Below are 53,185 nucleotides of genomic sequence, written 5' to 3'. Positions count from 1 at the left end.
GCACGGCGCGGCGGTCCGGGATCTCGACGGCCGCACGTACTCCGGGGCGCCCGTCGCCCTGCGGTCCCTGGCGCTGACGGGGCTGCAGGTCGCGGTTGCGACCGCGCTGGGGTCCGGGGCGGAGGGCTTCGAGGCCGCTGTGCTCGTGGGGGAGGCCGACGGTGCCGACGCCGGAGCCGTGGCAGTGCACGAGATGTCGCCGGCGGCGCCGATTCTGTTGTTCGACGAGCGCGGGGAGGCCCGACGGTGACCGAGGAGATCCAGGTGGACGGCGATGGAGGCGAGGACTTCCGATCCGGATTCGTGTGTTTCGTGGGACGGCCCAACACGGGCAAGTCCACGCTGACCAACGCCCTGGTCGGGACCAAGGTGGCCATCACGAGTTCGCGGCCGCAGACGACCCGCTCGACGATCCGCGGCATCGTCAACCGGCCCGACTGCCAGCTGGTGCTGGTGGACACGCCCGGCCTGCACCGCCCGCGGACCCTGCTGGGGCAGCGGCTCAACGACTTGGTCCGCGACACCTACTCCGAGGTCGACCTCATCTGCCTGACCATCCCGGTGGACGAGAAGATCGGCCCCGGCGACAAGTACATCCTCGATCAGGTGCGGCACATGGCGCCGCGCACGCAGCTGATGGGCGTGGTCACGAAGATCGACAAGGTGGGCCGGGACAGGGTCGCCGAACAGCTGCTGGCGGTGTCGAAGTTCCTGGGGGAGGACTGCGACGTGATCCCGGTGTCGGCGACGTCGGGCCAGCAGGTCGAGGAGCTGGTGCAGCTGGTCGCCTCGAAGATGAAGCCGGGTCCCGCGTTCTACCCGGACGGCGAGGTCACCGACACCGACGACGACACGATGATGGCCGAGCTGATCCGTGAGGCGGCGCTCGAGGGCGTGCGCGACGAGCTTCCGCACTCGCTGGCCGTGGTCATCGAGGAGGTGGTCGAGCGGGAGAAGACGGAGGCGCAGGAGAAGTCCGGCAAGCCCGCCCTGCTCGAGGTGCACGCGCTGCTGTACGTGGAGCGGTCGTCGCAGAAGGCGATCATCATCGGCAAGGGCGGCTCGCGCCTGAAGTCGGTGGGTACCGCGGCACGCGAGGAGATCGAGAAGCTCCTGGGCCGCAAGGTGTACCTCTCACTGCACGTGAAGATCGCGAAGGACTGGCAGCGCGACCCGAAGCAGCTGGGGCGGCTGGGCTTCTAGAGTTCTCTTCTAGAGTTCGCCGCTACCGACCCAGGAGCCGCTGCCACCAGCGGGGCTTGATGTCACGGAGCCGGAGGAGGCTCTCCGGCGACGGCAGCGGGCCGGGATCGTCGACTTTTCCGTCGACGAAGTCCTGCATCTGCTGCGACACCGGCCGGCCGTACTTGTGCAGCCCTGAGACGATCACGCGGATCATCGCGCGCCGTTCCTCCAGCGTCACGGGCTCCTTGATCGATGTCATCGCTCACCTCCTGTGGACCGAGAGCTACCACCATTATCGCCTCGGTATCGCGTCAGTGTCATGTACATCGCCACCCCGTTCTCCGTCGTGGTGATGAGCGGCGATACGACGAGATCGTCGAGGATCGCCCAGGCGTCGCGGCGCCGGTCGCCTTCTGCGGCGTACGTGGCGTCGAGTGCCCACTGGAACCGCGTCCACCACTCCTTACGATTGTCCGCGAGTCCGCTTCTGGCCGATCGTCACGATCGCCATCACGACGGCCGCCGTGCCGACGATGATCGTGGCCCATCCCGGTGTCATGTTTTCTCCCCCCGAAGAAATCCGATGCTGCTCGCCATCATGGACCCGGCCACCGACATGTTCCGGGCGCGCCGCGCGGCACGGGCGCATCTGTCGGCGCGGGGTGGGATGATGGAGGGTATGAGGTCGTACCGGGACAGCGCTGTGGTGCTGCGGCAGCACAAGCTGGGGGAGGCCGACTACATCCTCACGCTGCTGACCCGGGAGAACGGACTGGTCCGCGCGGTGGCGAAGGGGGTGCGCCGGCCGCGGTCGCGGTTCGGTGCCCGGCTGGAGCTGTTCGCCCACGTGGACCTGCAGCTGCATCCCGGTCGCAGCCTGGACGTGGTGACGCAGGTGCACTCCATCGCCGCCTACTCGGGCGATCTGGCGGGCGACTACGGCCGGTACACCACCGCCTGCACGGTGATCGAGACCGCGGAGCGGCTCGCGGGCGAGGAGCGGGCCCCCGCGCCGGAGCTGCACCGGCTCACCGTCGGGGCCCTGCGGGCGATCGCGGCGGGCGTGCGCGACCGCGACCTCGTGCTGATCTCGTTCCTGTTGCGCGCCATGGATTCCGCGGGCTGGGCGCCCGCGCTCACGCTGTGTGCCCGGTGCGGCGACGAGGGGCCGCACCGCGCCTTCCACGTGGCCGCGGGCGGCGCTGTCTGCGTGCACTGTCGCCCGTCGGGGTCGGCGGTGCCGGGGCAGGGCGTGCTGGACCTGATGGCCGCGCTGGCCCGGGCCGATTTCGACTTCGCCGAGACGATGGGCGACCGGGTGCGCAGGCAGGGCGCGGGCCTGGCAGCCGCGCACCTACAGTGGCACGTGGGACGGCAGCTGCGATCGCTGCCGATGATCGAGCGGCACGCGCCGCACAGTCCGGCCCTCGCGGCCGGTGAGAGGGAGGTCGACGGTGCCGGGACTGCGGCGGGGTAGGTCGAAGACACCACCGGCACCGGTCACCGTCAGGCCACCGGACCCGCACCCCTCCGGCGCGACGCCCCCGGAGATCCCCGCGGAGCTGGTCCCGAACCACGTCGCCCTCGTGATGGACGGCAACGGCCGGTGGGCCAAGGAACGCGGAATGGCCCGCACCGAGGGCCACAAGCGCGGCGAGGCCGTGCTCATGGACACCGTCTGCGGGTGCATCGAGATCGGCGTGAAACAGCTGTCGGCGTACGCCTTCTCGACCGAGAACTGGTCGCGCAGCCCCGAGGAGGTGCGCTTCCTCATGGGCTTCAACCGCGATGTGATCCGGCGCCGCCGCGACGAGATGCACGAGATGGGTGTGCGGGTGAAGTGGGCCGGTCGTCGGCCGCGCCTGTGGGCCAGCGTGATCAAGGAGCTCGAGGTCGCCGAAGAGCTCACGAAGAACAACACCGTCATGACCCTGACGATGTGCGTCAACTACGGCGGCCGCGCCGAGATCGTCGACGCCGCACGGGAGATCGCGCGGCGGGCGGCGGCGGGGGAGATCAACCCGGAGCGCATCACCGAGCAGTCCTTCCAGCAGTACCTGTACCAGCCGGACATGCCAGACGTGGACCTGTTCCTCCGCCCGTCCGGCGAGAAGCGGAGCTCGAACTTCCTGCTGTGGGAGAGTGCCTACGCCGAATACGTCTACCAGGACACGCTTTTCCCGGACTTCGACCGCCGCAACCTCTGGGCCGCGTGCCTCGAGTACGCCAAGCGCGACCGCCGGTTCGGGGGCGCGCAGTGACGGCACAGGACCCCCGCCTCGACGCGCTGCGGTCGCGCCTCGAGTCCGCGCTGGCCGACGGTGTCGCGCTGCGCCGCGACGAGAGTCAGGCGGTGCTCATCGATTTCGGGGATACGCCCGCCTCGGTCCAGGTGTTCGAGCTCGCCCGTGACGTGGACGTGTATTCGCTCACCCAGGTCGTGGCCTGGGACCTCCCGCTCAGCGAGGACCTGCGCGCCGACGTCCGGTCCGTCGCGGAGACGGTGCAGTTCGGCTCGCTGCGGCTCATGGAGCGGGAGGTATCGGCCGATCTGGTGCTGCACTACTCGTTCCCCGCCGGCACGCTCGCGGGGCATGCGCTCCGCGAGTTCGTGCTGTTCGTGCTGGCCCAGGGCCTCGACGCGCGCCGGCGGCTGGTCGCCGAGTAGCGGCTGGGGCACCTCCGACCGCACGCCTCTCCGCAGACGGCCCCGTCGTCCGGATACGCCGAGGCCCGACGGTGCCGAGCACCGTCGGGCCTCGATCGGCAGCGGTCAGGGACGCAGCAGGACCTTGCCGACGCGGCCGGCGCGGCCGCTCGCGGCGGCAGCGGCGGAGATCTCGTCGATGCCGAAAACGCCGTCGACCGGGAGCGCGAGCGTGCCCGCGGCGACGCCCTGGACGACCTCGCCCATCAGCTCGGCCCGCTTCGCGGGATCCATCTCCTGGCTCACGGTGCGGCCCCAGAAGCCCTTGACGACGATCTCCTTGAAGATCGCGACGTTGACGGGGATCTCCAGCATCGCGCCCTCGCCGGGGTTGGTGGCACTCATCGCGCCGAACGAGACGAGAGTGCCGCGCTGGCCGAGGAGCAGGGCGAGCTGGGTGCTCGCCGCGCCGCCGATCGAGTCGACGGCGGCCGCGTAGCCGGCCTCGCCCGCAAGCTCTTTGGCGCGTGCGCGCCAGCCCTCGGTGTCGGTGGCGATCACGTTCGTCACGCCGAAGGTCGCGAGCTCGTCGATGGCGGCGGACCGTCGGACCAGGCCCGTGACGTTGATCCCGCGGGCGGTGGCGAGCTGCGCCAGCATGCGACCGACCATGCCGTTCGCGGTGTTCTGCACGATCCACTGGCCGGGCTGGACGTTCAGGTAGTCGAGCAGGCTGATCGCGCTGAAGGGCATCGAGAACAGCTGCGCGGCGGCCTCGTCCGGGATCGTGTCGGGGACGGGCATCAGGCCTGCGGCTCCGGCGACGAAGTACTCCGCCCAGGTGCCGAACGCCGAACCGGTGGCGACGCGCTGGCCGACGGTGAACCCCTCGACCCCCTCGCCGAGGGCGTCGATGACGCCGACGGCCTCGGAGCCGGCGGCGGCGGGCATCGTGGGCTTGTAGCCGTAGTCGCCCTTCACGGTCCAGAGATCGTGATTGTGGATGGGGGAGAGCAGGGTCCGGATCCGGACCTGGCCGGGGCGGGGCTCGGGGAGCGGGACCTCGCGGACGGACAGGACGCTCGCGGGGTCGCCGAACTGGTCCTGGATCAAAGCGCGCATGGGGGATGTCTCCTTCGTGGGGTGGTGAAGCGGATCAGTCGTCGGCCACGGTCACGGTGACGTCGACGTTACCGCGCACCGCGTTCGAGTAGGGGCAGACCTGGTGGGCCGCATCGGCGAGCGCCTGGGCGGCGTCGTGCTCGATCTCGGGGATGATGACCTCGAGGGCCACGGTGAGGCCGAAGCCACCGGATCCGTTGGGGCCGATGCCGACCCGGGCTCCGACGCTCGAGTCGCCCAGGTCGACCTTCTGCGACCGCGCGACCATTTGGAGGGCGGAGTGGAAGCACGCGGCGTAGCCCGCGGCGAAGAGCTGCTCGGGGTTCGATCCCTGGCCGGAGCCGCCCATCTCCTTCGGGATGGCCAGCTGCAGGTCGACCCGCCCGTCGTCGGTACGGGTGCGCCCGTCGCGGCCGGCTCCGGTGGCGATGGCCTCGGCTGTGTAGACGGCGTCCATGTCTGATCTCCTGTTCGTGAGGGGTCTGTGGGTTCTATCGGGTGTGCGCTTCGCTGAAGCGGATGGCGAGATCGCGGAGCCGGACGGCGTCCTCGACGGGGAAGTCGAAGCCCTCGTACACGCGCCGCCGGGCGGCCGCGACCGCGGGCTGGAGGGCGCGGCCGGCGTCGGTGACGTGGATGGTGACCAGACGCTCGTCGGAGCGGTCCCGGCGGCGCTCCACGTAGCCCATCCCCTCGAGGCGCTTGAGGAGGGGCGAGAGCGTGCCGCTGTCGAGCTGCAGGCGTTCGCCGAGCGCGCGCACCGTGACCGCGTCCTGCTCCCACAGGGCGAGCAGCGTCACGTACTGGGTGTACGTGAGCCCGAGGGTGGTGAGTTCCTCGCGGTACGCGTTGGCGGCCACCTTCGCCGCCGAGTACAGGGCGAAGCACAGTTGCGAGTCGAGTGTCTGGTCCGCGTCCACACCAGAATGATTGCACGCAATTCGATTGTGTGCAACTAAAAACCGTCGGACTCGACAAAATGTTCCAAGCTGTCTACCTGCAGGTTTACATGAACGCTAAGTGTGTCCACGAATCGCTTGACAAATGGGCCGTAGGTGTCAAATACTCATGTCAGAGCGTATGACATCAGTCACAGCCCCACTCGGGGCGCAACGATGAGGAGGGCACCATGAAGGGCCTGGCTTATATCGACGCGGACGGCAACCCCGCCGTCTGGACCGACCACAAGAAGCGCCTGTGGCTGTGGGGCCTGTTCGTTCCCACCGCACTGTTCTTCGCCGTCGGGCTCATGATGCTGCTCGGCATCGGCAGCACCCCGCTGATGTACCTCGCCCCGGTGCTCTGGTGGATCGGCCCGATCCTCCTGTACGTGATCCTCCCGATCGTCGACATCAAGGCCGGCGACGACGGTGAGAACCCGCCGGAGGAGGTGATGGAGGCGCTGGAGAACTCCAGGTACTACAAATGGCTCACCTACATCTTCCTGCCCTTCCAGCTGCTGTCGCTGGTGGCGATGTGCTACTTCATCACCGCCGATGACCTCAGCTGGCTCGGCGGCGTCTACGCCGATGGCGGCGGGCTCGGCCTGATCAGCCAGATCGGCGTCACCCTCAGCCTGGGCGTCGTTGCCGGTATCGCGATCAACACGGGCCACGAGCTCGGCCACAAGAAGCCCGAGAACGAGCGGTGGATCGCCAAGCTCACCCTCGCGCCGGCCATGTACGGCCACTTCTTCATCGAGCACAACCGCGGCCACCACGTCCGCGTCGCCACGCCGGAGGATCCGGCCAGCGGCCGCTTCGGCGAGACCTTCTGGGAGTTCCTGCCGCGCAGCGTGTGGGGCAGTCTGAAGTCCTCGTGGGAGCTGGAGAAGACCCGCCTCGAGCGGCTCGGCAAGAGCCCCTGGACGCTGAAGAACGACGTTCTCAACGCCTGGATCATGACCGTCGTCCTGTTCGGCGCGCTGGTCGCCGGCTTCGGCTGGTACGTGCTGCCCTTCCTGATCTTGCAGGGCGTGTACGGGTTCAGCCTGCTGGAGTCGGTGAACTACCTCGAGCACTACGGCCTGCTGCGCCAGAAGCTGGCCTCCGGCCGCTACGAGCGCTGCGCCCCGAAGCACTCCTGGAACTCCGACCGCATCATCACCAATGTCTTCCTGTACCACCTGCAGCGCCACAGCGACCACCACGCGAACCCCACGCGCCGGTACCAGACGCTCCGTTCGTTCGAGGAGGCACCGTCGTTGCCCCAGGGCTACGCCACGCTGATCGGCCTGACCTACTTCCCGCCCCTCTGGCGCCGGCTGATGGACCACCGCGTCCTCGACCACTACGACGGTGACATCACCAAGGTCAACATCCATCCCCGCGTCCGCGACAAGGTGCTGGCCAAGTACGGCGCCCCCGCGACCGGAGAGCAGGCCGCAGCATGAGCTCCTTCAAGTGCCCCGTGTGCGGCTACGTGTACGACGAGGCCGTCGGCGCTCCCCGCGAGGGGTGGCCCGCCGGCACCGCCTGGGCCGCCATCCCGGACGACTGGAACTGCCCCGACTGCGGCGTCCGCGACAAGATCGACTTCGAGCCGGTCTGAACGACCGCCGCCGCACGATCGAATCAGTAAGAACGAGAGAGGAATCCATCATGAGTGACGCACCCTTCAAGCTGTTCCGCTGCCTCCAGTGCGGATTCGAGTACGACGAGGCCGAGGGCTGGCCCGAGGACGGCTTCGGCCCCGGCACCCGCTGGGACGACATCCCCGACGACTGGTCCTGCCCCGACTGCGGCGCCGCCAAGGCCGATTTCGAAATGGTCGAGGTGTCACGGGCATGAGTACCGATGGTGTGGTGATCGTCGGCACGGGCGTCGCGGGCGCCACCGCGGCCCTGGCGCTGCGGACCGGCGGATACGACGGGGACGTGACCCTCATCGGGCGCGATCCGCACCTCCCGTACCGGCGGCCCACGCTGTCGAAGGACGTGCTGCTCGCGGGCATGCCGATCGAGAAGGCCCTCATCAAGCCCGCCGAGCACTGGTCCGACATCGGCGTCGCGGTCCGCACGGGCGTCACCGTGACCGGCGGCGAGACCGGCCCGCGCACCCTGGAACTGTCCGACGGTTCCGCCCTCACCTACGGCTCGCTCGTGCTGGCCACCGGCGGCGCGGCCCGGCACCTGCCGGACCTGCCGCCCGGCCCCCGCGTCCGGTACCTCCGCGACTTCGCCGACGCGGTCGGGCTGCGCGACGAGCTGGGCCGGGCCGGAAGTGTGATCGTGCTCGGTGCGGGCCTGATCGGCTCGGAGGTGGCCTCGGCCGCCGCGAAGCTGGGCGCGTCGGTCGCCGTCATCGAACCCGCGCCGCTGCCGCTGGTGCGCGTCGTGCCACCGTCGATCGGGGAGCGACTCGCCGGCCTGCATCGCGACGCCGGGATCGACCTGCTGCTCGGCGTCCGGCCGGGCGAGATCACCGTCGAGACCGACCAGGTCGCGGTCGCGCTGCCCGACGGTGCCGCTCTGGTCGCGGACCTGCTCGTCGTCGCGGTGGGCTCCGTCGCCGATACCGGGCTCGCCGAGCGGCTGGCGCTGCGGGTGGACGACGGTATCCTGGTGGACGAGCGGTACCGCACATCCGCCGACGGCGTGTACGCCATCGGCGACTGCGCCCGGGTGCCCCATCCGCTGGAGGGCGGCACCTACCGGGCCGAGAACTGGTCGGCGGCACAGGACCAGGGCACGGCCGTCGCGCAGGTGCTCCTCGGCGAGTCGCCGGCGCCCACGGTCCCGTGGGGCTGGTCGGCCCAGTTCGGTGCGGTGCTGCAGTTCGCGGGATGGCCCGCGGCGGAGGACGCGCTGGAGGTGGACGGTTCGATGGAAACGAACACGGGTGGTGCCTTCTTCGCCCGCTGCAACCGCGGCGGGTCCCTCGTCGGCGCCATTGCGATGGGCCGTCCCAAGGAGCTGCGCGCGGCGCGCGGGGAGCTGTCCGAGCAGATCGCGGCGGCGGTCGCGCGATGACCGTCCTCGCCGGGCGTGACGCCGATGCCGCCCCCAAGCAGTCCGTGCGGGATCAGGCCCTCGATGCGGTGAGCGGCTTCCTGCGCGGCCATGAGTGGTCGGCGGTCACCATGGCGGCGGTCGCCCGGGAGGCCGGCGTCAGCCGGCAGACGCTGTACAACGAGTTCGGCTCCCGCAAGGGGATGGCCGTGGCCTACGTGACGCGGTTCGTCGACGGCCTGCTGGCCTTCGTGCAGGAGCGGATCGACGCGAACCCCGGCCGGATCGACGCGGCCGTCGAGGACGCGATGCGCGGGGTGTTCCAGATCGGTATGGGCGACCCGGTGGTGCTCAACATCGTGGGCCCGAACCCGCACCGCGACCTCATGGGCATCGTGACGATCGACGGTACGCCGATCATGCAGCGGGCCACCGAGGGGCTCGCGGAGATCCTGGCGATGAGCTGGGCGCAGGTCCGGCGGTCCGAGGCTCAGGTCGCGGCGGCCGTGCTGGTGCGCCTGGCTTTCAGCCACCTGACGATGCCGATCGAGGGGCCGGACGAGGCCGCGCGTGAGGTCTCCATCGTGCTGTCGCCGTTCCTCACCCAGGCCGTCCGGGCCTGACGCAGTCGGCATCCCGTCGGGCTGGGACGCTCACGCCGAGCAGTCGGCGCACCGTCCGAAGATCTCCAGCGTGTGCGTGACCTCCGTGAAGCCGTGGGCGGCGGCGGTCCGCGCGGACCAGGCCTCCACGGACCGGTCCGTGACCTCGACGGTGCGCCCGCACTCCCGGCACACCAGGTGGTGATGGTGCTCGTCGGAGCACAGCCGGAACAGGGCCTCGCCGCTGTCGGTGCGCAGGGTGTCGACGGCGCCGGCGTCGGCCATCGCCTGCAGGTTCCGGTAGACCGTGGTCAGGCCGATCGACTCCCCGTCGGTGCGCAACTGCTCGTGCAGCTCCTGCGCCGACTTGAACTCCGATACCGACTGCAGCGCGTGGGTGATGGCGCCGCGCTGTTTGGTCGCGCGGATTCCGGTGCCCTTCGCCGCGCGCGTCGCCTCGGTCATGCGCCCGCCCGTTCCGTGGCGTGGGCCACGGCGTCGACCACGATGTGCGCCAGGTGGTCGTCGACGAGGCGGTAGATGATCTCCCGGCCGTTGCGCTCACCGCGGACGACGCCCGCGGACTTGAGCACCCGCAGATGCTGGCTGACCAGCGGCTGGGTCACGCCGAGCGCGTCGACCAGTTGGTGCACGCACAGCTCGGAGTGCATCAGCTCGAGCACGATCGAGATCCGGACCGGTGCGGCGAGGGCGCGCAGCAGGTCGCCGGTGGCGGTGAGCACCTCGGGATCGGGCTGCGCGTTCGGCGCGGACTCGGGATCGACGGGGCACTCGGCGACGATGTCGATGTCGGTGGGAATGGGAACACCTCCTGTTATCAACAATCATTTTCATATGCGGCATCGACTACGTCAAGCGCGCCGGTGGAGGCGTCCCATCGCGCCGCGGGCGGGGGAGCGAACGGTAGAGTCGATCCGTACGTTTTTCCTATCCACAACCCGTCGGAGATGAAGCGCGCCGTGGCCAAAGCAACCAAAGTCGATACCGTCGCCAACCTGTGCAAGCGCAGGGGGCTGGTCTTCCAGTCGGGTGAGATCTACGGCGGCACGAAGTCGGCCTGGGACTACGGGCCGCTGGGTGTGGAGCTCAAGGAGAACATCAAGAAGCAGTGGTGGCGCAACATGGTCACCTCGCGCGACGACGTGGTCGGCCTCGACAGTGCGATCATCCTGCCCCGCCAGGTCTGGGTCGCCTCGGGCCATGTCTCCGTCTTCAACGATCCGCTGGTGGAGTGCCTGAACTGCCACAAGCGGCACCGTCAGGACCACCTGCAGGAGGCCTACGCCGAGAAGCGCGCCGCCAAGGGCGAAGAGGTGAACCCGGACGACGTGCCGATGACGGAGATCGTCTGCCCGGACTGCGGCACCAAGGGACAGTGGACCGAGCCCCGCGACTTCAACATGATGCTCAAGACCTACCTCGGGCCGATCGAGTCCGAGGAGGGGCTGCACTACCTCCGCCCGGAGACGGCGCAGGGCATCTTCGTGAACTTCAAGAACGTGATGACCACGGCGCGCAAGAAGCCGCCGTTCGGCATCGGCCAGATCGGCAAGAGCTTCCGCAACGAGATCACGCCCGGCAACTTCATCTTCCGCACGCGCGAGTTCGAGCAGATGGAGATGGAGTTCTTCGTCAAGCCCGGTGACGACGACCAGTGGCACCAGTACTGGATCGACCACCGGCTCAAGTGGTACACGGATCTCGGCATCAACCCGGAGAACCTGCGGCTGTTCACGCACCCGCAGGAGAAGCTGAGCCACTACAGCAAGGGCACCGTCGACATCGAGTACCGCTTCGAGTTCGCGGGCAGCGAGTTCGGCGAGCTCGAGGGCATCGCCAACCGCACCGACTTCGACCTGGGCACCCACTCGAAGCACTCGGGCGAGTCGCTGGAGTTCTTCGACCAGCAGACCGGCGAGCGGTACACGCCGTACGTCATCGAGCCCGCGGCCGGCCTCACCCGCTCGCTGATGGCCTTCCTCGTGGACGCGTACACCGAGGAGGAGGTGCCGAAGGCGAACGGCGGCACCGACACCCGCGTCGTGCTCAAGCTGGACCGTCGCCTCGCTCCGGTCAAGGCCGCGGTGCTGCCGCTCTCCCGCGACGAGAAGCTCTCGCCGAAGGCGCGCGAGCTGGCCGCGCAGCTGCGCCAGTACTGGAACGTCGAGTTCGACGATGCCCAGGGCATCGGCAAGCGCTACCGCCGCCAGGACGAGATCGGGACGCCGTTCTGCATCACCGTCGACTTCGACACCCTCGAGGACGACGCCGTGACCGTGCGTGAGCGCGACACGATGGAGCAGGAGCGGGTGCCGCTCGCGGAGATCCAGCAGTACCTGGCCGCGCGCCTCGCCGGCTGCTGATCAGGCGCTGACGCCGCCGCCCGTCCCGCAGCTCGCGGGGCGGGCGGCGGCGTTTCTAGCTGCAGGTGATCTCGACGCGGAACTTCTTGGTGCTCAGGTTCGCCGCGCGGGCCTCACCCGTGATGGTGTACCGGTTGCCGGCCTTCGACGCCTTCGCCGAACCGACCTGCCCCACGGGCGTGTTCAGCACCGTCATCACGTTGCCGCCGGTGGCGATGAACAGGCTCGACACGGTGGGCGGGTTGCCCTCGGTGAGCATGGCGCCGATGCCCCGCGCCGTCTGCACGCTGCCGGATCCGATGGTGATCGAATCGCCGGTGCGGGTGCAGCCCGCATTGACGAATTCGGCTGCGCTCTCGGCCTTGCCGTCGATCTCGACCACGGTGCTGGAGTCGGTGTTGGGGGAGGTGCAGGCCGCGAGGGCGACCAGGACGCCGCCCGCGAGGACGACTGGCGCGATTTTCATAGACACACCGTACCGGCCGGATCGCGGCAGGCCGTGGGATACTCGACGGCATGACGAACGGCAAGGTGGTCCACTTCGACACGCAGCGCGGCTTCGGCTTCCTCGCGCCCGATGCGGGCGGCGAGGACGTCTTCCTCCACGTGAACGACATCGACTTCGACGAGTCGGCCCTGCGGCCCGGCACGGCGGTGACCTTCGACGTCGAGAAGGGCGACAAGGGACTCAAGGCCGTGAACGTGGCGGTCGTGGGCGGCGCGCCTGCGGCATCGTCGGCGCCCCGGCGCGACAACCGCGACCAGCGCGACAACCGGGGCGATCGGCGTGAGCACGCGCCCCGTCGGGACTCCGCGCCGCGCGCGGCCGCCGTCGCCGGCGCGCTCGACATGCAGTCCTTCGTCGACGAGCTGACCGAGCTGCTGCTCGACTCCTCGGACGATCTCACCGCCGGTCAGATCATCGAGATCCGCCAGCGCATCGCGGACTTCGCCTTCGCGCGCGGTTGGGTCACCGAGTAGGTGCCGCTGCTGCCCGGGCCGGCGGCCTACCAGCCGGCCGATGTCGAGAGGCTCGTCGCCGAGCGACCCAAAACGGCGGGCCTCGAGGCGGATTCCGAACCGACGCTGTTCTCGGGGCCGCAGTGGGAGGCGCTGCGCTGGGAGGGGCACAGCTCTGCCTTCGCCCGCGACCGCGCGCGTGTGCTGCACAGCGCCGCCCTGCGCCGCCTCGCGGATAAGACGCAGGTCGTGGGCCCGCGCGAGGGTGATACGCCGCGCACCCGGCTGACCCACTCGCTCGAGGTGAGCCAGATCGGCCGAGGCATCGCGCTGGGCATCGGCTGCGATCCGGACCTCGTCGACCTCGCCGGGCTCGCGCACGACATCGGCCACCCGCCCTACGGCCACAACGGCGAGCGTGCGCTCGACGAGGTGGCCCGGCACATCGGCGGCTTCGAGGGCAACGCGCAGAACCTGCGCATCCTCACCCGGCTCGAACCCAAGGTGCTCGACGACCAGGGACGTTCCGTGGGCCTCAACCTCACGCGCGCCGCCCTCGATGCGGCGACGAAGTACCCGTGGTTGCGCCGCGAGCCCGGCGGCAAGTTCGGGGTGTACGACGACGACGCGCACGTCCTCGACTGGATGCGCGGCGGCGAGAACGGGCCGCACGGGACCCGTCAGAGCCTGGAGTCGCAGGTCATGGACTGGTCCGACGACGTCGCGTACTCCGTGCACGACGTGGAGGACGGCGTCCTGTCGGGCCGGCTGGACCTGCGCGCGCTCTCCTCGCGGGAGGAGGTGCGCAGCCTGTCCGGCTTCGGCGCCGACAGCTTCCGCGGCGCGGAGGCCGCCGAGCTCGAGGAGGCCGGCGCCCGCCTCGCCTCCTTCGAGGTCGTCGCCGCTGCTGCGCAGTACGACGGTGGCCTCGCCTCGTCCGTCGCCCTCAAGCGGATGACGAGTGAGCTGGTGGGCCGGTTCGCGTCCGCCGCGATCGACGCGACCCGCGCCGCCACGGGCAACGAGCCGGTGTGCCGGTACGAGGCCGATGTCGCGGTGCCGCCGACGGTGCGCGCCGAAGTGATCCTGCTGAAAACCATGGCGCTGCAGTACATCTACTCGAATCAGCTGCACCTGGCCGTCCAGCAGGGGCAACGGGACCGGATCCACCGGGCGGCGGACTACCTGATGGGTGGGTCGCCGTCGCACATCGACCCGCTGTATTCGCCCGCCTACCTGGCCGCCGAGACCGACGCCGTCCGGCTGCGCGTGGTGATCGATCAGATCGCGTCGATGACGGAGACCCGGCTCGAGCGGCTGGACCAGAAGGTCCTCGAGGGCTGAGCGGCAGTACACTCGAACTCGTGGTCGGCAGAATCCCGGAGCGTGACATCGCGGCGATCCGCGACCGTGCGCGCATCGAGGACGTCGTCGGCGAGTACGTGGCACTGCGGCCCGCCGGCGTGGGGTCGATGAAGGGCCTGTGCCCGTTCCACGACGAGAAGACCCCCAGCTTCCACGTGCGGCCCACGCAGGGCTTCTTCCACTGCTTCGGCTGCGGCGAGGGCGGCGACGTCATCTCCTTCCTGCAGAAGATCGAGCACGTCCCGTTCGTGGAGGCGGTCGAACAGCTGGCCGACAAGGTCGGCATCCAGATCAGCTACGAGGGCGGCGGCCCCGGCCCGAAGCAGGACCGTGGGACCCGCATGCGCCTCGTGGCCGCCAACGCGGCCGCGCAGAAGTTCTACGCGGAGCAGCTCCGCACGCCGGAGGCCGAGACCGCGCGCACGTATCTCCGGGACCGGGAGTTCACCGAGGAGGACGCGCAGTTCTACGGTTGCGGGTACGCCCCGTCGGGCTGGGACACGATGACGAAGGCGCTGCTGCGCCAGGGCTTCGACGTCAAGGAGCTCGAGGCCGCGGGACTGTCCAAGCAGGGGCAGCGCGGCCCGATCGACCGGTTCCACCGCCGGCTGCTGTGGCCGATCAAGAACCTCGGCGGCGACGTGATCGGGTTCGGCGCGCGCAAGCTGTTCGACGACGACAATCTCGGCAAGTACATGAACACGCCGGAGACCATGCTCTACAAGAAGTCCCAGGTGCTGTTCGGGCTCGACCATGCGAAGAAGCACATCGCCAAGGGGCATCAGGTGGTGGTCGTCGAGGGCTACACCGATGTCATGGCGATGCACGCCTCGGGCGTGGAGACCGCCGTCGCCTCCTGCGGTACCGCGTTCGGCGAGGACCACGTCTCGCTCGTGCGTCGACTCATGATGGACGACAGCTACTTCCGTGGCGAGGTGATCTACACCTTCGACGGTGACGCCGCCGGCCGGGCCGCCGCGATGAAAGCCTTCGACGGCGACCAGAAGATCGCCGGGCAGACCTTCGTCGCCGTCGCCCCCGACGGGATGGACCCGTGCGAGCTGCGGCAGAAGCACGGCGACGAGGCCGTCCGCGACCTCATCGCGCAGCGCGTCCCGATGTTCGAGTTCGCCGTGAAGACGCTGATCACCGAGTTCGACCTCGACACCGCCGAGGGACGCGTACACGCACTGCGTCGCTCGGTGCCCGTCGTCGCCCGGATCAAGGACATGGCGTTGCGGGACGAGTACGCCCGCCAGCTGGCCGGGTGGGTCGGCTGGGACGACGTGACGCAGGTGCTGCGTCGCGTGCGCGAGGAGTCCGCGCGGATCCGTCGCGGCGAGGGGCGTCCCGGGCCGGGGGCGCCGGCACCGTCGAACACGAGGCTGCGCGAGCCCGTGGCGCCGTTCCCGGAGACTCCCGCCCCTCGCCCGACGGGGCCGCAGCGTCCGGACCCGAGCGACCCGGTGCTGTGGGTGCAGCGCGAGGTGCTCAAGGCCGCGCTGCAGGTTCCCGCGCTGGCGGGAATGGTGTTCGACGCGCTGTCCGACGACATGTTCACCGATCCCGCGTACCGCGCGGTGCGCCTGGCGATCGAGGCCGCGGGCGGGATCGCCGCGGGTCTCGGCGGCCCGGAGTGGGTCGACACCGTGGTGCGCAGCGTCGACGGCCCGGTGTTGGAACCGCTGGTCACGGAACTGGCGGTGGAGCCCCTGCAGGTGGCCGGCGATCCGTCGCCGCGGTACGTGGAGTCCGTGATGGCGCGGCTGCAGGAGGTGTGGGTCGGTGCCCAGGTGGCCGACCTCAAGTCCAAGCTGCGGCGCATGTCGCCCGGCGCCGACGGTGACTACAACCGCCTGTTCGGCGACCTCGTGGCGCTCGAGAGCTACCGGCAGAGCCTGCTCAAGATGGCCGTGGGCGACAGCGCCTTCTAGTCCAGGTCGGTCTTGGGGGAGTAGATCACCGTCTGCGCGTCGATCTCGCGCATCGTCCGCATCTTCGGGTCCGGGTTGAGCTGCTCGGCGAGCTTGCGGCGGCCGATCTCCACGGCCTTCTTCGTGGCGGGGCTGGTGGCGATGGCCTTCGCGGTGCGATTGATCTGCTCGTAGCGGCGGCGTCCGGCCTTGGTGCCCAGCACGTACCCCGCACCTGCGGCGATAACCAGTCGGATCATGAGGCCACTGTACCGGCCGCGGGCCGGGACCATGGCGGTCCGCCCGGCCGATAGGCTCGACCCATGAGCTCGTACCCGCCCCCGCAGACCGTCGAAGAGTTCGAGACGAACATCGCGGAGGTCCTGCGCCGCATCGACGCGGCCGCGGTCCGGGCGGGGCGGTCACCGTCGGACGTGCGACTGCTGCCCGTCAGCAAGACGGTGCCCCAGGAGCGGCTGCGCCTCGCCGTCGCGGCGGGGTGCCGGGAGCTGGGCGAGAACAAGCCGCAGGAGGCCAAGCGCAAGAGTGCCGAGATGGCGGACCTCGACGTGTCGTGGTCGGTGATCGGGCACCTGCAGACGAACAAGGCGAAGGACGTCGCGGCCGTCGCCGCGGAGTTCCAGGCCCTCGACAGCCTGCGGGTGGCGGAGGCGCTCGACCGTCGGCTGCAGGCATTGGGCCGTGGGCTCGATGTGTACGTGCAGGTGAACACGTCGGCGGAGGAGCAGAAGTACGGGCTGCCGCCCGCCGAGGTGCCGGCCTTCCTGGAGGCGCTGCCCGCGTTCACCGCGCTGCGGGTGCGCGGGTTCATGACCCTCGCGGAGTTCTCCTCCGACGAGGCCCGGGTGCGCGAGTGCTTCCGGGTGCTGCGCGGGGTGCGGGACCGGTCGCTCGACGCGTGGCCCGAGCTCACCGAGCTCTCGATGGGCATGTCCGGCGATTATGAACTGGCCGTCGAGGAGGGCTCGACGTGCGTTCGGGTGGGCCAGGCGATCTTCGGCTCCCGCGCGCTGCCCGACAGTCACTACTGGCCCGCGGATCGGTAGTCTCGCCACGTGCTGACCGACGACGAGGACCGCCAGTTCAAGCCCGCCGACATCGCTGAACTTCTGGCGGTCGTCGTGGCACTGGGCCTCCTGTTCTGGCTTCTCGACCCGCTCAATCCGTGGCTGAAGTACCCCGCGATTCTGCTCGGGACCTTCGTCGTCCTGATGGCCTGGCGCGGGGTGCGCAAGCTCCTCGAGATCCGGTCCGGCGGCGACGCGACGCGGATCGCCCCGCTCACGCTGGTCGAGACCTCGTCCGGCGCGCATTCGCTCCTGCTCGTGGCCGGTGGTACCCCGGCCGACGATGCCGTGGCCGAGTCGGGGCACGAGCCGAACGGCTACTTCTGGCAGGGCGTCGCCGAGCGGGTGGCGCCGCAGCTCGTGGAACGGGTGAGCCTGGACAGCGAGTCCGGCATGTTCTGCGCGCGGGCCGACGATCGTGACGTGCTCGTGCGGCTGGGTGCGAAGCTGGCGCCGGTGGTGAACGATCCCGCACGCCTGCGCGAGGTGGTCGCCGCCGCCGAGGCCGACGGTTTCGAGTTCGACGACTGACCGGTGCAGCACAATGGGCGGTACTGACCCGGTTGTAGCCACTGATCGGAGACCCGCCCGTGCTCGGACTCGTACGCCCGTGTGTCGCCCACCTCGAACCGGAGCTGCGCGCCCGCTGGCGCGCGCACCTGTGCGGGCTGTGCCTGAAGCTGCGGGACACCGGCGGGCAGCCCGCCCGCGCGGCGACCAACACGGATGCGGCGATGCTGTCCGCGCTGGTCGAGGCGCAGCAGGGCGTTCCCGCCTCCACCCGGTCGGCCGGACCGTGCGCATTGCGGGGCATGCGGGGTGCCGAGGTGATCGCGCCCGCGGAACTCGGTGTGCGGCTGGCGAGTACGGCCTCGCTCACGCTGGCCGCAGCCAAGCTGGGCGACCGGGTCGCCGAGCAGGAGAACGGTCTCGCGGGGAGGACGTCCGCGGTCGGGCGGCGCACCGTCGGACTGGTTCGGAGGGCCGAGCGGCGGCTGGCGGGCGTCGCGGTGGCGGACGCTGCGGTCGCGGAGGCCGCGCACGTGCCGGCGAGTCTGCGCGGTCTCGCGGAGCAGGCGCGGATCGAGACCCGAGCGACGTCGCTGGCCGAGGTGACGGCGCCGACCGCGCAGGCCGTGGGGGAGATGTTCGCCGCGTCGGCGACGTTGGCCGGGCGTCCGGAGAATGTCGACCCGCTGTACGACATGGGACGGGCCTACGGCGAGTTCGCGCACCTCGCCGATGCGGTGGAGGATCTTCCGCGGGATCGAGAGCGGGGTGACTACAACCCGCTCGATGCGACGGGCACGACTGTCGCGCAGGCGGTGGATCGCCTGAAAGTCTTGCAGGGCATCGTCATCGACCGGTTGGGTCGGGTCCAGCTGCGCGACGATCGGCTGGTCCGACCGCTGCTGTTGACCGCGATGGCCACGGTCCTCGCGGCCGACGCGGTGTCGTTGAAGAAGAAGGACCGCAAGGGCGGAGTCGGGAAGAAGGCCGCGAAGGGTGGCAGCGAGGGGTGCGACTGCTGCTGCGACGGCGACTGTTGCTGTGACGGCGGGTGCTGCGACTGCTCGTGAGACTACCCCGCGGACTGAGCGACATCGGCGATCGAAACCTGTCGGAATGGATAGGCTGTGGCACATGACGCTGATGGACCGCGCGGGGGAGACCGAGCACATGAGTGCTCGGTCGGCGGGGCGCGTGGCGAAGAGAACGATGTTCAACCTCGGGCTGGGGAGCCTGATCGATCTGCGCGGGGCGGTCACCTACCGCGCAGCGCGGAGAGTGGTCCCCCCGCGGCGCCCGAAGTCGATGGGGACGATCTCGGCCGACGTGACGCGGTTGATGTCGACGACGATCCGTACCTCCTCGCGCTGATCGAGGCACGCGTACAAGCGGAGCTTCATCAACACCAACACATCCATCTGCCAGCTGGCAGCGGTGTTCAACGGGAGCTCCCGCAGGGTCGCGGACGAAGACGTCGAATCGCCGTCGTAGGCGGAATCCATCGGTCCTCGACGGAGACGACTCCGCCCCGGTGGAAGCGGGAGCTTCCACCGGGGCGGTGACGGGTTCTGCTGCGAGCCTTCGGTTATCGGGCCCGGCTATCAGGCCTCGACGCGGACGTCGGCGCGGGCCGGGATGACCACCGGGTGCACGCCGGACATGCGCTCGAGCACGCGGACCACCTGGCACGAGTAGCCGTACTCGTTGTCGTACCAGACGTAGAGCACGAGGTCCTTGCCGTCGGCGATGGTCGCGAGACCGTCGACGATGCCGGCGCGGTGCGAGCCGACGAAGTCGCTCGACACGACCTCGGGCGACTCGATGTAGTCGATCTGCTGGCGCACCTTCGAGTGCAGCGACACCCGGCGGAGGTAGTCGTTGACCTCGTCCTTGGTGGTGGGCTTCTCGAGGGTGATGTTGAGGATCGCCAGCGAGACGTCGGGGGTGGGGACGCGGATGCTGGACCCGGTGAGCTTGCCCTCGAGCTGCGGCAGCGCCTTCGACACGGCCTTGGCCGCACCGGTCTCGGTGATCACCATGTTCAGCACCGCCGAGCGGCCGCGGCGGTCGCCCTTGTGGAGGTTGTCGATCAGGTTCTGATCGTTGGTGAACGAGTGCACGGTCTCGACGTGGCCGCGCTGGATGCCGTACGCCTCGTCGAGGGCCGCGAGCACGGGGGTGATCGCGTTGGTGGTGCACGACGCGGCGGAGAGGATCGTGTCGGCGTCCTCGATCGTGCTGTCGTTGATGCCGTGCACGATGTTCTTCAGCGGCGCCTTGCCCGGCGCGGTGAGCAGCACGCGGGCGGCGCCGTTGCTCTTGAGGTGCTGGCCGAGGCCCTCCTCGTCGCGCCAGCGGCCGGTGTTGTCGACGATCAGCGCGTCCTTGATGCCGTACGCGGTGTAATCGATGGTCGACGGATCGTCCGAGTAGATGACCTGGATCCGGGTGCCGTTGGCGATGATCACGTCGTTCTCGGCGTCGATCGAGACCGAGCCGGCGAAGGGGCCGTGCACCGAGTCACGGGCGAGGAGGCTGGCGCGCTTCTCGAGGTCGTTCTTGACGCTGCGGCGCACGACGATGGCGCGCAGGCGCAGGCCGTGGCCGTTGCCGGCGTGGCTGATCAGGATGCGGGCCAGGAGGCGGCCGATGCGGCCGAAGCCGTACAGCACGACGTCGGCGCCGCCGTCCTCGCCGTGCACGGGGACGTTGCGCTTGGCGATCTCTGCGCGGAGCAGCTCCTGGATGGCCTCGTCGGAGTCGAGGTCGCCGGTGAGCTTCGCCAGCCGGGCGATGTCGATCGACGCGGGCTCCGGCTCGATCGCGAGCAGGCCGCGCAGCACCTTCTCCGTCTGCTCCAGGGTGAGGGCCTGGTGGCCCAGCTCCTCGGCGCGCTCGTGCGCCGAGATCACCGCGGAGGTGGAGAGGTTGATCAGGCGGTGCCCGTGGATCGACGACACCACGCCGAACTGCCGGTACAGGCGACCGATGATCGGGATCAGGCGCTCGGCCTGCTCCTCGCGCGCCACCCAGGCGTCGCGGTGGCTGTCGTACGCGCCGCGGGCGTTGGCGTCGTACGAAGGGGAATCCGAATCCAGCTGTTGCGTCACGCTCCACATTATGCATGTCACCGCGCTCCCGGTGGGCCACTGGGGCGATGGTGAGGGAGGCGAATTATCGGGTCGCAAGGCGGTCGGCTCGCGTCGCCGGGGCCGACGGTGCTCAGGCCCGTTCTGCCAGCACCCTCTCGACCCGTTCGACGGTGCCCGCGGCGAGGTTCGTTCGCGGGCCGATGCCTGCGAGGCGCGGTTAGGAGCAGACCAGCGTGTCAGGGACTGTCAGATCTGGGTTCCGGTAGATGGTGGCGATCTCGGTGGGGTCGTCAGAGATGCAGATCGCGGCAACTCGGTCCAAGAGCATGTCGTAGTCGGGGCCTGTCTCGCCGTCGTAGGCCTCGGTCATCCGGCCCCACTCGTCCCACGGGAGCATCTCGACCTTGTTCAGGGCGGCCAGATCCTTGACCAGGTTCCCGCGAATCTCGGCCGGCCCCCAATTCTCGGTGCCGTGGACACCGAAACGTGAGGCATCGATCTCGCCTCGCCGGAATGCCATCCAGGCCTCCGCGCCGGACAGGAACAATCCTTCCGCCAGGTCCTCCGGATGCTCCACGACTGTTTGTCCGAGAATCTCCGGATCCAGGCGTACCCACCGGTCGTGCTGGGCGATCCGATACTCGATCACCCAGTGATCGACGGCCCTCTCCTCCTCGAAATACGTAGCGAATCCGCAACGAACCCGAGCAGGAATGCCCCTGTGGCGAAGCAGGGCGCATGCGAGAACGGCGAAATGCCGACACGTGCCGACGACTCGCTGACCCGGCTCGCGCAGCTCGGTGAGTGGCTTGTTCTCGAGGGAGAGAAGCCGGAGTGCCAGCTCAGGGGCGGGCCTGATCTGGTTCTCCGCGAGCCGGGCCTCGGAGAGATGGCGTGCAGCCGGATCGGTTGGTTGGAGCACCAGCGAGTGAATAGGTGCGCAGATGGTCACTGGTTCGCTCCCGAAACCGGCGAGCGCTTCGGCGGGTACGGCGGTCAGATCGGTCAAGCGTCCCGGCAGACGATAGTCGATTGTCACATGAAATCCCTTGGGGCGGAGCGTGCGCGGTGAAGGATGTGCGCGATGACTTCCGACTTCGCGTTGGCGTAGGCGTTCATGTCCGGCCAATCTCGTTCAGCCAGATCGCGCTTCGTGCGTTCATACAGATCTCGATCGGCCTCGTGCCGGCGGAGGTGCTCGCGGAGTAGTAGGAGGTCCTCCGCTGCGGGGGTGCCCGGTTCGAAGACGTGCAGGTGAACATCGAGTTCCGGTGTCCGCAGCATCCGGTGCCCGGGCTCGCGGACGCGGACGACGTAGCCGCTGCGGGTCAGCGGATCCAGATATTTGGATTCGGCGGTGATGTCGTCAACGAGCAGGAGCACATCGACGATCGGCTTCGCCGCGAGTCCCGGAACCGATGTCGAGCCGATGTGCTCGATACCGCGAGAAGCGAGTCCGACCGCCGCTGCAACTCGGGAACGGTGTGTCGCAAACACGTCGGCCCACGTGGCGGTGTGCTCCACCAAGACGATGTCCCGCTTCTCGATTCCGCCGATCAGTTCCAGCCCCGTCACATCCGCGTTTCGGCGTTGCTCAGGTGGATGGCTCACGGGTCGAGGCTACCGATAGCGCTCTGCGTCAGCGACCTCACGAACTCGTTTAGGAGATGTCTGGGGATGTGCACCTCGCCGAAGGAATGCGGAGTTGGACCGAATCCCCACCTCGGTTCAGGCCCGTTCTGCCAGCGCCCTCTCGACCCGTTCGACGGTGCCCGACGGCTCGTCGTCCGTCGTGTCGATCGTGATGTCAGCACCGTCGTCGTTGCGGAGTCGTGCGGCCTGCCGGTGCGCGCGTTCCGCCAGGAGACGTTGCCGAGTCGGATCGGCCCGGACGATCTCGTCGCCCGGCAGCAGACCGGTACTGGTGCGCGAACGCAGCCCGACGCGGGAGGTGAGCGCGGCGTCCGACGCGTCGAGCAGGACGCGTGTCGGTGCGTGGTGCCGGTGGGCCGTCAGGACGAGTTCGGGATCGTGGGTGACCACGATCAGGTCCTGCGCGCCGGCGCGCTCGTAGCCACGGGTCAACGCCGCGTAGGCGCTCGCGTGTACCGCGGGGTCGTAGGCGGCGCCGTGGAATCCGAGTTGCCCGGCGTCGATGTACGCGGTCGCGCGACCGCGGGCCCACCGGTGGCGCACCAGCTCCCACCCGACCGTCGAGGTCCCGACGGCCGTCGCGCCGTACAGCACCGTCGTGGGGAGCGGGGCGGCGTCGACGGCGGGGGCGGGTGACCAGGGAGCGGGCCGGACCGCGCAATGGTTGGCGGCCAGGTTATGGGCGACGTCGTCGACGTCGAGCCCGGTGGTGTCGACGGTGCCGATCGCGCTGCGGTCGTACAAGTCGGCGATCTCACGCAGCGCGGCGATGGTGTCCGGGTCGGAGCCGCGGCCGAGGTAGCGCCGCTCCAGCTCCGCCCAGTCGCAGCGGAGCCGGACGTGCGTCGGGGCGATGGTGGGTGCCGCGAGTTCGTCGAACCGGGCGGCGCCGTGCTCGGGATCCACGACTCCGGACACGATCATCTGCCGGAGTCCGTGAGTGCGAAGCACATCGACCACGCGGGCGAGGTTATTGGCCTTCATTGTGTGCGGGGCCGAGCCCGTGAGCCGGTCGAAGGGGCCGAGGAGTCCGAGCTGGTCGATGTCGACGTACGCCGCGTTCCCTCCTGAGGCTATGAGCCGCTCGAACACCCGCCACCCGGTGGTGGTCTTACCGGTTCCAGGTGCGCCACTGATCCACAGTAGCGGCGTCGGTGTGCTGGTCACGGATCCAACGTATCTGGCGGCGGCAACCGGTTTTGTCGCGAGAAGCGGTGCGATTGGTGGGCAGCCATCAGCTTCGTCGGCAGGCGAATCTGCTGAACGCCGTCCACATCGAATAGTGACGAACCTGGATGAGCGGTAAGTCGGGCGATTCTCGGATCGCTACAGTGGCTACTTTACCGGCCACCTTCAATTGCGCACCAGTTGGATTGCCACGAACGGGGTTGAGAAGCGCTCGCGCTGTAGCCGATGTTCAGGCATACGCGGAATAATCTTGTAGAGGCATACGATTGGCCTGCGAGGTCTATCGCAGTCCCGGCTGATCCGCATTGGCGGTACCATCCATCGCTGGTGGTGCTCGCACTCCCTGCGGGTGGCCAGCTCGCTGAGCCTGTGAGGGTATTCCAGCCAATTTGCACATACGCGCAACCTGTACGCGCCAGGCGAACCGTCGAGCCGTTGGTGAATTGACCACGGAACACGTCAGGGCGGAGCGTTCGCGCGCCTTGGTACCAGTTCACGTAACCTGCTGCCCGCACGCCTTGATTCGCGTTGACGAAGTTGAAGCTGTCTTGATCGACCAGGAAATAATCGGCATTGGCGGCGGGAGCGACCGCGAGCGTGGCTGACGCGGTGAGTCCGACAATTGCGAGTGTGCGGAAATAGGCAGATCGACCTTTGGTAGCGGCGAACATGGAAACTCCTTTTCGTGCACGACTGTCGGGGTTGCCTGACAGTACGCCTCCGGATGCTCGCCGACAATGAAGAATGTCTTCGCTTGCTATTTATGGGGGACGTTCTAGACCTGGCAGAGGGGGAATTGGCCAAGTATGACTGATTTTCGCCACGTCGTCGGGCTGAGATTCATTCGATCAGATGACACGCGGTTTGATCGCAGGAGATGTGGTGGGGCAGGTGGGGCTCGAACCCACGACCAGCGGATTATGAGTCCGCGGCTCTAACCGACTGAGCTACTGCCCCCGACGCGCGGGCGGGGCCCGCAGCGGCTCGATAGTACCCGCGCACCGTCGAACCCGATCCCGGCGGCCGGGCGCGTGCCGACACCTGCGCAGGCCCGTCTACCTATCCGCGTGCAGGATGCCGTAGACGACGTCGTCGGTCCACTCGCCCTTGCTGAAGAAGTCCTGGCGGAGGACAGCCTCGCGCCGCATGCCGATCGCCTCGGCGACGCGCGCGGAGGCGGAGTTCCGGCCGTCCATGTTCGCCGTGACGCGCCGCAGGCCGTAGTGATCGAAGGCGAGGTCGACCAGTGCCTGCGCTGCCTCACGCGCGTAGCCGTGGCCGTGGTGCGCGGGGTCGAACGACCAGCCCATCCCGGCCTTGTGGTTCCCGTCGTCGGTGCGCCACAGCAGGACTGTGCCGATCGGCGCACCGTCGAGCTCGACGACGAGCGAGAGCGACCTGCTCTCTGTTTCCAAGCCGGTTCGTTCCAGGCGCTCCGCGAGTTTGCGGGCCGCGACCTCGCGCGACCACGGCTCGTCGAGGAGGTACCGCGCTACCTCGGGCTGGGAGAACACGCGGTGCATCCATTCGATGTCGTCGTCGCGGTACGGCCGCAGCCGCAGACGCACCGTCGAGATCGGGAACGACAGGTCCTCGGACATGGAGCCGAAGCTACCGAACACGCCGGTCCGGCGCGTCGTGCGCCGTTTCGATCCAGAACGGAGGAACTCGTTCTAACGTGTGATGCGGATCACCCGAAACGGACATGGGGGTACGAGTGCTCGACCACTACGACGTGCGCAGCGGCTACTTCAACCTGGGAATCCGGCCGCCGGCGGGTCGCCGGGCGAGTCTCGGGGTGTGGCGGGTGGTCAAGGCGGTGCTCAACTCGGCGGCGGAGCTCGACGTCTACGTGTGCGCGGCGCGTTACGGCGCGCGGCGCGAGGGATGGGCATCGTCGTAGCCGCAGGACCGGACGACTACGCTCGACCGCATGGCTGACGACGCTCTCGCGCTGCCCGACGACGCAGCCGGGCCCGAGCCCCGCAAGGGGCGGAAGATGCTGGCCAAGGGGGCCGCGGCGGCGCACGCCGCGAACCGCAGCAAGGCGATGACGGGGCTGGTCCGCGCGGCCCGGGAGAACATGCCCGGCGGCCCCAAGAAGGAACTGTTCCAGCCCGACGCGGAGTCGACGGAACGGCTGTCGAAGCTGGTGGACCGGATCGTGGGCGACGAGCCGACGGTCACCCGCGAGCTCGGCACCCTCGCGACGGCCACCTGGCAGGCGATGATCAGCCGGCGCGACCGCGACTACCTGCCGCCGAAGCCGATCACCATCCTCTTCACCGATCTGGTGGCCTTCTCGACGTGGGCGCTGGAGCGCTCGGACGACGACATCGTGCGGCTGCTGCACGCGGTCAACAAGACCACCAAGGAGATCGTCGAGCGGCACGGCGGCGTCATCGTCAAGACCATGGGCGACGGTGCCCTGGCCGCCTTCGACGGCGACAGTGCGATCGAGGCCGCGTACGAGGTGATCGAGGCCGTCGGCATGATCGACCTCGCCGAGGACTACCGCCCGACATTGCGCGCGGGCCTGCACACGGGCACGCCGCGGCGGGTCAAGGGCGACCTGATCGGGGTCGACGTGAACATCGCCGCCCGGGTCGCGGAGGCAGCGAACGGGGGAGAGGTGCTCGCGTCCGAGACGGTCTTCTCCATCGCGGAAAGGGATCGCTACCAGGTGCGACCCCGCCGGTTCAAGGCCAAGGGCGCGCCGCAGAAGCTACAGGTCTTCTCTGTGCGCCCGCTGTACTGAACCTCCGGGACAACCCTGAACTTCTCGAAATACTTACCGCGGGCTGTAACGATCCGTGGCAAGGTCCGTATAGAGCGTGTGAATCGAGTCCGAGAGTCCAGCGGGGCGCGACAGCGCACCGTCGAATCACCCAAGGATGGGAACCACATGAATACGAAGAAGATCGGAGCCGCGTCGTTCGCCGTCGTGGCCGTGGCGGGCCTCCTCGCCGGGTGTGGCAAGTCGACCGGCGGAGACAGCCCCGTCGCTTTCCAGCCCGTGACCGGTGACCAGTTCACCGCGAACCCCGGCGCCTTCCAGACCGACGGTGTCGCCGTGCCGCCCAAGGGCGTCACGATGGTCGGCAACGCGGTCGCCGCGCAGGCCGTCGCGAACTCGGGTCTGCCGCAGGGCACGATCACCTCGACCAGCAACAACACCACGGTCTACTACCCGGCCGCGCCCAAGATCCCGGGCATCCGCGTCGCGCCCCAGCCCGCACCCCCGGCGCCGATGGTCCGCCCGGCGAACTACAAGCCGTGGAACTACACCCGCGACGAGATCGCGATCTACCAGCAGATCTGTGAGACCGGCTCGTGGAAGCAGACCTCCACCACTCCGGGTGGCAGCGTCAGCACCGAGGTCCAGACCCAGACCTGCTACACCCTGTACGGCCGTCAGCTCGGCGTGAAGCCGTGGCACCCGGGCCAGCCCCGTCCGTGGGAGAAGCCCAGCTACCCGAAGCCGTGGTTCGAGGCCGACTTCCACGTCGACGTGCCCGTGTTCTGGGTCTACCCCAAGAGCTGGACCCAGCCGAAGCCGCAGCCGCTGATCTCGGTGTCCATCGGCATCAACCTGGGCAACAACCCGTACCGCCACGCGAACCCGAAGTTCAACGACCCGTACTACCCCGTGTGGGCGGTCACCCCGGGTCGCGTCGTCGAGGTCCGTGACCAGGACCGGATCACCGCTCCGATCTACACCTCCACGACCACGACGTCGACCACCACGACCACCACCGTGACGGCGCCCGTCGCCCCCGGTGTCGTGCTGCAGCCGCTGCCGACCTCGGCGAAGGTGGAGCCCGTTCTCGCGCTCCCCGGCGCCAAGGTGACCGGCAACGTCAACCTCGACGCCAGCGTCGTCGCGCCGCTGCCCGTCGCCCTGCAGGGTGCGACGATCCAGGCCGGCACCACCGCGTCGCTGAACGAGGCGATCGGTACGTCGGTCCAGGCGACCGTCGCGAAGCCCAGCTCGGACAACGCCAACCGCGTCGAGGTCCAGGGCAACGCGGGTGCCACCGTCAACGGTGGCGCGGGTAACGGCACCGTCACCGGTGGTGCGGGCGCCAACGTGACCGGCGGCGCCGGTGCGGGCAACGGCACCGTCTCCGGTGGTGCGGGTGGCAACGTGACCGGCGGCGCCGGTGCGGGCAACGGCACCGTGACCGGTGGTGCGGGTGGCAGCGTGACCGGCGGTGCCGGTGCCACCACGACCACCACCAAGCCGGCGGAGCGTCCGGCTGCGCCGACGCAGGCGCAGACCACGACGCAGGCTCCGGAGACCACGGTGACGAAGCCTCAGGCGCCTGAGACCACGCAGGCTCAGGAGACCACCCAGGCTCCGGCCGCCACGACCACGACCACGGCCCCGGCCGTGACCCCGCAGGCCGCGACCCGCACGCAGGCGACCCAGAAGCCCGCTGTGAGCGCCGGTGTCACCGCTGGTGCCGACGCGACCGTGTGCACGCCGGCTCAGGTCAAGGCAGGCACCTGCTCGACCGGTTCCTAACAGTCGGATCGCATGACTCCCTCGGGGAGGCCCTCGGAGCGCCACAGGCGCCTCGGAGGCCTCCCCGAGGGCGTTCGTGTGTCCGGGGTCAGCGGATCCGGAACCGTTCGCGGTACTGCGCGGGGGTGATGCTCAGGGTCCGGCGGAACGCTCGGGCCAGGGTGTCGACGGTGCCGAACCCGCACGTCGCGGCGACACGGGCGACGGTGTCGTCGGTGGTCTCGAGCAGATTGCGGGCGGCCTCCACCCGCGCCGCCTCGACGTAGGCCGCGGGCGTCGTCCCGAGCTCGGTCCTGAACACCCGCGTGAGTTGGCGCTCGCTGAGGTGCAGGTGCGCCGCGAGCTCGCCCACTGACAGCGGGCGATCCAGGTGGGTGAGGATGTGGTGCCGCAGTTCGTCGACGCGTCGCGACGCCCCGCCCTGCTCGAGCGGCACACTGAATTGGCTCTGACCGCTGGGACGCTTGAGGTAGACCACCAATTGCCGGGCGACCCGCTGCGCCGCCTCGTCACCGAAGTCGTCGGCGACGAGCGCGAGCGCGAGATCCAGGCAGGCGCTGAGGCCGGCGCCCGTCCAGATGTCACCGTCGCGGATGAAGATCGGATCCGGGTCGACCGTGATCTCCGGATGCTCGTCGGCCAGTTGCTGCGCCGTCGACCAGTGCGTGGTGGCGCGCCGACCGTCGAGGAGGCCGGCGGCGGCCAGGATGTGGGCGCCCACGCACACCGACGCCACCCGCCGGCACCGCGGGGCCGTGCGCGCGACGAACGCGGCGGCGTCCGGGTCGACGAGGGCCGCGATCCGTCGGTCCTGCCCGACGGTGACCGCGCCCGGCACGATCAGCGTGTCCACCGTGCGCGGTACGTCGTCGAAGGTGACATCGGGGAGCACGCGCACGCCCGCGGAGGTGGTCACGGGGTCGATGGAGGCCGCAGCCAGGAGTACCCGGTAGCCGGTGGGCCGGTCGAGTTCGCGTTGCAGCAACGAGAACACCTCCGGGGGTCCCGTGACGTCGAGCAGGTCGACCTGGTCGAAGATCACGACGACGATCAGCCGGTTCATCCGCGCCCTCCTCTGATGTCTGGATCTGCAGCATACGTGTCATTGCGACATCGCGGTGCGCTTCGTAGCGTTGATCGGGTCATCGCGATTCCAGGACATGTGAAGGAGAATTCATGGCGCGCAGTACATTGCGGGAGCTCAACGGTTTCGGGAGCGAGCCGGCGACGGTGGCCGAGGCGACCGTGATCCTCGTCGACTACCAGAACACGTACACGCGGGGAGTCATGGAGCTCGAGGGCTGGGAGAGCGCGCTGACGGCCGCGGAGGCGCTTCTGCGTCGTGCCCGGGCCGCGGGGGCCACCGTGATCCACGTCGTCAACGACGGTGGCCCTGGGACGCCCTACGACGTCCGCGAGGACATCGGCGCGATCCACGCGCGCGTCGCGCCGGTCGACGGTGAGCGGGTGGTCGTCAAGACCGCACCGAACGCCTTCGTCGGCACGGAGCTGGGCGACCTCGTGGACGCCGCGGGCAACGCGCAGGTGGTGATCGCCGGCTTCATGACCCACATGTGCGTGGCGTACACCGCGGAGGGTGCGTTCCTCCACGGGAGTCGGCCGACCGTCGTCGCCGACGCCTGCGCGACCCGGCCGCTCCTCTCGCCCGCCGGCGCCGTCTCGGCCCGTCAGCTGCACGACAGCGCCCTCGCCGGCATCGGGGACCTGTTCGCCGTCGTGGTGCCCTCTGCTGCTGCTCTCGGATGACGGTGCGCGCCCGGGCCTTGTCGACGGTGCCGGCGGTGCTGATGATGTTGGCCCGGGCGCGGGTGAGGTAGGGCTCTGACCAGGCGATTGGCATCCTCGCGCGCACATGCGCTAGAGTCTCATCTCGGTCAAAGTTCAATCCCCCATAGCTCAATTGGCAGAGCATTCGACTGTTAATCGAAGGGTTACTGGTTCGAGTCCAGTTGGGGGAGCAAAGAAGCCGCCTCTTCGGAGGCGGCTTTCTGCTTTCACGGGGCTGAGCTCCCGCGCGATGTCGGGTCATTGGGGGTATGAGCCCGGCCCGGGCGCGGATCAGGCGGGGCCGGCACCGTCGGGCTCGATCCCGAGAGCCTCGATCCGGGCGTTGAGGAAGCGCTGTTCGGGGATGTTGGTGCACAGTCTGGCGGCGGTTCGGTAGTCGGCGAGGGCTTCGTCGCGGCGGCCGAAGGCCTCGAGGATCGGCGCACGCACCGCGTACAGACGGTGGCTGCCCCGCAAGCGAGGATCGTTCAGGAGGGGCTCCAGCATGCGTAGAGCCCGCGCCGGTCCGTGTACCTCGTTGATCGCCACCGCGTAGTTCAACATCACGGCGGGGGAGGGGGCGCTCCGGGCGAGCATCGCGTAGAGCGCGGCGATCTGCGGCCAGTCCGTCCGCTCCCACGTCGGGGCCTCGGCGTGCACCGCGGAGATCGCGGCCTGCAACTGATAGGGGCCGACCGGCCCCGTGGGAAGCGCCGCCTCGATGAGGACGACGCCCTCGGCGACCCCGGTGCGATCCCAGCGGCCCCGATCCTGGTCCCGGAGTGGGACGAGGTCACCGTCGGGCGTGGTGCGCGCCGGCCGACGGGCCTCGCTGAGCAGCATCAGAGCCAGCAGTCCGGCGGTCTCGGTCTCCTCGGGGAGTTCGTTGTGCAGCAGTCGCGCCAGGCGGATCGCCTCGGTCGTGACATCGACGTCGAGCAGATGCCCACCGACGGAGCGGCTGTGGCCCGCGGTGTACATGAGGTACAGGGCGTGCATCACCGCCGGGAGGCGTTCCTGCCGCGTGGCGGGTGGTGGGAACCGCCGGTGCTGCAGGTCGATCGTCGCCTTCGCCCTGCTGATGCGCTGACCGACGGTGGCCGATGGGATGAGGTAGACGGCAGCGATCTGTTTCGTGCTGAGCCCCAACACTGTTCGCAGCGCGAGCGTGACCTGGGATTCGATGGTGAGCGCGGGATGACAGCAATAGGTCAGGACCTCCAACGACGCATCGTGATCCTCCAGTGGCGCAGCCGGATCGGTGACCCGGTCGACACCGTCGAGCAACGCCACTCGGTGTTCCCTCCGCAGCCGCGCGATGTCCTGACGGTGGCCGTCGAGGTACCGGCGCGACGCCACGCGCACCAGCCATCCGCGCGGCTTCGCCGGCACCCCGTCGGCCGGCCATTGGCGCGAGGCGTCGACCAGAGCCTCCTGGACCGCGTCCTCGCAGGCGGCGAAGTCGCCGTACCGGCGGACGAGCGCGGCGAGGACGTGCGGCGTCTCGCGGCGCAACATGTCCTCGCCCACTGCGGGAGTCATGCGTCGTCGTCGCCTCCGGGCCACATGAGGGGTCGCAACTCGACCGTCTCGCCGGGGCCGGCGAACCGGGTCGCGACCTCATGAGCGCGCTCGGGTCCGGCGACGTCGATCAGGAAGAACCCCGCGAGGTGCTCCTTGCTCTCGGCATAGGGACCGTCGCTCGAGGTCGGCGCGCCCGCCTCCCAGCGGTACAACGTCGACGACGCCGGGTCGCCGAGGGCCTCACCGCCGAGCAGCTCGCCCCGCTCCTGCATCTGTCCGAGCAGATCCTCGAAGTCGGCGTTCATCTTCTCGCGCTGCTCGGCCGGAAGCGCCTTGTGCTCGGCCAGGTAGTCGCCCGTGGGATGGCCCCAGGGCTGGGGATTCGAGTGGATGAGGATCACGTACTTCACCGTTGCGCCTTCCGTCGTGAGGGCCGGTTCTCGGCCCTTCAGTGTGACATCGGAGCTGTCCGGCCGTCTTCGACACGATCCCGAGAGGCTCCCGCGGCTCAGTTCGCGCGAGGCGCCACCTCGCAGGCCGCGACGACGCCGAGCGCGGTGAGGAGGACCACGTCGATCCGTTGGACGCGCCGCAGTTCCGGGCTGGGCGCACCGATGGATCCGGCCAGCGCGAGGAACGAGCCCACGGACACGGTCCCCGCGGCGAGGGCCGGTCGGCGGTAGCGGGTGTCCGCGGCTCCGGCCAGGAGTGCCGCCCCGAGCAGCCCGAAGAAGGTGGCGCGGTGGCGCAGCAGGAGCTCGGTGCCGGCGTCGGGCACCGCGACCCCGTAGGTGCTCTCGACGCGCTCACGGGAGAGCACGGCGACGCTGGGGAGCAGGTGCGCGAGCCCCACGCCGGCGAGGAGTGTGCGCTGCAGTCGGTGCGTGTTCACGGTGGGATTCCTCCGGTGGTCGGTGTGCGGTGCTTCTAGCATCGGAGAATGACCGCCGCCGCGCTTCCGGAAACGTGCGCAGTCCCGGGCGTGCTGTGGGTCTCGCCCGCGACGGCGCTGTACCTGGGGCCGTCGCTCGGGCTCGCGGCGCATTCGACCTCGGTGCACTGCCTCGTGGTCGGGGCGGACGGTCCGGTCCGGATCGAGGTCGGAGCACACACAGTGACGGGACGCAGCGTCCTGGTGCCGCCGCGCACCGTGCACCGCGTGCTCGCCGAGCCCGGGACGCGGATCCTGTTCTGCTACAACGACGCCACCGCCGCTCGGGCGCGCGATCTGACCGTGTTGATGACTCGCCCCGGCGTGTTCGCGACCGGCCATCGCCACGAGGCGGAGTTGCTGCGCCTGTGTGGGGGAGGCGCACCGTCGGGCAAGGATCTGCGCGCTGCGGCCTTCGGCGAGGGAACGGCTCCAGAGCCGCGGATCCGGCGCACGATCGAGCGCGTGCGGGCCGACCCGGTCGGCTGCACGGCGATCTCCCTCGCGCAGGCGGAGGGCCTCTCGACGCCGTACGTGCTCCGCCTGTTCAGCAGGGAGACGGGGACCAGCTTCCGGCGGTACCGGCTGTGGATGCGGATGCTGCGTGCCGCCGAGTCGATCGCCGCCGGTGCCGACCTCACCCGCGCCGCGGCGGACGCGGGATTCGCGTCTCCGTCGCACTTCAGCGACGCGTTCCTCGCGATGTTCGGGCTCAGCGCCACCGCGTTGTTCGGCACGGGTGCGACGCTGGTCGTCGGCGATTCACCCGCCGACTGGTAGGAAATCCGCTGGGCGCTGGGCGCCGGCGACGCGATACTGAGCCCCCATGAATCCGGGTGGACTTCCGAACACGTTCCGAATATCGTGGAGGTATGAGCGAGCGAGCTACCCGACGATCATCGGAGCTGAGTAAGAACCCGGCCAAGGTGTTCGCCGAGGCGGAGGGGCATCCGGTGACGGTGACACGCCGTGACGGGGAGGATCTCGTGCTCATGTCTCAGCGAGAGGCGGACGGGCGCGAACGCATGCTCGAGTTCGCTGCGCAGCTCATCGGTGTCGCAGTGGACGGTGATGGGCCCCTCGCGGATCGGATGGCGAAGGCGTTCCCGTGGATGCTCGCCCTGTCCGCCGCGGACCGCAGCAGGTGTGCGCAGGACCTGGTCGACGCTGCGCGCGCGTCGTTCTCCACCGAGCAACCTCATCGGGTGCTCTCCGAGTTGACCTCCTGGAAGGAGACCGCGACTGCTATCGCTGCCGGTCTGGGGCAATCCGACCACGAATGGCTCGATGACGCGGACGACACACTTGTGGAGCGCCCGTAGTGGCCGGCAAAGGCGAGCTGGTGCCCCGGCCGGCGAAGAGGACTGAGTACGAGATCCGTTTCGCCACCTCCCACGCTCGAAAGGGTTGGCAGGATCTCGCTGCGACGATACGGAGTCCGCTGGCCGATACCTGGGACTTCCTGACCCGAACGCCCCTGGCGAACGTGCCGACCAACTATCCGCTGAAGGGCGCGCTCGGCACGGTCACTCGGGATGGACGGGCCCACGAGAGATGGCAGCACAAGCCCACGAAGCAGGGCGATGCTCGAATCTGGTTTTACGTCGACGGGCGCACGGTGTATCTGGAGCAGGTCCACACCAGCCACCCGAATGCGACGAAGTAGGCCGGAGCCGCGAGTGGGAGTCCGGTTCGGGCTCCGGCTCGAAATCCGCTGGGCGCTGGGCGCCGGCGACGCGATACTGGACCGATGGCGACCCAGTACGACCACATCAGTGAGCGATTGCAGGCGTTCATCGAAGAGCAGCACATGTTCTTCGTCGCGACCGCCGCGCCCGACGGCCGGGTCAACGTCTCCCCGAAGGGCCTCGACTCACTGCGGATCGTCGGCCCCAACCGCGTGGTCTGGCTCAACGGCACCGGCAGCGGCAACGAGACGGCCGCCCACCTGCTGCGGAACCCGCGGATCACGTTGATGTTCTGCGCCTTCGAGGGCAAGCCCCTCATCTTGCGCCTGTACGGAACGGCACGGGCGGTGCACGACGGTGACCCGGGCTGGCCCGAGCTCCTCGCCTCCTTCCCGCCGATGCGGGGCGCCCGCAACATCTTCGACGTGGAGGTCGATCTCGTGCAGACCTCCTGCGGCTTCGGCGTGCCCCTCTACGAATACGACGGCCAGCGCACCCTCATGGACTCGTGGGCCGAGAACAAGGGCGACGAGGGGCTGGAGCGGTACCAGCGCGAGCGCAACGTCCACAGCATCGACGGATTCCCGACGGGGCTCCCCGTCCGGTAACGACGCCGACGGCCCGGCGGTCGAGCTGCCGGGCCGTGGGTCGTGTTCGGTTGTGGGGGAGGGGGTTACGCGGCGTTGCTCCCCGAGCCGCTGCCGGTGCCGGCGTCGCTACCGGTGTTGCTGGAGCTGTCGGAGCTGCTGACAGTGCTGGGCTCATTGGCCGTCGACGTGTTCGTCAGGTCGCCCGCTCCTCCACCGACCGTTCCGCCACCAACAGTGCCACCGCCGACTGTGCCACCACCGTTCGTGCCACCGGTGTTGTCCGTACCGCCGACGTTCGTGCCACCAGTGTTGTTCGTACCGCCGCCAGCACTCCCGCCAGCACTCCCGCCGGTGCTCCCGCCGGTGATGCCTCCGAGGAGGTCACCCAAACCGTGCGACGGAAGGTTCGATCCGCCGGTCGTTCCACTCCCGGTGGTTTCGCCCCCGGTTGCCGGGGGCACCGGTGCCGGCTCATTGCTGGGGTCGGTGTTTGAGGGGTTGCTCCCATTGCCGGTGAGGAACGCGGAGACCGGAGTTCCGCCGTTATCCAATGAATGTCGTGCGAGGTTGGGCTGGTTGATCGGTGTGAGGTTGCTCGCCGGGTTCTGCTCCGGCGCAGCGAGAGCCTGCGGTGCGATGCCCTTGTTCTGTGTGCTCGAGTCCGTAGCGGGCACGGTGTTCGGGGCACCGGGGAGGTTCGCGGTCTGCTGCGACAGCGTCTTCGAGAGGTCCAGGAGCTGCGACGCGGAGCCGTTGACGAACGGACCGTACTGCTGCGTCGCGAGATCGGAGATGGGCTTCAGAGCGACGCTGGAGAACACCTGGTACACAGGTCCGAACGCGGTCATCACGGGCTTGATCACCGTGTCGAGGCCGATCAGATGCGTGATCGAATCGGCGCCCAGCGGCGACAGTACGCCGGTCGTGATCTGGCTCAGCGGATCGGTAGGCAGGATCCCGGGCGGGATGAGCCCGGCGCTGGTATTGGGGCCGGTCTTCGTGCCGACCTGGAGCAGGTCGTCCGAGAACAGCTTGATCCCGAAGAGCGACGGTGACGTAAGGCCCGCCCCTTCGACGCCGAAGTTGAAGCCGCCGAGGCCGTACAGGATGGGTAGCGGGATGCCGAGCGGGTTTTGAACCAGCATCAGGTTCTGGCCGTTGTTGACGTTGATGCCGTTGGTGCCGATGTAGTTGCCGGTTGTGACGTTGATGTTGGTCAGCCCGACCGGGAGGATCGAGTTGAAGTTCGTCATGGTGAGGCTGACCGGCGAGTAGACGCCGTTCTGCGTCGGCAGCAAGACGTTCGCGCCAAGGACTCCGGCCTTGGCTAGACCGAGCGGAAGCTCGACACCAGCTGCGCCGATCGGGACTGAGATCACGGTCTCCGAGCCGCCGAGCCATCCGGGGATCTTCAGTGCCGCCGTGGGGGCCGCAGCCCACCAGCCTGCCTTCCCGCCAAGAGGGAAGGTGTAGGTGCCATCACCCTGCGGGATCCAAACCGTGCCGGAAGGCAGACTCCCGTTTGGGAGAATGTTTAACGGCAGTCCACCGCCGGGGACCGGTACAGGCAGGCCTCCAATGTTCACAGTGGATGGCAGCGTGATGGTCAGGCCGTCTGGCGTCTTGACGAACGTGTTCAGGAAGTTGGTCTGGCCGGCCATTCCCAGCAGCGGCCACGTGTACTTGCTTGTGTACTTGCTTTGGGTTGCTTCGAGGCCCAAGATGATCGAACTCAGCGGCGGAAGGCCAGCTACGGCGTCGCCGACGATCGGAATCGTGAGAACGCCGTCGATCAGGTCGGCCGCTCCGTTTAAGAGGTCTCCGCCTGGCATCGACGTGGGAAAGACCTTCGATAGGTCGATCTGGGAGCCGCCAGGGATGACGAGGTTCGGAACGACGCCAGGGACTCCGGTGGGGAGGTTCAACCCGGCGAGGTTTCGGAGCACAGTAGGAAGATTGGAGATCTTCGTGACATCGACCTTGTTGAACGACGACCCGAACGTCGGGAGTACGCCGCCGGTCTGTCCGGCAACCGGATTCCAGACCGACCCGGCGCTGCCGTTCACGTTGTTGGCTGCGTTGAGGAAGTTGTCCAACGCGTGCGAGTAGTCGCTGATCGCCTGGCTGTAGTTGGGCGGCGTGGTCGCAGCCTGGGCCGGCGCGCTCATCAGGCCGACGGCCGCGGTGGCGCCGACTGCGGTCGCGGCGACGGCGGTTCGTTTCGCGGCCAGCTTCGACGCCTTGCGATGCTTCGCACTCATGGTGGGAGGTTCCTCTCGGACGAAATGCAGATGCTGCAATCGCGCATCCGCGCTGAGGATACGACCGTTGTAGTCTTGAACATCCGCGATTGTGCAAAAGCAAATTTAGAGAGTTGGACGTCAAGTGTTTCTCGCTCTCCTATTGACCGAACCTAAGTTCTCGAATGGCTCGCGATAGGGTGGGAGCAACGAGTGAAAGGGAGCGAATGAGCCTCGGGGAATTGTCCGAATGGCCCGTCGAGAACGCGGCGGGCGCACTGCTGCGCACCGACCTCGGGCGCACCGTCGGGAGCTACGGTGATGTGGACCGACAGTACGAACTGGCTTCTGTCACCAAGCTTCTCGTCGCCTACGGGGTCCTGGTCGCGGTCGAGGAGGAGGCGATCGCGCTGCGGCAACCCGCCGGGCCGGAGGGGAGCACCGTCGAACATCTCCTGGCGCACGCGTCGGGCGTCGCCTTCGATTCTCCCGCCGTCCAGGCGCCACCGGCCAACCAACGTATATACAGCTCTTACGGCTACGAATTGCTGGCGCAGTTGGTCGAGCACGAGACCGGAATACCCTTTCCCGACTATCTCCGCGAGGCGGTGTTCGCGCCACTCGGCATGCGGAACACGGAGCTCGCGGGGCCGGCGGGGCACGGCGCGCGGTCCACGGTGGCCGATCTGACCCGCTTCGCCGCCGAGGTCGCCGCGCCCGTCCTGCTCGACCCCGGCACCGTCGACGGTGCGCTGTCCGTCCACTTCCCGGGCCTGCGGGGCTTCGTGCCCGGCTACGGCAAGTTCGCGAACAACACCTGGGGGCTCGGCTTCGAGGTGAAGGGCGACAAGCGCGCGCACTGGACGGGAACACGGAACTCGCCGCGCACCGTCGGGCACTTCGGACAGGCGGGGACGTACCTGTGGTTCGACCTGGACCTGCAGCTCGCAGCGGTGATCCTGACGGACCGGCCGTTCGGGGCGTGGGCGAAGCCGCTGTGGTCCGAGTTCAACGACCGGCTGATTTCTCAGGAACTTCAAGGCGTGTAACTGGCGCAACACGCGCATCATGGTGCACAATGGCTTCATAACTACATCGATGTGATAAAGCAGCAGCTGGTAGCTCCGCTCGTTCTCGACAGGTGGCTTGGGGAAGACGTCCTCGTCGAAACGAAGAAGGTGGCAACCATGCAGCAGCTGAGTCAGTTTGCAGAGGTGACGACGGGAGTCGTCTGGATTCACGCCGCACCTGCTGCACTGTGCCCGCACGTGGAGTGGGCACTGTCGAGGACCCTCGACGCCCGGGCCACCCTCAAGTGGTCCGCGCAGGAGGCCGTCCCCGGCACGCAGCGCGCCGTCGTCGACTGGGTAGGCCCGGTCGGCAGTGGCGCGCGGATGGCGAACACCCTGAGGGAGTGGAACTCCATCAGGTTCGAGGTCACCGAGGACCCCTCCGAGGGGGTCGACGGTGAGCGGTTCTGCTACGCCCCGGGACTGGGGCTGTGGCGCGGCACCATGAGCGCGTCCGGCGACACCCTGCTGGGCGAGGCGCAGCTGCGCTCGATGATGCTCGAACAGGGCCCCGAGGGCATGCAGACCGCCATGGACTCGCTCCTCGGCACCGCCTGGGACGACGCGCTCGAGCCCTTCCGCATGGGCGGCCAGGGCGCCGAGGTCACCTGGCTCTCGCAGGCCGTCAGCTGACGGTCCACTTCAGACCTGCCTGAAACCCGGCCCGGGCGGGCGAGCGCGGCGCTGTGAAGCGATGGCGCCCCGCCGGGACCGGGATAACCCGCCGCTCATCGGCGAGAAGTTGTCAGCCCGATCTGCCACCATCGGGACATGGCACTCTCCACGTCCGAGAAGCAGCAGTTCCTGGCCCAACCGCACGTCGCCGCGTTCTCCGTCGCCGAGCCCGGCCGGGGCCCGCTGACGGTGCCCGTCTGGTACGCCTACGAGCCCGGCGGCCGGCCGTGGATCACGATCGGCCCCACGTCCCGCAAGGCCCGCGCGCTCGAGGCCTCGGGGCGGTTCTCCCTGATGGTCGACACCGTCGAACCCCGCACGATGTACGTCAGCGTCGAGGGGCCCGTCGCCGAGTCGAGGACGTCGACGGAGGAGGAGGTCCGCGAGATGGCCGCCCGCTACCTGTCCGGCCCGGCGCTCGACGGTTACCTCGACTTCGCCTTCGGGCAGTTGGGGGAGCACCTGACCGTGGTGCTCGAGCCCGAGCACTGGCTGGGCGCCGACCTCACGATGTAGGAACCTCCGCTCCCCGCAGCTATCTCCGGTCGCCCCGTTGATTCCCGGGGCGAGCGGAGATTTCTGCGGGAGTCGGAGATATCCGCCGCGTCGGGACCCGCCCGCGCCCCGCCTGCCCGGCCTGGGCCCCCTGCCCGGCCTGGGCCCCGCCGGCCCGGCCCGGCGTGGGCGACCCGGGCACCGTCGGAGATGCGAAACCGGCCGCCGGGATGCCCCGACGGCCGGTCTCTGGAGAAATGCTCAGTGCTCACCGGGGTGAGCGCCCGCAATCGACCCCCGACGAATCGGGAGGTGCAGGGTTTACTTGCCCTTCTCGGCCTCGTACTTGCCCTTGAGCTCGGCAGCGAGATCAGCGTTCTCGGCCTCGAGCTTCTGGATGTAGCCCACGGCGTCGCCGACGGTCTTCAGGCCCGCGAGGTCCTCGTCGGGCACCTTGACGCCGTACTTGTCCTCGAGCTGCACGGCGATCTCGACCATCGACAGCGAGTCGATGTCCAGGTCGTCGATGAACGCCTTGTCCAGGGTGACCTCGGAGGGCTCGATGCCGGTGACCTCTTCGATGATCTCGGCGATGGCGGCGACGATTTCGTCCTGGCTGGTGGCCACAGTGGGTCCCTTTCCTTGTGTGACCCGACCCGCGATTTCACGGAGACGGGAGTATCTGTGCGACGTACGTCGCGGGTTCGACGGTGCCGGGCGGCCCCGTCGGTGGTCGAGAAGGCTACTGCGCGGGGGCGAGCAGCTCGGCCAGATCGGCCGGGGTCTTCACGGCGACCTGCGGCACGCCCTTGAGCTCGCGCTTGGCGATGCCCACGAGGGCGCCGGCCGGCGGCAGCTCCACGACCATCGAGACCTCGGCCTCGCGCATGGTGGCGGTGCACAGGTCCCAGCGGACCGGGCGGGTGACCTGCGCGACGATGGCCGCGAGGGCCTCGGCGCCGGAGGTCACGGCCTTGCCGTCACGGTTGGACAGCAGGGTCAGCTGCGGGTCACGCGGGGTGATGGACTGCGCGGCGGCCGCGACGGCCTCCTGCGCGGGAGCCATGAACTCCGTGTGGAAGGCGCCGGCCACCGCGAGCGGGCGCAGGCGCGCCTTCTCGGGTGCGTTGTCGGCCAGCTTCGCCAGGTTCTCGACGGTGCCCGCGGCCACGATCTGCCCGGAGGCGTTCATGTTGGCCGGGATCAGGTCGAAGGACTCGAGGGTGGCGAGCACGTCCTCCTCGACGCCGCCGAGCACGGCGGTCATCGACGTGGGGACGAGCGCGCAGGCCGCGGCCATGGCGCGACCGCGGATCGCGGCCAGGCGCACGGCCTCGTCGGCCGTGATGACGCCGGCGACGGCGGCGGCCGCGAGCTCACCGACGGAGTGGCCGGCGACGACGGTGTCCGACGGCTGGTCGCCCATCTGCTCGAACGCGAGCAGTGCGGCGGCCACGACGAGCGGCTGAGTCACGGCGGTGTCCGTGATCTCGTCGGCCTCGGCGATGGTGCCGAGGCGGACCAGGTCGAGATCGGCGATCTCGGACCACGCGCGAAGGCGCTCCACGGCAGAAGGCTGGTCGAGCCATGCCGTCAGCATGCCGGGCTTCTGGGAACCCTGTCCGGGTGCGAGCAGTGCAATCACGCTTACCAGGAAACACCCCGGGAACCTGAAAGGAAGGTGTTGGAGCCTGAGAACCTGCCCCAGGTAATTTGTGGGGTTTCCACAAAAGTGCTGCTCAGCGAGTCCTGGCTGTTACCAGAGTGTTATTTGTGACTCGGCTAGCTCAGTGAGAGATCTGTGATTCGCGTCATAGCGGCGGGGGTGAAGCGGTCCGGATTGGCCGCTGCGAGACGCCCGATCGTCGCTGCCACACGGAGCACGAAGGCGTCGCGCGGGTCCTGCGGATCCCGCCCGGTGATCTCCGCGATCTTCTTCAGGCGGTACCGCACGGTGTTGGGGTGGACGAACAGTTCGCGGGCGCAGGACTCCACCGCGCCGCCCGAGTCCAGGTACGCGTCCAGCGTGTCCGACAGTGCCGAACCGGCCTCCTCGAGCGGCTTGACGAGCAACTCGTAGAGCGTGCGGCCCGCGTGCGTGTCGCCGATCAGGGCGCGTTCGGGCAGCAGCTCCCAGCTGTGCACCGGACGCGGCGCCCCCGGCCACCCCGCCACCGCGTTGACGCCGGCGATGGCCTCCAGGGCCGATGCGTGCGCGTCCTCGAGGGTGGGCGTGGTGTGCCCGATCACCACGGGACCGTCGGCGAAGTGACGCATGAGCGCCTCCCCGAACGGGTCCCCGGTGGTGACCGCGCCGCTGACGATGACCACCAATTTGGTGCCCTGCACAACGGCGAGGGCCGAGCGGCCGTGCGACCGTGCCGTGTCGTGCACAGATCCGGCCACCGAGACGTTCTGGTCCGGCGGGGGATTGCCGACGATGACGGTGGCCGACGCGACCGGGTCCCAGTTCAGCGCCGCGGCGCGGGAGAGGAGGTTCGCGCCGGTATCGCCCCGGACCACCGCGTCGACGACCAGCGCCTCCATCCGCGAGTCCCACGCGCCCCGGGCCTCGGCGGCCGAGGCGTAGATCGCCGCGGCGCCGAACCCGATCTCCCGGCCGTACCGCAGCACGGCCTCGGTGAGCGCGATGAGCTGCTCCTCGTTGCGCGCCAGCAGTGGCAGCCAGCGCTCGAAGAACTCCATGGCCACGCGGACCATCTCGACGGTCTGCAGGAGCGTGACCCGCCGGGCCAGGTCCTGCGGCACCGATTGGAAGGCCGCCACGGTGTAGGCCACGTCGCCGCCGTGGTCGATCCACTCCGCGAAGTTGACCACCGCGGTCTGGACGACCAGCTGGATCGACGCCCGCTGGCTGGCCTCCAGATCCGCGAAGTAGGGCAACTGCTCCTCCATGGAGCGCACCGCCTCCGTCGCGACGCGGCCCGAGTACTGGCGGATCCTGGCGAGGATCGCCTCGGGCAACACCTCACGGGGCTCGGGTCGCTTCCTGGTGAAGCCCCCCTTCCCCGGCCTCCCGGGGAGGGGGAACGAGCCCGTATCGGCGGTCATGGAGTCCTAGGCTACGCCGGGGTCCGAAACCTGCTTCGGGGCGGCGAGCACGTCGTCGATCCGGTACCGCTTCGCGGCCTCCGCGGCGACCGAGAAATCGAGCGCCCCGTCGCGTGCGAGCCCCAGCAGAACGCCCACGACGATCGACTCGGCGTCGACGTTGAAGTAGCGCCGGGCGGCCGGACGCGTGTCCGAGAATCCGAAACCGTCGGTGCCGAGCGTGACATAGGTGCCTGGCACCCACTGCCGGATCAGGTCCTGCGTGCCGCGCATGAAGTCGGACGCGGCGACCGTCGGGCCCTCGGTGCCCGCGAGCACCTTCGTCACGTGCGGGGTGCGGAACTCGGCGGACGGATCGCGCAGCGCCGCCTTCTCCGACTCGATGCCGTCACGGGAGAGCTCCACCCAGCTGGTCACGGAGAACACCGACGCCGAGACGCCCCAGTCCGCGGCCAGCATCTCCTGGGCCTTGAGCGCGTCGGGCATCGTGACGCCGGAGGCGAGGATGTTCGCCTTCTTCTCGTGCGAGCCCTCCGCGGGCTTGAACAGGTACATGCCCTTGAGCAGTCCCTCGACGTCGAGGTTCTCGGGCTCCGCCGGCTGGTGGATCGGCTCGTTGTAGACGGTGATGTAGTAGTAGATGTTCTCCGGGTTCTCCCCGTACATCCGCCGCAGGCCGTCGATCACGATGTGCGCGAGCTCGTACGCGAACGCCGGGTCGTACGCGACGACCGCGGGGTTGGTCGACGCGAGCACGTGGCTGTGGCCGTCGGCGTGCTGCAGGCCCTCACCGGTCAGCGTGGTGCGGCCGGCGGTCGCGCCGAGCACGAAGCCGCGAGCCATCTGGTCGGCGGCGGCCCACAGACCGTCGCCCGTCCGCTGGAAGCCGAACATCGAGTAGAAGATGTACAGCGGGATCATCGGGACGTCGTGCGTGGCGTACGACGTGCCCACCGCGGTGAACGACGCCGTCGAACCGGCCTCGTTGATGCCCTCGTGCAGGATGACGCCCTGCGGGTTCTCCTTGTACGCGAGCATGAGCTGCGCGTCGACGGCCGTGTAGGTCTGGCCGAGCCGGTTGTAGATCTTCAGCGTGGGGAACCAGCTGTCCATGCCGAAGGTGCGCGCCTCGTCGGGGATGATCGGCACGATCCGCGGGCCGACCTCCTTGTCGCGCAGCAGCTCCTTGAAGATGCGCACCACGGCCTGCGTCGTGGCCACCTGCTGCTTGCCCGAGCCCTTGAGCATCACCTTGACGGCGTCGATGCCGGGCGTCTGCAGCGCCTGGGCCTGCGTACGGCGCGACGGCACGAAGCCGCCGAGCTGCTTGCGGCGATCCAGCATGTACTGGATCTCCTTCGACTCCGGTCCCGGGGTGTAGTACGGCGGGAGGTACGGGTCCTTCTCGAGCTCCTCGTCGGTGATCGGGATCCGCAAGTGATCGCGGAAGCCCTTGAGGTCGTCGAGCGTGAGCTTCTTCATCTGGTGGGTCGCGTTGCGGCCCTCGAAGTTGTGGCCCAGACCGAAGCCCTTGACCGTGTGCGCCAGGATCACCGTGGGCTGGCCCTTGTGCTCCATGGCCGACTTGTAGGCCGCGTACAGCTTGCGGTAGTCGTGGCCGCCGCGCCGCAGGCCCCAGATCTGCTCGTCGGTCATGTCCTGGACCAGCTCCTTGGTCCGCGGATCACGGCCGAAGAAGTGCTCGCGGACGAACGCGCCGTCGTTCGCCTTGAAGGTCTGGTAGTCGCCGTCGGGCGTGTTGTTCATGATGTTGACGAGGGCGCCGTCGCGATCCTTGTGCAGCAGTTCGTCCCACTCGCGGCCCCAGATCACCTTGATCACGTTCCAACCGGCGCCGCGGAAGAAGGACTCGAGCTCCTGGATGATCTTGCCGTTGCCGCGGACCGGGCCGTCGAGGCGCTGGAGGTTGCAGTTGACCACGAAGGTCAGGTTGTCCAGGCCCTCGGTCGCCGCGATCTGGATCTGGCCGCGCGATTCCGGCTCGTCCATCTCACCGTCGCCGAGGAACGCCCACACGTGCTGGTCGGACGTGTCCTTGATGCCGCGGTCGTGCAGGTAGTGGTTGAACCGCGCCTGCTGGATGGCGTTCATCGGACCGAGGCCCATGGACACCGTCGGGAACTCCCAGAAGTTCGACAGCAGCCGGGGGTGCGGGTAGGAGGGCAGGCCCTTGCCCTTGTCCTCGTGCGACTTCTCCTGGCGGAAGCCGTCGAGGCGCTCCGCGGGGATGCGGCCCTCGAGGAAGGCGCGGGCGTAGATGCCGGGGGAGGCGTGGCCCTGGATGAACACCTGGTCGCCGCCGCCGGGGTGGTCCTTGCCGCGGAAGAAGTGGTTGAAGCCCACCTCGTAGAGGGAGGCCGCGCCCGCGTAGGTGGAGATGTGGCCGCCGACGCCCACGCCGGGACGCTGCGCGCGGTGCACCATGATCGCCGCGTTCCAGCGGATGTACGCGCGGTAGCGGCGCTCGAGCTCCTCGTCGCCCGGGAACCAGGGCTCGAGGTCGGTGGGGATGGTGTTGACGTAGTCGGTCGAGGTGAGCGACGGGATGGACACCCGCTGCTCGCTCGCGCGCTCCAGCAGGCGCAGCATCAGGTAGCGCGCACGGGCCGGACCGTGCGTCGCGATCAGGTCGTCGAAGGACTCGATCCACTCGCCCGTCTCATCCGGGTCGATGTCCGGTAGATAGGAGGCCACGCCCTCGCGGATCACGCGGACGCGGTCCGGACGACCGTCGTTCGACGGTGCGGGGCCCCCTCCGGAAGTGGCTGCCGGGGTGGTGACGGTCGAGTCGGTCACAAGTGCTCCTCACGGGTCGCGAAGGCGGTACTGGATGATGCCGGGGGTGTGCGGTGTGTCGCAGATCCCATCCTGCCGCATTCGAAAGCTACTCGACAGTCGGATTCCGCGTGGTGGAATTCGCCAGGTCCGCAGGTGCGACTTCGGCGTACCCCGCTTGCGTGCGGGCGCACGTGCCGTAAGTTGACACGCAACACTGCTGAACGGACGGCGTCGGGCCGTCCGTGCGAACGCGAGGAGGCTCCCACCGGTGTCCACGAATGGGTCATTCGCCCAGAAGATGGGCCTGCAGCCCGGAAACATCGTGCAGGAGATCGGTTGGGATGAGGACACCGACGACGACCTGCGCCTCGCCATCGAGGAGCTCACCGGCGCGGAGATGCTCGACGAGGACGTCGACGAGGTCGTCGACGTCGTGATCCTCTGGTGGCGCGACGACGACGGCGACCTGGTCGACACGCTCATGGACGTCATCACGCCGCTGTCCGACGACGGCTACGTGTGGGTGCTCAGCCCCAAGACGGGCCAGCCCGGTCACGTGCAGCCCAGCGAGATCGCCGAGGCCGCGCCCACCGCCGGCCTCACCCAGACCTCGTCGACGAACCTCGGGTCGTGGATCGGCTCGCGCCTGGTGCAGCCGAAGTCGGGGCGCGTGGCCAAGAGGTGACCACGCCCTGCCCAGACGGTGCGCCGTCCGCACCACTGCAGGTCGGGGCGGTCGCGCCCGACTTCACGCTGCGCGATCAGAACAACCGGCCGGTCTCGCTCGAGTCCTATCGCGGGAAGAAGAACGTGCTGCTGGTGTTCTTCCCGCTCGCGTTCACGGGCACCTGCGAGAGCGAGCTCGGGGGCATCCGCGATTCGCTCCCGTCCTTCGAGAACGACGATGCCGCCGTCATCGCCGTGTCCGTCGGCCCGCCGCCGACGCACAAGGTGTGGTCGGGCTCGCAGGGCTATCTGTTCCCGATCGTGTCCGACTTCTGGCCGCACGGCGCGGTGTCGCGGGAGTACGGCGTGCTCAACGAACGCAACGGCTACCCCAATCGCGGCACCTTCGTCATCGACCGCGACGGTGTGATCCGCTTCTCCGAGATGAACGAGCCCGGGGTCCCGCGTGATCAGTCGCTTTGGGAACACGCCCTCGCTGCGCTAGCCTCAACCGGCAAGCGCGTGTAGCTCAGTTGGTTAGAGTCCTGGTCTTACACACCAGTTGTCGGGGGTTCGAGTCCCTCCGCGCGCACCATTGTGATGAGTCGCGACATGTGTCACACAGAAGTCGCGACGATCTGAACGCGCGCCTCGGTCCGGGACACATCAGAGTCTCCGGACTCGCCGGGGCGGTTCACGTCGTCGGAGCCGTCCGACGAGGTCGGGTGGCCGTCGTCGAATCCACTACCCGCGCGAGGGCGGCTGAGCCGGATCCGTCGCAGGGGCTTGAAGGGACTGCGTCATCCGTCGCAGGGCCCGCAGAGTGGCCGCCCGTTCGGCCGCGGTGATGCCGGCGAGCATCCGGTTCTCAACGCTTCGGACGGCCGCGGAGGCCTGGACGAGTTTGCGGCGCCCACGAGTGGTGAGTCGGGCCGGGAGGGCCCTGCCGGTGGGGGCGGCGGCGGGCCGGGTGACGTCGCCGTCTCGTTCCATGGCCTGGAGGAGAACGTTCATCGCCTGCCGGGTGACGAACGTTCCACGAGCGAGCTCGGAGTTCGACAGACCGGGCCGCTGGGCGAGCAATTCCAGGCACGAGTAGTGAGTCACGTTCATTCCAAGGGGGCGTAGGACCTGCTCCATCGCGGTCCGTAGGGCGCTGGAGGCCTCCTTCAGCGCATACCCCATCGAGTCCTCCAGGTTGATGCCGTCGACTTGACTCATGTCAATAGTCTGACATACATTGGATATGTCAGGAAATTGACATTCAATCAAGGAGTAGCACCATGCCAGTGACCGGCCCCGACTTCCTCTCCCTGCAGACGCGTGATCTCGACGCCGCGCAGGCCTTCTACGAGAAGTACCTCGGCCTCGTCCGCTCGCCCGCGGGTCCCCCGCACGCGGTTGTCTTCGAGACCTCACCGATCGCCTTCGCGCTGCGCGACCTCGTTCCCGGCACCGATCTCGACGCCGTTTCGCAGCCCGGGGTGGGCGTGGCGATCTGGTTGCACGCCACCGGCGTGCAAGAGATCCATGACGCCCTCGAGGCTGACGGACATACGATCGTGTCCGCTCCGATCGACGGTCCGTTCGGGCGGACGTTCACCTTCGCGGACCTGGACGGCTACCACATCACCGTTCATGATCGGGCCTGAGATGACCGGGTCTGAGCGGCGGGTTCTCATATTCGGCGCGACCGGAGCGCTGGGCGGCCACACACTCGACGGTCTTGTTGCCCGCGGGCTACGCCCGGGGACGGTGACGGCCGCGGGGAGGAACCGCGATCGCCTGGACGAGTTGGCGGCGCGAGGATTCGCGACCGCCACCGTCGATCTATCGTCTCCGGCCCGCGCGGCCGAGGTCGTCAGCGGACACTCCGAGGTCGTGCTGATCTCCGGTGGGGACCCTGATCGCCTCGACCAACATCGCGGCGTGATCGAGGCTGCACGCGCGGCGGGTGTCGATCACATCTACTACACGAGCGGGATCCGCGCCGATGACGAACGATTCCCGATCAACGTCGATCACCGGGCCACCGAACAAGCCTTGGCGGCTTCCACGGTGACGTAAACCATTGTGCGGAATACCTGGTACATCGAGAACTACCTCCATTCGCTGGACGGTCCGCGGCATTCGGGAGTCTTTGCAGCGGCGGTGGGTGATGCGGTGGTGCGTCGGCGAGCCGCAAGGACCTCGGAGAGGCCCTGGCCGCCGTCGTCACCACGACGGGCCATGACAACATCACCTACAGCCTGTCCGGGGACACCTACGCGGACATCGCCCAGGCGATGGCAGTGGTCCTCGACCGGGATGTCGAGTACCGGGCGGTGACCGCCGACGAGTTACGCACGACGCTCACCCGGGCTGGAGTGGACGGGCATACGGCGAGCTTTCTCGTGGGCCTCGACGAGGCGATCGCCTCCGGGTTGTACGCCCGTTCCGGCGACGACTTGCCGCGGCTCATCGGACGGCCGAGCACCGGAATCGTCGAAGGACTCAGAGCTCAATGAACCGGCGTCCCGCCGCCCGGATGCGCGGCAATGTCACCGGCTTGCAGCTAGCCGATCCAGTCACCGCCGACGAGCAGCGGTTCTGGATAAACACCGTGAGCCTCGACCACGTCGACGCGGCGATCGAAGGCGGTTTCGCACAAGCCGACCACGGTGCCAACAAGCGGCTGCGCCAGCCGCGCCGCGGTGACGAGATGATCTTCTACTCCCCCCGCACGGAGCTGCGGGGAGGCGAACCCGTCCGACGGTTCACGGCGCTCGCCACGATCACCGGGAATGAGCCCTACCAGGCCCACGTCACTGACGATTTCCACCCGTGGCGCCTCGCAGTCCAGTTCCATCCGTGCCGGCGAATCGAGGCGAAGCAGCTCATCGATCGGCTGTCGTTCATCACCGACCCCGCGCACTGGGGCCTACCGTTCCGTCGAGGACTGTTCGCGATCCCGCGCAGCGACTACGAGACGATCTCCATACTCATGACAGCCTGCTGACATGCGCCTCGCCGCGATCACCTGTCTCGATACGCCTCGAGCAGGCGCAGCCACACCTCGCTGATCGTGGGGTAGGCGGGTACGGCGTGCCACAGCCGGGCGATCGGTACTTCTCCGACCACCGCGATGGTCGCGGCGTGCAGCAGCTCCGCGACGGCCGGGCCCACGAGCGTCACGCCGATCACCACGCCCCGGCTCTCGTCGACGACCATCTGCGCGCGCCCGGCGTAGCCGTCCGCGTACAGGCTCGCGCCGGCCACCCAGCCCAGGTCGTAGTCGACCACCGCGATGTCCGTGCCGGCCTTCCGCGCCTGCGCCTCGGTGACGCCGACCGCCGCGACCTCGGGGTCGGTGAAGATCACCTGCGGCACCGCGGAGTGGTCGGCGGTCGCCACGTGCACGCCCCAGGGCCCGTCATCGACGGCCTCGCCTTTCGCCCGCGCCACGATCACGTCGCCCGCGGCCCGCGCCTGGTACTTGCCCTGATGCGTGAGTAGGGCACGGTGATTGACGTCGCCGGCCGCGTACAGCCAGTCGAAGCCGTCCACCAGCATCGTGTCGTCCACTGCGAGCCACGACCCGGGCTCCAGCCCGACCGTCTCGAACCCCAGGTCTGCGGTGCGCGGAGTCCGCCCGGTGGCTGCCAGCACCTCGTCGGCCACGACGGTCCGCCCGCCGGAGGTCTTGATGGTGACCTCGCCGTCCGTGCGCGTGACCCGCGTCGGTGACTCGCCGGTCACGATCTCGACGCCCACCGCGCGCAGCCCGTCCGTGACGGCCTCGCCCGCGAAGGGCTCGAGGTTCGTCAGCACGCCACTGCGCGCGATGAGGGTCACCGCCGAACCGAGCGAGGCGTACGCCGTGGCCATCTCGGTCGCGACCACGCCGCCGCCGATCACCGCGAGCCGCCCGGGCGCCGACCTCGCGCTGGTGGCCTCGCGGCTGGTCCACGGCCGCGCTGCGCGCAGGCCCTCGATGTCGGGCACGGACGCGTCCGTCCCGGTCGCGACGACGACGGCGTGTCGCGCGGTCAGGGTGGTCTCGGCACCGTCGGGCCCGGCGACGGTGACCCGGCGCGGCCCCGCGAGCCGGCCGTGCCCGCGGACGGTGACGATCCCGGACGCAGGCGCCCAGCGGGCCTGGCCGGTGTCGTCCCAGTCGTGGGCCACGGCGTCGCGCCGCGCGAAGACCTCGGACGGATCCAGCGCGGCGGGGCCGGCGAGGGCGCCGCGCACGTGTTGCGCCTCGCGCAGGGCCTGGCCCGGTCGCAGCAGCGCCTTCGACGGCATGCAGGCCCAGTAGGAGCACTCGCCGCCGTACAGGTCGCTCTCGATCAGGGCGGCGGTGAGCCCGCCCCGGACGGCGCGGTCGGCCACGTTCTCGCCGACCGGCCCGCCTCCGATCACGATCACGTCATAGGTCGTCTCGTCCATCGCGCACCTCCTCGGACCACCGTAGTGCGGGCGCCGGAAAAAGAAGATGCGGCGGCGTGCGACCACTGGCTACGCTGGGCCGGACCGTGACAGGCCCTGAGGAGGTGAGACCCGTGAACGTTTCAACGATGTCGGTGCTCCCTCCGATCCCACGGCTGAACTAGGTGTCATCACCAGGAGCGCCGCACAGGCTTTCCTGAAAGGCACCACCATGAACGATTCCTCTCTCACTCTGCAGCGCGCCGACGACGGTGACTGGCTCGCCGTCGATGCCGAAGGCCTGGTCATCGGCCGCGGCGGGACCTCGCGCAGGCCCGGCTTCATCAGCGTCGACGCCTGGAGCGCACCGGCCTTCGACCTGATCGCGGCGGCGATCCTCGCCGAGCTGCCCCTGCCTCTGTGCACCCTGGTCGCCGCCGGCGACGACGACCTGTTGGCCGCCTGGCGCCGCCACGGATTCGCCGAGCGCCGTCGGGAAGTGTTGTACCGCATCCCGTTCGACCCCGACGGGCCTCCTCCGCCGATCGCGGACCTGCCCGTGGTGCGCGCGGTCCGGCCGCACGCGGGACGGCCGACGCCCTTCCTCGCCGCCGACGTCGACGCCGCCGACCGGGCGACGATCGACGCCCTCGAGGCCGCGGGCGGGTCCGCCGTCGAGACCACGGTCGAGCTGGTGCGGGCATGACGAAGACAGCGCGCGGCATCGAGGCCTCAGGCACCGTCGTCGAAGGGCTGCGGAACGCGACCTTCCGGGTCGAGCTGGACAACGGGCACGTCGTGCTCGCCCACATCAGCGGGAAGATCCGGAAGAACTACATCAAGATCGTGCCGCTCGACCGGGTACTCGTGGAGATCAGCCCCTACGACCTCACGCGCGGCCGGATCCTGTTCCGGTACCGCAGCTGACCGGCGGGGAGCGGATCGGTCAGGAATCGAGAAGCACCCGGAACGGCCAGCTCATAGCGTTGTGGGCATGACGACATCAGTTTCCACCCCGGTCCGTTCCCTCACCCTGGAGGTCGCCGATCCGGCTGCCGCCCGGGCCTTCTACGACACCGCGTTCGGCCCCGACGAGCGACTGCGCGTCGCGCCCGCCGCCGGCGAGTCCACCGGCTTCCGCGGCTGCGTGGTCTCGCTCGTCGTGGCCGAGCCGGCCGTCGTGGACTCCTTCGTCGAGCCCGCCCTTGCGGCGGGCGCGACGGAGATCAAGCCCGCGCGGAAGTCCTTCTGGGGCTACGGCGGCGTGTTCCGAGCCCCCGACGGCACGATCTGGAAGGTGGCCTCCTCCTCGAAGAAGACCACCGGCGCCCCGCTGCGCGTCATCGACGACGTGGTCCTCCTGTTGGGCGTGGACGACGTGGCCGCCACCAAGGCGTTCTACGTCGAGCACGGCCTCACGGTCGCGAAGAGCTTCGGCCGCAAGTACGTCGAGTTCGACGCAGCGCCCGGTGCGGTGAAACTCGCGCTGTACGGGCGGAGGGCAGCGGCGAAGGACGCGGGCGTGCCCGCGGAGGGCAGCGGCTCCCACCGCCTGCGCATCGACGGTGTCCTCGGGGCCCTCACCGACCCCGACGGCTTCGTCTGGCAGTGAGTCGGCCTGGGCTACCGGCCATCGCCCTCGATGACCTGCCGCCTCTTGCCTTCGGCCGGAATCCTGCGAATGAATCGTGTTAGGACGCTGCGCCGATCAAGGTGGCTTCTCTGGCTTGCAGCGCGATGAGAGCGATGTCATCGGAAGCGATGCGCAAGTCGGGATCGCGCATGCTCAATGATCGATCGAAGCCCGCATCGATCTGCCCGTCGATGAACTCCCACAGGTCCGATTCGGATCCGGAACGCGGCAGCTCGATGACCTTCGCGCTCATCACTTGCTGGTCGATGTGCCAGATCAGTGCGGTGTTGTCGGCCAGGGTGCCGCGGACCTTCTCGAGTAGTCCGACCTCCGGGGCAGTGTCGAACACCACCTGTGCCTCATCGGTGGTCAGATGGACGAAGATCCCCAGCTGATCAGGATGGTCCTCCTCGAACACCCACAGCAGTCGAGCCGAGGAGTCGGGCAGTTTGGAGAGTGTGATCGACGTCAGGCCGTCCCAATGCTGAATGACCGTCGGAGCCTGGACCGGCGATTCGTGCATCCATGAGGTGTCAGGCATCAGGGGAGCCTCCTTGCAAGTTCAATCGATTCCAGTGTGGCACGACCGGGCAGGTCCCACCACCAGCGGTGTACGGCCTGATCGATCAGAGTCGCACCGAAATCCTTGTCCGCTCGGGCCATCATGTCCGTCATGTCGCCGTAGACACTCACGTGTCGAGGGATGCCGATCGAGGGCGTGCGCATCGGGAAGTATCCGGCATCCATCAGGTCGCCGGCGCGGAAGTAGCGAACGCAGTCCTTCTTCCGCGATCGTGCCGACTGCGGTCTCCGCCGCACCTGCCGAACCGTTTCCTCGATGGTCTGTGCTCCCTCGATCATGGAGACATCGACCTCCACCCAACGTTCCACCGCATGCTCGCGCCACAGCGGGACCTCGTTGAACACGGCGACGCCGGCCGATATCTTGCCGAGGTGAGTGAGTACCGAATCCGCGGGAACTGCTGCGAACGGGCGCTGCTGGGGCTCGTCCCAGCAGGATGAACGGGGTTCCACCATCGACGCTTCCTTCGTCGGGAGACCTCGGTGGCGGTCGGCGGTCCCCCTATACATTGGACGCATCAGGAGGCGGTTCGGTTCCCGATGTGCTGCGCTACGGTATTCCCTGCGGCGACTCGGCCGCCCCGCACCGGCCGCGCCACGTCACGGCGCCGCGAATGACACTCTCTTCGAAGAACGGGGCGTCCGCCCCGCAGCGGTGAATCCGCATCGGCCGCGGAAACCGCGGCCCGCGGTTCCCGCCATCACGTTGCTGAACGAATGGCGCGAGCACGTCGAGCGGACCGAACAACGTGTCCGCGACGGTGACTACGGCTATCGCACGGGATGTGAGTGCTGCGACGGCAACGTGCTCACGGACGCACGGGATCGCCTTGAGA

General features: G+C 68.9%; 65 protein-coding genes and 3 tRNA genes (1 of these 68 cut by a window edge). 40 read left to right on the top strand and 28 right to left on the bottom strand.

What is annotated here, in order from left to right:
• A protein-coding gene (locus AXK61_RS18220; protein ID WP_068572519.1) for a cytidine deaminase crosses the window boundary here: on the top strand, positions 1-250 show its 3' portion. 74 nt of this gene lie to the left of the window's left edge; only the last 250 of its 324 coding nucleotides appear in the window; its start codon lies beyond the left edge, outside the window; the stop codon is at positions 248-250.
• On the top strand, positions 247-1,203 hold the full coding sequence (gene era / locus AXK61_RS18215) for a GTPase Era (protein WP_231855597.1): 957 nt from the start codon (positions 247-249) through the stop codon (positions 1,201-1,203). Before AXK61_RS18220 ends, era begins: the two co-directional genes overlap by 4 nt.
• Before the next feature lie 22 nt (positions 1,204-1,225).
• On the opposite strand, the gene AXK61_RS18210 is transcribed toward era, so the two are convergent.
• Complete coding sequence (locus tag AXK61_RS18210; protein ID WP_068572521.1) at positions 1,226-1,444, bottom strand: hypothetical protein; 219 nt, start codon at positions 1,442-1,444, stop codon at positions 1,226-1,228.
• Between the two features lie 420 nt (positions 1,445-1,864).
• Between AXK61_RS18210 and recO the strand changes: the two genes are divergently transcribed.
• From recO to AXK61_RS18195, 3 genes are read left to right on the top strand one after another with little or no spacing between them, the layout of a single operon-like run.
• The gene (gene recO / locus AXK61_RS18205; RefSeq protein WP_068572882.1) at positions 1,865-2,662 is read left to right on the top strand and encodes a DNA repair protein RecO; all 798 of its coding nucleotides are present in this window, start codon (positions 1,865-1,867) and stop codon (positions 2,660-2,662) included.
• Positions 2,640-3,446 carry an isoprenyl transferase gene (locus tag AXK61_RS18200; RefSeq protein WP_068572524.1) on the top strand — a complete coding sequence of 269 codons (807 nt, stop codon included), beginning with the start codon at positions 2,640-2,642 and terminating at the stop codon, positions 3,444-3,446. The genes recO and AXK61_RS18200 overlap by 23 nt, the downstream gene beginning before the upstream one ends.
• Positions 3,443-3,853 carry a hypothetical protein gene (locus AXK61_RS18195; protein ID WP_068572526.1) on the top strand — a complete coding sequence of 137 codons (411 nt, stop codon included), beginning with the start codon at positions 3,443-3,445 and terminating at the stop codon, positions 3,851-3,853. The genes AXK61_RS18200 and AXK61_RS18195 overlap by 4 nt, the downstream gene beginning before the upstream one ends.
• Positions 3,854-3,958: 105 nt before the next feature.
• Here the strand turns inward: AXK61_RS18195 and AXK61_RS18190 are convergent, their stop codons facing one another.
• Genes AXK61_RS18190 through AXK61_RS18180 form a run of 3 tightly spaced genes read right to left on the bottom strand, consistent with a single transcriptional unit; the run spans position 3,959 to position 5,874 of the window.
• Positions 3,959-4,954 (bottom strand): zinc-binding dehydrogenase, encoded by a 996-nt coding sequence (locus AXK61_RS18190; RefSeq protein WP_068572528.1) that lies wholly within the window; start codon positions 4,952-4,954, stop codon positions 3,959-3,961.
• 34 nt (positions 4,955-4,988) lie between these two features.
• The gene (locus AXK61_RS18185) at positions 4,989-5,411 is read right to left on the bottom strand and encodes an organic hydroperoxide resistance protein (protein WP_068572531.1); all 423 of its coding nucleotides are present in this window, start codon (positions 5,409-5,411) and stop codon (positions 4,989-4,991) included.
• 34 nt (positions 5,412-5,445) lie between these two features.
• Entirely contained in the window at positions 5,446-5,874 is a 429-nt protein-coding gene (locus tag AXK61_RS18180; protein WP_068746569.1) for a MarR family winged helix-turn-helix transcriptional regulator, read from the bottom strand.
• A 209-nt stretch (positions 5,875-6,083) separates the two neighbouring features.
• On the opposite strand from AXK61_RS18180, the gene AXK61_RS18175 reads away from it, so the two are divergent.
• Genes AXK61_RS18175 through AXK61_RS18155 form a run of 5 tightly spaced genes read left to right on the top strand, consistent with a single transcriptional unit; the run spans position 6,084 to position 9,526 of the window.
• Positions 6,084-7,346: an alkane 1-monooxygenase gene (locus tag AXK61_RS18175; RefSeq protein WP_068746568.1), complete on the top strand. Its 1,263-nt coding sequence runs from the start codon at positions 6,084-6,086 to the stop codon at positions 7,344-7,346.
• The gene (locus tag AXK61_RS18170; protein WP_068746567.1) at positions 7,343-7,504 is read left to right on the top strand and encodes a rubredoxin; all 162 of its coding nucleotides are present in this window, start codon (positions 7,343-7,345) and stop codon (positions 7,502-7,504) included. Before AXK61_RS18175 ends, AXK61_RS18170 begins: the two co-directional genes overlap by 4 nt.
• Before the next feature lie 50 nt (positions 7,505-7,554).
• Positions 7,555-7,743, top strand: a complete 189-nt coding sequence (locus AXK61_RS18165) for a rubredoxin (RefSeq protein ID WP_068746566.1) — start codon at positions 7,555-7,557, stop codon at positions 7,741-7,743.
• Positions 7,740-8,924, top strand: a complete 1,185-nt coding sequence (locus tag AXK61_RS18160; RefSeq protein WP_068746565.1) for an NAD(P)/FAD-dependent oxidoreductase — start codon at positions 7,740-7,742, stop codon at positions 8,922-8,924. Before AXK61_RS18165 ends, AXK61_RS18160 begins: the two co-directional genes overlap by 4 nt.
• Positions 8,921-9,526 carry a TetR/AcrR family transcriptional regulator gene (locus tag AXK61_RS18155; protein WP_068746564.1) on the top strand — a complete coding sequence of 202 codons (606 nt, stop codon included), beginning with the start codon at positions 8,921-8,923 and terminating at the stop codon, positions 9,524-9,526. The genes AXK61_RS18160 and AXK61_RS18155 overlap by 4 nt, the downstream gene beginning before the upstream one ends.
• 30 nt (positions 9,527-9,556) lie before the next feature.
• On the opposite strand, the gene AXK61_RS18150 is transcribed toward AXK61_RS18155, so the two are convergent.
• Positions 9,557-9,970, bottom strand: a complete 414-nt coding sequence (locus AXK61_RS18150; protein ID WP_068746563.1) for a Fur family transcriptional regulator — start codon at positions 9,968-9,970, stop codon at positions 9,557-9,559.
• A complete protein-coding gene (locus tag AXK61_RS18145) occupies positions 9,967-10,314 on the bottom strand; it encodes an ArsR/SmtB family transcription factor (RefSeq protein WP_068746681.1) in 348 nt (115 codons plus the stop codon). The genes AXK61_RS18150 and AXK61_RS18145 overlap by 4 nt, the downstream gene beginning before the upstream one ends.
• Positions 10,315-10,485: 171 nt before the next feature.
• Between AXK61_RS18145 and AXK61_RS18140 the strand changes: the two genes are divergently transcribed.
• Positions 10,486-11,889 (top strand): glycine--tRNA ligase, encoded by a 1,404-nt coding sequence (locus AXK61_RS18140; RefSeq protein ID WP_068746680.1) that lies wholly within the window; start codon positions 10,486-10,488, stop codon positions 11,887-11,889.
• Positions 11,890-11,944: 55 nt separating this feature from the next.
• Here the strand turns inward: AXK61_RS18140 and AXK61_RS18135 are convergent, their stop codons facing one another.
• Positions 11,945-12,355 (bottom strand): lipoprotein LpqH, encoded by a 411-nt coding sequence (locus AXK61_RS18135; protein ID WP_068572545.1) that lies wholly within the window; start codon positions 12,353-12,355, stop codon positions 11,945-11,947.
• Positions 12,356-12,405: 50 nt separating this feature from the next.
• Between AXK61_RS18135 and AXK61_RS18130 the strand changes: the two genes are divergently transcribed.
• The 3 genes from AXK61_RS18130 to dnaG are packed head-to-tail and all read left to right on the top strand — an operon-like array spanning position 12,406 to position 16,148.
• The gene (locus AXK61_RS18130) at positions 12,406-12,870 is read left to right on the top strand and encodes a cold-shock protein (protein ID WP_068572547.1); all 465 of its coding nucleotides are present in this window, start codon (positions 12,406-12,408) and stop codon (positions 12,868-12,870) included.
• Positions 12,871-14,193, top strand: a complete 1,323-nt coding sequence (locus AXK61_RS18125) for a deoxyguanosinetriphosphate triphosphohydrolase (protein WP_068746562.1) — start codon at positions 12,871-12,873, stop codon at positions 14,191-14,193. It abuts the gene before it with no gap.
• Between the two features lie 20 nt (positions 14,194-14,213).
• Entirely contained in the window at positions 14,214-16,148 is a 1,935-nt protein-coding gene (dnaG, locus tag AXK61_RS18120; protein ID WP_068572551.1) for a DNA primase, read from the top strand.
• On the opposite strand, the gene AXK61_RS18115 is transcribed toward dnaG, so the two are convergent.
• Positions 16,145-16,387, bottom strand: a complete 243-nt coding sequence (locus AXK61_RS18115; protein ID WP_068572888.1) for a hypothetical protein — start codon at positions 16,385-16,387, stop codon at positions 16,145-16,147. The genes dnaG and AXK61_RS18115 overlap by 4 nt on opposite strands.
• A gap of 63 nt (positions 16,388-16,450) precedes the next feature.
• Between AXK61_RS18115 and AXK61_RS18110 the strand changes: the two genes are divergently transcribed.
• The 4 genes from AXK61_RS18110 (at position 16,451) to AXK61_RS25135 (ending at position 19,096) form a co-directional block, all read left to right on the top strand.
• The gene (locus AXK61_RS18110; protein ID WP_068746561.1) at positions 16,451-17,194 is read left to right on the top strand and encodes a YggS family pyridoxal phosphate-dependent enzyme; all 744 of its coding nucleotides are present in this window, start codon (positions 16,451-16,453) and stop codon (positions 17,192-17,194) included.
• Between the two features lie 9 nt (positions 17,195-17,203).
• Entirely contained in the window at positions 17,204-17,746 is a 543-nt protein-coding gene (locus AXK61_RS25495) for an Imm51 family immunity protein (RefSeq protein WP_197466862.1), read from the top strand.
• Positions 17,747-17,805: 59 nt separating this feature from the next.
• Positions 17,806-18,795, top strand: a complete 990-nt coding sequence (locus AXK61_RS18100; RefSeq protein ID WP_068746560.1) for a DUF5685 family protein — start codon at positions 17,806-17,808, stop codon at positions 18,793-18,795.
• Positions 18,796-18,859: 64 nt separating this feature from the next.
• The gene (locus AXK61_RS25135; protein WP_156485742.1) at positions 18,860-19,096 is read left to right on the top strand and encodes a hypothetical protein; all 237 of its coding nucleotides are present in this window, start codon (positions 18,860-18,862) and stop codon (positions 19,094-19,096) included.
• 230 nt (positions 19,097-19,326) lie between these two features.
• Here the strand turns inward: AXK61_RS25135 and AXK61_RS18090 are convergent, their stop codons facing one another.
• From AXK61_RS18090 to AXK61_RS18065, 7 genes are all read right to left on the bottom strand, one after another.
• On the bottom strand, positions 19,327-20,835 hold the full coding sequence (locus AXK61_RS18090; RefSeq protein ID WP_269451177.1) for a glyceraldehyde-3-phosphate dehydrogenase: 1,509 nt from the start codon (positions 20,833-20,835) through the stop codon (positions 19,327-19,329).
• Between the two features lie 199 nt (positions 20,836-21,034).
• Positions 21,035-21,856, bottom strand: a complete 822-nt coding sequence (locus AXK61_RS18085; protein ID WP_068746558.1) for a transglutaminase-like domain-containing protein — start codon at positions 21,854-21,856, stop codon at positions 21,035-21,037.
• Positions 21,853-22,428, bottom strand: coding sequence for a GrpB family protein (locus AXK61_RS18080; protein WP_068746557.1), 576 nt, complete (start codon positions 22,426-22,428; stop codon positions 21,853-21,855). The genes AXK61_RS18085 and AXK61_RS18080 overlap by 4 nt, the downstream gene beginning before the upstream one ends.
• 117 nt (positions 22,429-22,545) lie before the next feature.
• The gene (locus AXK61_RS18075; RefSeq protein WP_068746556.1) at positions 22,546-23,637 is read right to left on the bottom strand and encodes an AAA family ATPase; all 1,092 of its coding nucleotides are present in this window, start codon (positions 23,635-23,637) and stop codon (positions 22,546-22,548) included.
• A 173-nt stretch (positions 23,638-23,810) separates the two neighbouring features.
• The gene (locus AXK61_RS25130) at positions 23,811-24,329 is read right to left on the bottom strand and encodes a hypothetical protein (RefSeq protein WP_156485741.1); all 519 of its coding nucleotides are present in this window, start codon (positions 24,327-24,329) and stop codon (positions 23,811-23,813) included.
• A gap of 209 nt (positions 24,330-24,538) precedes the next feature.
• A tRNA-Ile gene (locus AXK61_RS18070) sits at positions 24,539-24,615 on the bottom strand.
• Positions 24,616-24,713: 98 nt separating this feature from the next.
• On the bottom strand, positions 24,714-25,259 hold the full coding sequence (locus AXK61_RS18065) for a GNAT family N-acetyltransferase (RefSeq protein WP_068746677.1): 546 nt from the start codon (positions 25,257-25,259) through the stop codon (positions 24,714-24,716).
• Positions 25,260-25,363: 104 nt separating this feature from the next.
• Between AXK61_RS18065 and AXK61_RS18060 the strand changes: the two genes are divergently transcribed.
• The 3 genes from AXK61_RS18060 to AXK61_RS18050 all read left to right on the top strand — a co-directional run bounded on the left by AXK61_RS18060 (position 25,364) and on the right by AXK61_RS18050 (position 28,186).
• Entirely contained in the window at positions 25,364-25,561 is a 198-nt protein-coding gene (locus AXK61_RS18060) for a hypothetical protein (RefSeq protein WP_156485740.1), read from the top strand.
• Between the two features lie 30 nt (positions 25,562-25,591).
• Positions 25,592-26,416 (top strand): adenylate/guanylate cyclase domain-containing protein, encoded by an 825-nt coding sequence (locus AXK61_RS18055; RefSeq protein ID WP_068746554.1) that lies wholly within the window; start codon positions 25,592-25,594, stop codon positions 26,414-26,416.
• Between the two features lie 147 nt (positions 26,417-26,563).
• On the top strand, positions 26,564-28,186 hold the full coding sequence (locus AXK61_RS18050; protein ID WP_068572574.1) for a hypothetical protein: 1,623 nt from the start codon (positions 26,564-26,566) through the stop codon (positions 28,184-28,186).
• A gap of 88 nt (positions 28,187-28,274) precedes the next feature.
• Here AXK61_RS18050 and AXK61_RS18045 read toward each other — a convergent pair whose 3' ends face one another.
• Complete coding sequence (locus AXK61_RS18045; RefSeq protein ID WP_068572576.1) at positions 28,275-29,249, bottom strand: GlxA family transcriptional regulator; 975 nt, start codon at positions 29,247-29,249, stop codon at positions 28,275-28,277.
• Between the two features lie 113 nt (positions 29,250-29,362).
• On the opposite strand from AXK61_RS18045, the gene AXK61_RS18040 reads away from it, so the two are divergent.
• Together AXK61_RS18040 and AXK61_RS18035 are read left to right on the top strand one after the other, a co-directional pair.
• Positions 29,363-29,953, top strand: coding sequence for a cysteine hydrolase family protein (locus tag AXK61_RS18040; RefSeq protein WP_068746553.1), 591 nt, complete (start codon positions 29,363-29,365; stop codon positions 29,951-29,953).
• A gap of 139 nt (positions 29,954-30,092) precedes the next feature.
• Positions 30,093-30,165: transfer RNA gene (locus AXK61_RS18035), tRNA-Asn, on the top strand.
• A gap of 100 nt (positions 30,166-30,265) precedes the next feature.
• Here the strand turns inward: AXK61_RS18035 and AXK61_RS18030 are convergent.
• The 3 genes from AXK61_RS18030 to AXK61_RS18020 form a co-directional block, all read right to left on the bottom strand.
• Positions 30,266-31,516, bottom strand: coding sequence for an RNA polymerase sigma factor (locus AXK61_RS18030; RefSeq protein ID WP_068746552.1), 1,251 nt, complete (start codon positions 31,514-31,516; stop codon positions 30,266-30,268).
• Complete coding sequence (locus AXK61_RS18025; protein ID WP_068569297.1) at positions 31,513-31,908, bottom strand: YciI family protein; 396 nt, start codon at positions 31,906-31,908, stop codon at positions 31,513-31,515. The genes AXK61_RS18030 and AXK61_RS18025 overlap by 4 nt, the downstream gene beginning before the upstream one ends.
• Positions 31,909-32,006: 98 nt before the next feature.
• Complete coding sequence (locus tag AXK61_RS18020) at positions 32,007-32,390, bottom strand: hypothetical protein (RefSeq protein ID WP_068569296.1); 384 nt, start codon at positions 32,388-32,390, stop codon at positions 32,007-32,009.
• Positions 32,391-32,438: 48 nt separating this feature from the next.
• On the opposite strand from AXK61_RS18020, the gene AXK61_RS18015 reads away from it, so the two are divergent.
• From AXK61_RS18015 to AXK61_RS18000, 4 genes are all read left to right on the top strand, one after another.
• Positions 32,439-33,209 carry an AraC family transcriptional regulator gene (locus AXK61_RS18015; protein ID WP_068746550.1) on the top strand — a complete coding sequence of 257 codons (771 nt, stop codon included), beginning with the start codon at positions 32,439-32,441 and terminating at the stop codon, positions 33,207-33,209.
• Positions 33,210-33,301: 92 nt separating this feature from the next.
• The gene (locus AXK61_RS18010) at positions 33,302-33,751 is read left to right on the top strand and encodes a type II toxin-antitoxin system Phd/YefM family antitoxin (protein WP_068569294.1); all 450 of its coding nucleotides are present in this window, start codon (positions 33,302-33,304) and stop codon (positions 33,749-33,751) included.
• A complete protein-coding gene (locus AXK61_RS18005) occupies positions 33,751-34,095 on the top strand; it encodes a hypothetical protein (protein ID WP_068569293.1) in 345 nt (114 codons plus the stop codon). Before AXK61_RS18010 ends, AXK61_RS18005 begins: the two co-directional genes overlap by 1 nt.
• Positions 34,096-34,179: 84 nt before the next feature.
• Positions 34,180-34,725, top strand: a complete 546-nt coding sequence (locus tag AXK61_RS18000; protein WP_068746549.1) for a pyridoxamine 5'-phosphate oxidase family protein — start codon at positions 34,180-34,182, stop codon at positions 34,723-34,725.
• 65 nt (positions 34,726-34,790) lie between these two features.
• Here the strand turns inward: AXK61_RS18000 and AXK61_RS17995 are convergent, their stop codons facing one another.
• A complete protein-coding gene (locus AXK61_RS17995; RefSeq protein WP_068746548.1) occupies positions 34,791-36,968 on the bottom strand; it encodes a hypothetical protein in 2,178 nt (725 codons plus the stop codon).
• A gap of 206 nt (positions 36,969-37,174) precedes the next feature.
• On the opposite strand from AXK61_RS17995, the gene AXK61_RS17990 reads away from it, so the two are divergent.
• From AXK61_RS17990 to AXK61_RS17980, 3 genes are all read left to right on the top strand, one after another.
• Positions 37,175-37,996: a serine hydrolase domain-containing protein gene (locus AXK61_RS17990; protein ID WP_068746547.1), complete on the top strand. Its 822-nt coding sequence runs from the start codon at positions 37,175-37,177 to the stop codon at positions 37,994-37,996.
• A gap of 138 nt (positions 37,997-38,134) precedes the next feature.
• Entirely contained in the window at positions 38,135-38,650 is a 516-nt protein-coding gene (locus AXK61_RS17985; protein WP_068569906.1) for a DUF3145 domain-containing protein, read from the top strand.
• A 138-nt stretch (positions 38,651-38,788) separates the two neighbouring features.
• Complete coding sequence (locus tag AXK61_RS17980; protein ID WP_068746546.1) at positions 38,789-39,208, top strand: pyridoxamine 5'-phosphate oxidase family protein; 420 nt, start codon at positions 38,789-38,791, stop codon at positions 39,206-39,208.
• Between the two features lie 300 nt (positions 39,209-39,508).
• On the opposite strand, the gene acpM is transcribed toward AXK61_RS17980, so the two are convergent.
• The 4 genes from acpM to aceE form a co-directional block, all read right to left on the bottom strand.
• Positions 39,509-39,814, bottom strand: coding sequence for a meromycolate extension acyl carrier protein AcpM (acpM, locus tag AXK61_RS17975; protein WP_068746545.1), 306 nt, complete (start codon positions 39,812-39,814; stop codon positions 39,509-39,511).
• Between the two features lie 115 nt (positions 39,815-39,929).
• On the bottom strand, positions 39,930-40,832 hold the full coding sequence (locus AXK61_RS17970; RefSeq protein ID WP_082789423.1) for an ACP S-malonyltransferase: 903 nt from the start codon (positions 40,830-40,832) through the stop codon (positions 39,930-39,932).
• 137 nt (positions 40,833-40,969) lie between these two features.
• Positions 40,970-42,259, bottom strand: a complete 1,290-nt coding sequence (locus AXK61_RS17965; protein ID WP_156485739.1) for a PucR family transcriptional regulator — start codon at positions 42,257-42,259, stop codon at positions 40,970-40,972.
• Between the two features lie 6 nt (positions 42,260-42,265).
• Positions 42,266-45,076 carry a pyruvate dehydrogenase (acetyl-transferring), homodimeric type gene (gene aceE, locus AXK61_RS17960; protein WP_068746543.1) on the bottom strand — a complete coding sequence of 937 codons (2,811 nt, stop codon included), beginning with the start codon at positions 45,074-45,076 and terminating at the stop codon, positions 42,266-42,268.
• Positions 45,077-45,356: 280 nt separating this feature from the next.
• On the opposite strand from aceE, the gene AXK61_RS17955 reads away from it, so the two are divergent.
• From AXK61_RS17955 to AXK61_RS17945, 3 genes are all read left to right on the top strand, one after another.
• Complete coding sequence (locus AXK61_RS17955) at positions 45,357-45,743, top strand: DUF3052 domain-containing protein (protein WP_068569285.1); 387 nt, start codon at positions 45,357-45,359, stop codon at positions 45,741-45,743.
• A complete protein-coding gene (locus AXK61_RS17950; RefSeq protein ID WP_068746542.1) occupies positions 45,740-46,252 on the top strand; it encodes a peroxiredoxin in 513 nt (170 codons plus the stop codon). The genes AXK61_RS17955 and AXK61_RS17950 overlap by 4 nt, the downstream gene beginning before the upstream one ends.
• A tRNA-Val gene (locus tag AXK61_RS17945) sits at positions 46,243-46,319 on the top strand. The genes AXK61_RS17950 and AXK61_RS17945 overlap by 10 nt, the downstream gene beginning before the upstream one ends.
• 149 nt (positions 46,320-46,468) lie before the next feature.
• Here the strand turns inward: AXK61_RS17945 and AXK61_RS17940 are convergent.
• Positions 46,469-46,945: a MarR family winged helix-turn-helix transcriptional regulator gene (locus tag AXK61_RS17940; protein ID WP_068746541.1), complete on the bottom strand. Its 477-nt coding sequence runs from the start codon at positions 46,943-46,945 to the stop codon at positions 46,469-46,471.
• 62 nt (positions 46,946-47,007) lie between these two features.
• Between AXK61_RS17940 and AXK61_RS17935 the strand changes: the two genes are divergently transcribed.
• The 4 genes from AXK61_RS17935 to AXK61_RS17925 all read left to right on the top strand — a co-directional run bounded on the left by AXK61_RS17935 (position 47,008) and on the right by AXK61_RS17925 (position 48,722).
• On the top strand, positions 47,008-47,376 hold the full coding sequence (locus AXK61_RS17935; protein ID WP_068746540.1) for a VOC family protein: 369 nt from the start codon (positions 47,008-47,010) through the stop codon (positions 47,374-47,376).
• Positions 47,363-47,791: an SDR family oxidoreductase gene (locus tag AXK61_RS24520; protein WP_082789422.1), complete on the top strand. Its 429-nt coding sequence runs from the start codon at positions 47,363-47,365 to the stop codon at positions 47,789-47,791. The genes AXK61_RS17935 and AXK61_RS24520 overlap by 14 nt, the downstream gene beginning before the upstream one ends.
• A gap of 218 nt (positions 47,792-48,009) precedes the next feature.
• Complete coding sequence (locus AXK61_RS24515) at positions 48,010-48,231, top strand: hypothetical protein (RefSeq protein WP_082789421.1); 222 nt, start codon at positions 48,010-48,012, stop codon at positions 48,229-48,231.
• The gene (locus AXK61_RS17925; RefSeq protein ID WP_231855596.1) at positions 48,228-48,722 is read left to right on the top strand and encodes an EVE domain-containing protein; all 495 of its coding nucleotides are present in this window, start codon (positions 48,228-48,230) and stop codon (positions 48,720-48,722) included. The genes AXK61_RS24515 and AXK61_RS17925 overlap by 4 nt, the downstream gene beginning before the upstream one ends.
• A 17-nt stretch (positions 48,723-48,739) precedes the next feature.
• Here AXK61_RS17925 and AXK61_RS17920 read toward each other — a convergent pair whose 3' ends face one another.
• Positions 48,740-50,155 carry a dihydrolipoyl dehydrogenase family protein gene (locus AXK61_RS17920; RefSeq protein ID WP_068746539.1) on the bottom strand — a complete coding sequence of 472 codons (1,416 nt, stop codon included), beginning with the start codon at positions 50,153-50,155 and terminating at the stop codon, positions 48,740-48,742.
• Positions 50,156-50,366: 211 nt separating this feature from the next.
• Between AXK61_RS17920 and AXK61_RS17915 the strand changes: the two genes are divergently transcribed.
• The 3 genes from AXK61_RS17915 to AXK61_RS17905 all read left to right on the top strand — a co-directional run bounded on the left by AXK61_RS17915 (position 50,367) and on the right by AXK61_RS17905 (position 51,746).
• Complete coding sequence (locus AXK61_RS17915) at positions 50,367-50,840, top strand: hypothetical protein (protein ID WP_068569282.1); 474 nt, start codon at positions 50,367-50,369, stop codon at positions 50,838-50,840.
• Complete coding sequence (infA, locus tag AXK61_RS17910; protein WP_068569281.1) at positions 50,837-51,061, top strand: translation initiation factor IF-1; 225 nt, start codon at positions 50,837-50,839, stop codon at positions 51,059-51,061. The genes AXK61_RS17915 and infA overlap by 4 nt, the downstream gene beginning before the upstream one ends.
• Before the next feature lie 67 nt (positions 51,062-51,128).
• Positions 51,129-51,746 (top strand): VOC family protein, encoded by a 618-nt coding sequence (locus tag AXK61_RS17905; RefSeq protein WP_068569905.1) that lies wholly within the window; start codon positions 51,129-51,131, stop codon positions 51,744-51,746.
• Positions 51,747-51,825: 79 nt separating this feature from the next.
• Here AXK61_RS17905 and AXK61_RS17900 read toward each other — a convergent pair whose 3' ends face one another.
• Positions 51,826-52,308, bottom strand: a complete 483-nt coding sequence (locus AXK61_RS17900; protein ID WP_068569280.1) for a hypothetical protein — start codon at positions 52,306-52,308, stop codon at positions 51,826-51,828.
• Positions 52,308-52,805 (bottom strand): hypothetical protein, encoded by a 498-nt coding sequence (locus AXK61_RS17895; RefSeq protein ID WP_068569279.1) that lies wholly within the window; start codon positions 52,803-52,805, stop codon positions 52,308-52,310. The genes AXK61_RS17900 and AXK61_RS17895 overlap by 1 nt, the downstream gene beginning before the upstream one ends.
• Positions 52,806-53,185 lie beyond the last annotated feature (380 nt).

The organism is Tsukamurella pseudospumae (genome assembly GCF_001575205.1).
Lineage (GTDB): Bacteria > Actinomycetota > Actinomycetes > Mycobacteriales > Mycobacteriaceae > Tsukamurella > Tsukamurella pseudospumae.
The sequence above is the reverse complement of the archived record's forward strand: the minus strand, read 5'-3'. Positions and strand labels throughout refer to the sequence as shown.

What these genes read in the sequence shown, in the direction of transcription:
- AXK61_RS18210 (WP_068572521.1), bottom strand. Translation starts at nt 1,444, where the DNA reads ATGACATCGATCAAGGAGCCCGTGACGCTGGAGGAACGGCGCGCGATG.
- recO (WP_068572882.1), top strand. Translation starts at nt 1,865, where the DNA reads ATGAGGTCGTACCGGGACAGCGCTGTGGTGCTGCGGCAGCACAAGCTG.
- AXK61_RS18190 (WP_068572528.1), bottom strand. Translation starts at nt 4,954, where the DNA reads ATGCGCGCTTTGATCCAGGACCAGTTCGGCGACCCCGCGAGCGTCCTG.
- AXK61_RS18185 (WP_068572531.1), bottom strand. Translation starts at nt 5,411, where the DNA reads ATGGACGCCGTCTACACAGCCGAGGCCATCGCCACCGGAGCCGGCCGC.
- AXK61_RS18175 (WP_068746568.1), top strand. Translation starts at nt 6,084, where the DNA reads ATGAAGGGCCTGGCTTATATCGACGCGGACGGCAACCCCGCCGTCTGG.
- AXK61_RS18170 (WP_068746567.1), top strand. Translation starts at nt 7,343, where the DNA reads ATGAGCTCCTTCAAGTGCCCCGTGTGCGGCTACGTGTACGACGAGGCC.
- AXK61_RS18165 (WP_068746566.1), top strand. Translation starts at nt 7,555, where the DNA reads ATGAGTGACGCACCCTTCAAGCTGTTCCGCTGCCTCCAGTGCGGATTC.
- AXK61_RS18160 (WP_068746565.1), top strand. Translation starts at nt 7,740, where the DNA reads ATGAGTACCGATGGTGTGGTGATCGTCGGCACGGGCGTCGCGGGCGCC.
- AXK61_RS18155 (WP_068746564.1), top strand. Translation starts at nt 8,921, where the DNA reads ATGACCGTCCTCGCCGGGCGTGACGCCGATGCCGCCCCCAAGCAGTCC.
- AXK61_RS18150 (WP_068746563.1), bottom strand. Translation starts at nt 9,970, where the DNA reads ATGACCGAGGCGACGCGCGCGGCGAAGGGCACCGGAATCCGCGCGACC.
- AXK61_RS18135 (WP_068572545.1), bottom strand. Translation starts at nt 12,355, where the DNA reads ATGAAAATCGCGCCAGTCGTCCTCGCGGGCGGCGTCCTGGTCGCCCTC.
- AXK61_RS18130 (WP_068572547.1), top strand. Translation starts at nt 12,406, where the DNA reads ATGACGAACGGCAAGGTGGTCCACTTCGACACGCAGCGCGGCTTCGGC.
- AXK61_RS18115 (WP_068572888.1), bottom strand. Translation starts at nt 16,387, where the DNA reads ATGATCCGACTGGTTATCGCCGCAGGTGCGGGGTACGTGCTGGGCACC.
- AXK61_RS18110 (WP_068746561.1), top strand. Translation starts at nt 16,451, where the DNA reads ATGAGCTCGTACCCGCCCCCGCAGACCGTCGAAGAGTTCGAGACGAAC.
- AXK61_RS25135 (WP_156485742.1), top strand. Translation starts at nt 18,860, where the DNA reads ATGACGCTGATGGACCGCGCGGGGGAGACCGAGCACATGAGTGCTCGG.
- AXK61_RS25130 (WP_156485741.1), bottom strand. Translation starts at nt 24,329, where the DNA reads ATGTTCGCCGCTACCAAAGGTCGATCTGCCTATTTCCGCACACTCGCA.
- AXK61_RS18065 (WP_068746677.1), bottom strand. Translation starts at nt 25,259, where the DNA reads ATGTCCGAGGACCTGTCGTTCCCGATCTCGACGGTGCGTCTGCGGCTG.
- AXK61_RS18060 (WP_156485740.1), top strand. Translation starts at nt 25,364, where the DNA reads ATGGGGGTACGAGTGCTCGACCACTACGACGTGCGCAGCGGCTACTTC.
- AXK61_RS18055 (WP_068746554.1), top strand. Translation starts at nt 25,592, where the DNA reads ATGGCTGACGACGCTCTCGCGCTGCCCGACGACGCAGCCGGGCCCGAG.
- AXK61_RS18050 (WP_068572574.1), top strand. Translation starts at nt 26,564, where the DNA reads ATGAATACGAAGAAGATCGGAGCCGCGTCGTTCGCCGTCGTGGCCGTG.
- AXK61_RS18045 (WP_068572576.1), bottom strand. Translation starts at nt 29,249, where the DNA reads ATGAACCGGCTGATCGTCGTCGTGATCTTCGACCAGGTCGACCTGCTC.
- AXK61_RS18040 (WP_068746553.1), top strand. Translation starts at nt 29,363, where the DNA reads ATGGCGCGCAGTACATTGCGGGAGCTCAACGGTTTCGGGAGCGAGCCG.
- AXK61_RS18030 (WP_068746552.1), bottom strand. Translation starts at nt 31,516, where the DNA reads ATGACTCCCGCAGTGGGCGAGGACATGTTGCGCCGCGAGACGCCGCAC.
- AXK61_RS18015 (WP_068746550.1), top strand. Translation starts at nt 32,439, where the DNA reads ATGACCGCCGCCGCGCTTCCGGAAACGTGCGCAGTCCCGGGCGTGCTG.
- AXK61_RS18010 (WP_068569294.1), top strand. Translation starts at nt 33,302, where the DNA reads ATGAGCGAGCGAGCTACCCGACGATCATCGGAGCTGAGTAAGAACCCG.
- AXK61_RS18000 (WP_068746549.1), top strand. Translation starts at nt 34,180, where the DNA reads ATGGCGACCCAGTACGACCACATCAGTGAGCGATTGCAGGCGTTCATC.
- AXK61_RS17995 (WP_068746548.1), bottom strand. Translation starts at nt 36,968, where the DNA reads ATGAGTGCGAAGCATCGCAAGGCGTCGAAGCTGGCCGCGAAACGAACC.
- AXK61_RS17990 (WP_068746547.1), top strand. Translation starts at nt 37,175, where the DNA reads ATGAGCCTCGGGGAATTGTCCGAATGGCCCGTCGAGAACGCGGCGGGC.
- AXK61_RS17985 (WP_068569906.1), top strand. Translation starts at nt 38,135, where the DNA reads ATGCAGCAGCTGAGTCAGTTTGCAGAGGTGACGACGGGAGTCGTCTGG.
- AXK61_RS17980 (WP_068746546.1), top strand. Translation starts at nt 38,789, where the DNA reads ATGGCACTCTCCACGTCCGAGAAGCAGCAGTTCCTGGCCCAACCGCAC.
- AXK61_RS17965 (WP_156485739.1), bottom strand. Translation starts at nt 42,259, where the DNA reads ATGACCGCCGATACGGGCTCGTTCCCCCTCCCCGGGAGGCCGGGGAAG.
- AXK61_RS17955 (WP_068569285.1), top strand. Translation starts at nt 45,357, where the DNA reads ATGGGCCTGCAGCCCGGAAACATCGTGCAGGAGATCGGTTGGGATGAG.
- AXK61_RS17940 (WP_068746541.1), bottom strand. Translation starts at nt 46,945, where the DNA reads ATGAGTCAAGTCGACGGCATCAACCTGGAGGACTCGATGGGGTATGCG.
- AXK61_RS17935 (WP_068746540.1), top strand. Translation starts at nt 47,008, where the DNA reads ATGCCAGTGACCGGCCCCGACTTCCTCTCCCTGCAGACGCGTGATCTC.
- AXK61_RS24520 (WP_082789422.1), top strand. Translation starts at nt 47,363, where the DNA reads ATGATCGGGCCTGAGATGACCGGGTCTGAGCGGCGGGTTCTCATATTC.
- AXK61_RS24515 (WP_082789421.1), top strand. Translation starts at nt 48,010, where the DNA reads ATGGCAGTGGTCCTCGACCGGGATGTCGAGTACCGGGCGGTGACCGCC.
- AXK61_RS17925 (WP_231855596.1), top strand. Translation starts at nt 48,228, where the DNA reads ATGAACCGGCGTCCCGCCGCCCGGATGCGCGGCAATGTCACCGGCTTG.
- AXK61_RS17920 (WP_068746539.1), bottom strand. Translation starts at nt 50,155, where the DNA reads ATGGACGAGACGACCTATGACGTGATCGTGATCGGAGGCGGGCCGGTC.
- AXK61_RS17915 (WP_068569282.1), top strand. Translation starts at nt 50,367, where the DNA reads ATGAACGATTCCTCTCTCACTCTGCAGCGCGCCGACGACGGTGACTGG.
- infA (WP_068569281.1), top strand. Translation starts at nt 50,837, where the DNA reads ATGACGAAGACAGCGCGCGGCATCGAGGCCTCAGGCACCGTCGTCGAA.
- AXK61_RS17905 (WP_068569905.1), top strand. Translation starts at nt 51,129, where the DNA reads ATGACGACATCAGTTTCCACCCCGGTCCGTTCCCTCACCCTGGAGGTC.
- AXK61_RS17900 (WP_068569280.1), bottom strand. Translation starts at nt 52,308, where the DNA reads ATGCCTGACACCTCATGGATGCACGAATCGCCGGTCCAGGCTCCGACG.
- AXK61_RS17895 (WP_068569279.1), bottom strand. Translation starts at nt 52,805, where the DNA reads ATGGTGGAACCCCGTTCATCCTGCTGGGACGAGCCCCAGCAGCGCCCG.